General features: G+C 45.8%; 51 protein-coding genes (2 of these 51 only partly in view). 24 read left to right on the plus strand and 27 right to left on the minus strand.

Annotation, left to right across the window (positions count from 1 at the left end):
• A protein-coding gene (locus KOE27_RS21055; protein ID WP_215240760.1) for an alpha/beta hydrolase family protein crosses the window boundary here: on the plus strand, nucleotides 1-869 show its 3' portion. Its footprint begins 277 nt before the window's first position; only the last 869 of its 1,146 coding nucleotides appear in the window; its start codon lies off the left edge, out of view; it ends in the stop codon at nucleotides 867-869.
• Between the two features lie 89 nt (nucleotides 870-958).
• Nucleotides 959-3,106 carry an alpha-galactosidase gene (locus tag KOE27_RS21060; RefSeq protein ID WP_215240761.1) on the plus strand — a complete coding sequence of 716 codons (2,148 nt, stop codon included), beginning with the start codon at nucleotides 959-961 and terminating at the stop codon, nucleotides 3,104-3,106.
• Between the two features lie 26 nt (nucleotides 3,107-3,132).
• On the opposite strand, the gene KOE27_RS21065 is transcribed toward KOE27_RS21060, so the two are convergent.
• The 5 genes from KOE27_RS21065 to KOE27_RS21085 form a co-directional block, all read right to left on the minus strand.
• Nucleotides 3,133-5,076 carry an SGNH/GDSL hydrolase family protein gene (locus KOE27_RS21065; RefSeq protein ID WP_215240762.1) on the minus strand — a complete coding sequence of 648 codons (1,944 nt, stop codon included), beginning with the start codon at nucleotides 5,074-5,076 and terminating at the stop codon, nucleotides 3,133-3,135.
• Nucleotides 5,077-5,221: 145 nt separating this feature from the next.
• Nucleotides 5,222-6,100, minus strand: coding sequence for an NAD(P)-dependent oxidoreductase (locus KOE27_RS21070; RefSeq protein ID WP_215240763.1), 879 nt, complete (start codon nucleotides 6,098-6,100; stop codon nucleotides 5,222-5,224).
• Nucleotides 6,101-6,144: 44 nt separating this feature from the next.
• Nucleotides 6,145-7,758, minus strand: coding sequence for an acyl-CoA carboxylase subunit beta (locus KOE27_RS21075; protein WP_215240764.1), 1,614 nt, complete (start codon nucleotides 7,756-7,758; stop codon nucleotides 6,145-6,147).
• 121 nt (nucleotides 7,759-7,879) lie between these two features.
• Nucleotides 7,880-8,848: an MlaD family protein gene (locus tag KOE27_RS21080; protein ID WP_215240765.1), complete on the minus strand. Its 969-nt coding sequence runs from the start codon at nucleotides 8,846-8,848 to the stop codon at nucleotides 7,880-7,882.
• A 64-nt stretch (nucleotides 8,849-8,912) separates the two neighbouring features.
• The gene (locus KOE27_RS21085; RefSeq protein WP_215240766.1) at nucleotides 8,913-9,728 is read right to left on the minus strand and encodes an N-acetylmuramoyl-L-alanine amidase family protein; all 816 of its coding nucleotides are present in this window, start codon (nucleotides 9,726-9,728) and stop codon (nucleotides 8,913-8,915) included.
• A 74-nt stretch (nucleotides 9,729-9,802) separates the two neighbouring features.
• On the opposite strand from KOE27_RS21085, the gene KOE27_RS21090 reads away from it, so the two are divergent.
• Nucleotides 9,803-12,667: a putative LPS assembly protein LptD gene (locus KOE27_RS21090; protein WP_215240767.1), complete on the plus strand. Its 2,865-nt coding sequence runs from the start codon at nucleotides 9,803-9,805 to the stop codon at nucleotides 12,665-12,667.
• 50 nt (nucleotides 12,668-12,717) lie between these two features.
• Here KOE27_RS21090 and KOE27_RS21095 read toward each other — a convergent pair whose 3' ends face one another.
• The gene (locus KOE27_RS21095; RefSeq protein WP_215240768.1) at nucleotides 12,718-13,116 is read right to left on the minus strand and encodes a DUF1573 domain-containing protein; all 399 of its coding nucleotides are present in this window, start codon (nucleotides 13,114-13,116) and stop codon (nucleotides 12,718-12,720) included.
• A 208-nt stretch (nucleotides 13,117-13,324) separates the two neighbouring features.
• On the opposite strand from KOE27_RS21095, the gene KOE27_RS21100 reads away from it, so the two are divergent.
• From KOE27_RS21100 to KOE27_RS21115, 4 genes are read left to right on the plus strand one after another with little or no spacing between them, the layout of a single operon-like run.
• Nucleotides 13,325-15,733 carry a thiamine pyrophosphate-dependent enzyme gene (locus KOE27_RS21100; RefSeq protein WP_215240769.1) on the plus strand — a complete coding sequence of 803 codons (2,409 nt, stop codon included), beginning with the start codon at nucleotides 13,325-13,327 and terminating at the stop codon, nucleotides 15,731-15,733.
• Between the two features lie 59 nt (nucleotides 15,734-15,792).
• Nucleotides 15,793-16,395, plus strand: a complete 603-nt coding sequence (locus KOE27_RS21105; RefSeq protein ID WP_215240770.1) for a sugar transferase — start codon at nucleotides 15,793-15,795, stop codon at nucleotides 16,393-16,395.
• 39 nt (nucleotides 16,396-16,434) lie between these two features.
• Nucleotides 16,435-17,031, plus strand: a complete 597-nt coding sequence (locus KOE27_RS21110; RefSeq protein ID WP_215240771.1) for an acetyltransferase — start codon at nucleotides 16,435-16,437, stop codon at nucleotides 17,029-17,031.
• 17 nt (nucleotides 17,032-17,048) lie between these two features.
• Nucleotides 17,049-18,194 carry a DegT/DnrJ/EryC1/StrS family aminotransferase gene (locus KOE27_RS21115; protein ID WP_215240772.1) on the plus strand — a complete coding sequence of 382 codons (1,146 nt, stop codon included), beginning with the start codon at nucleotides 17,049-17,051 and terminating at the stop codon, nucleotides 18,192-18,194.
• Between the two features lie 61 nt (nucleotides 18,195-18,255).
• On the opposite strand, the gene KOE27_RS21120 is transcribed toward KOE27_RS21115, so the two are convergent.
• From KOE27_RS21120 to KOE27_RS21135, 4 genes are all read right to left on the minus strand, one after another.
• Nucleotides 18,256-19,110: an FKBP-type peptidyl-prolyl cis-trans isomerase gene (locus KOE27_RS21120; protein ID WP_215240773.1), complete on the minus strand. Its 855-nt coding sequence runs from the start codon at nucleotides 19,108-19,110 to the stop codon at nucleotides 18,256-18,258.
• An 84-nt stretch (nucleotides 19,111-19,194) separates the two neighbouring features.
• Nucleotides 19,195-19,851, minus strand: a complete 657-nt coding sequence (gene nth, locus KOE27_RS21125) for an endonuclease III (RefSeq protein WP_215240774.1) — start codon at nucleotides 19,849-19,851, stop codon at nucleotides 19,195-19,197.
• A gap of 133 nt (nucleotides 19,852-19,984) precedes the next feature.
• On the minus strand, nucleotides 19,985-20,230 hold the full coding sequence (locus KOE27_RS21130; RefSeq protein WP_215240775.1) for a hypothetical protein: 246 nt from the start codon (nucleotides 20,228-20,230) through the stop codon (nucleotides 19,985-19,987).
• Complete coding sequence (locus KOE27_RS21135) at nucleotides 20,205-20,804, minus strand: RNA polymerase sigma factor (protein WP_215240776.1); 600 nt, start codon at nucleotides 20,802-20,804, stop codon at nucleotides 20,205-20,207. Before KOE27_RS21135 ends, KOE27_RS21130 begins: the two co-directional genes overlap by 26 nt.
• Nucleotides 20,805-21,183: 379 nt before the next feature.
• On the opposite strand from KOE27_RS21135, the gene KOE27_RS21140 reads away from it, so the two are divergent.
• Nucleotides 21,184-21,879 (plus strand): YjjG family noncanonical pyrimidine nucleotidase, encoded by a 696-nt coding sequence (locus KOE27_RS21140; RefSeq protein ID WP_215240777.1) that lies wholly within the window; start codon nucleotides 21,184-21,186, stop codon nucleotides 21,877-21,879.
• A 7-nt stretch (nucleotides 21,880-21,886) separates the two neighbouring features.
• Here the strand turns inward: KOE27_RS21140 and KOE27_RS21145 are convergent, their stop codons facing one another.
• The 5 genes from KOE27_RS21145 to KOE27_RS21165 are packed head-to-tail and all read right to left on the minus strand — an operon-like array spanning nucleotide 21,887 to nucleotide 25,956.
• A complete protein-coding gene (locus tag KOE27_RS21145; protein WP_406566871.1) occupies nucleotides 21,887-22,717 on the minus strand; it encodes a phytanoyl-CoA dioxygenase family protein in 831 nt (276 codons plus the stop codon).
• A 48-nt stretch (nucleotides 22,718-22,765) separates the two neighbouring features.
• Nucleotides 22,766-23,662: a S1 family peptidase gene (locus tag KOE27_RS21150; RefSeq protein ID WP_215240779.1), complete on the minus strand. Its 897-nt coding sequence runs from the start codon at nucleotides 23,660-23,662 to the stop codon at nucleotides 22,766-22,768.
• A gap of 20 nt (nucleotides 23,663-23,682) precedes the next feature.
• Nucleotides 23,683-24,225 carry a DUF2911 domain-containing protein gene (locus KOE27_RS21155; protein WP_215240780.1) on the minus strand — a complete coding sequence of 181 codons (543 nt, stop codon included), beginning with the start codon at nucleotides 24,223-24,225 and terminating at the stop codon, nucleotides 23,683-23,685.
• A 7-nt stretch (nucleotides 24,226-24,232) separates the two neighbouring features.
• Nucleotides 24,233-24,934 (minus strand): type IX secretion system protein PorG, encoded by a 702-nt coding sequence (gene porG, locus KOE27_RS21160; protein ID WP_406566864.1) that lies wholly within the window; start codon nucleotides 24,932-24,934, stop codon nucleotides 24,233-24,235.
• A gap of 11 nt (nucleotides 24,935-24,945) precedes the next feature.
• Nucleotides 24,946-25,956, minus strand: coding sequence for a DUF6089 family protein (locus tag KOE27_RS21165; protein ID WP_229252865.1), 1,011 nt, complete (start codon nucleotides 25,954-25,956; stop codon nucleotides 24,946-24,948).
• 247 nt (nucleotides 25,957-26,203) lie between these two features.
• On the opposite strand from KOE27_RS21165, the gene KOE27_RS21170 reads away from it, so the two are divergent.
• The 3 genes from KOE27_RS21170 to KOE27_RS21180 all read left to right on the plus strand — a co-directional run bounded on the left by KOE27_RS21170 (nucleotide 26,204) and on the right by KOE27_RS21180 (nucleotide 28,620).
• A complete protein-coding gene (locus tag KOE27_RS21170) occupies nucleotides 26,204-26,830 on the plus strand; it encodes an ABC transporter ATP-binding protein (protein WP_215240782.1) in 627 nt (208 codons plus the stop codon).
• Nucleotides 26,831-26,864: 34 nt separating this feature from the next.
• Nucleotides 26,865-28,103, plus strand: coding sequence for an ABC transporter permease (locus tag KOE27_RS21175; RefSeq protein WP_215240783.1), 1,239 nt, complete (start codon nucleotides 26,865-26,867; stop codon nucleotides 28,101-28,103).
• 67 nt (nucleotides 28,104-28,170) lie between these two features.
• Complete coding sequence (locus KOE27_RS21180) at nucleotides 28,171-28,620, plus strand: YEATS domain-containing protein (protein ID WP_215240784.1); 450 nt, start codon at nucleotides 28,171-28,173, stop codon at nucleotides 28,618-28,620.
• Nucleotides 28,621-28,645: 25 nt separating this feature from the next.
• Here the strand turns inward: KOE27_RS21180 and KOE27_RS21185 are convergent, their stop codons facing one another.
• Complete coding sequence (locus KOE27_RS21185; RefSeq protein ID WP_215240785.1) at nucleotides 28,646-29,731, minus strand: complex I subunit 1/NuoH family protein; 1,086 nt, start codon at nucleotides 29,729-29,731, stop codon at nucleotides 28,646-28,648.
• A gap of 62 nt (nucleotides 29,732-29,793) precedes the next feature.
• Complete coding sequence (locus KOE27_RS21190) at nucleotides 29,794-30,804, minus strand: gliding motility protein GldB-related protein (RefSeq protein ID WP_215240786.1); 1,011 nt, start codon at nucleotides 30,802-30,804, stop codon at nucleotides 29,794-29,796.
• Between the two features lie 20 nt (nucleotides 30,805-30,824).
• Here KOE27_RS21190 and KOE27_RS21195 point away from each other — a divergent pair, with 20 nt between their 5' ends.
• Complete coding sequence (locus KOE27_RS21195) at nucleotides 30,825-31,691, plus strand: Rossmann-fold NAD(P)-binding domain-containing protein (protein WP_215240787.1); 867 nt, start codon at nucleotides 30,825-30,827, stop codon at nucleotides 31,689-31,691.
• Between the two features lie 50 nt (nucleotides 31,692-31,741).
• On the opposite strand, the gene KOE27_RS21200 is transcribed toward KOE27_RS21195, so the two are convergent.
• The 3 genes from KOE27_RS21200 to KOE27_RS21210 all read right to left on the minus strand — a co-directional run bounded on the left by KOE27_RS21200 (nucleotide 31,742) and on the right by KOE27_RS21210 (nucleotide 35,025).
• Entirely contained in the window at nucleotides 31,742-32,875 is a 1,134-nt protein-coding gene (locus tag KOE27_RS21200) for a TlpA disulfide reductase family protein (RefSeq protein ID WP_215240788.1), read from the minus strand.
• 36 nt (nucleotides 32,876-32,911) lie between these two features.
• Complete coding sequence (gene gatB, locus KOE27_RS21205; protein WP_215240789.1) at nucleotides 32,912-34,408, minus strand: Asp-tRNA(Asn)/Glu-tRNA(Gln) amidotransferase subunit GatB; 1,497 nt, start codon at nucleotides 34,406-34,408, stop codon at nucleotides 32,912-32,914.
• Nucleotides 34,409-34,494: 86 nt separating this feature from the next.
• Nucleotides 34,495-35,025, minus strand: coding sequence for a c-type cytochrome (locus tag KOE27_RS21210; protein ID WP_215240790.1), 531 nt, complete (start codon nucleotides 35,023-35,025; stop codon nucleotides 34,495-34,497).
• A 310-nt stretch (nucleotides 35,026-35,335) separates the two neighbouring features.
• Between KOE27_RS21210 and rpmG the strand changes: the two genes are divergently transcribed.
• The 5 genes from rpmG to KOE27_RS21235 all read left to right on the plus strand — a co-directional run bounded on the left by rpmG (nucleotide 35,336) and on the right by KOE27_RS21235 (nucleotide 38,869).
• Nucleotides 35,336-35,518 (plus strand): 50S ribosomal protein L33, encoded by a 183-nt coding sequence (gene rpmG, locus KOE27_RS21215; RefSeq protein ID WP_215240791.1) that lies wholly within the window; start codon nucleotides 35,336-35,338, stop codon nucleotides 35,516-35,518.
• 96 nt (nucleotides 35,519-35,614) lie between these two features.
• Nucleotides 35,615-35,767 carry a DUF4295 domain-containing protein gene (locus KOE27_RS21220; protein WP_138482365.1) on the plus strand — a complete coding sequence of 51 codons (153 nt, stop codon included), beginning with the start codon at nucleotides 35,615-35,617 and terminating at the stop codon, nucleotides 35,765-35,767.
• Nucleotides 35,768-35,932: 165 nt separating this feature from the next.
• Nucleotides 35,933-36,895 (plus strand): signal recognition particle-docking protein FtsY, encoded by a 963-nt coding sequence (gene ftsY, locus KOE27_RS21225; protein ID WP_215240792.1) that lies wholly within the window; start codon nucleotides 35,933-35,935, stop codon nucleotides 36,893-36,895.
• Nucleotides 36,896-37,026: 131 nt separating this feature from the next.
• Nucleotides 37,027-38,337, plus strand: coding sequence for a 30S ribosomal protein S12 methylthiotransferase RimO (rimO, locus tag KOE27_RS21230; protein ID WP_215240793.1), 1,311 nt, complete (start codon nucleotides 37,027-37,029; stop codon nucleotides 38,335-38,337).
• A 55-nt stretch (nucleotides 38,338-38,392) separates the two neighbouring features.
• Nucleotides 38,393-38,869 (plus strand): DUF4293 domain-containing protein, encoded by a 477-nt coding sequence (locus KOE27_RS21235; protein ID WP_215240794.1) that lies wholly within the window; start codon nucleotides 38,393-38,395, stop codon nucleotides 38,867-38,869.
• 73 nt (nucleotides 38,870-38,942) lie between these two features.
• On the opposite strand, the gene KOE27_RS21240 is transcribed toward KOE27_RS21235, so the two are convergent.
• Nucleotides 38,943-39,917: a KpsF/GutQ family sugar-phosphate isomerase gene (locus KOE27_RS21240; protein WP_215240795.1), complete on the minus strand. Its 975-nt coding sequence runs from the start codon at nucleotides 39,915-39,917 to the stop codon at nucleotides 38,943-38,945.
• A 93-nt stretch (nucleotides 39,918-40,010) separates the two neighbouring features.
• On the opposite strand from KOE27_RS21240, the gene recQ reads away from it, so the two are divergent.
• From recQ to KOE27_RS21260, 5 genes are all read left to right on the plus strand, one after another.
• Nucleotides 40,011-42,224 (plus strand): DNA helicase RecQ, encoded by a 2,214-nt coding sequence (gene recQ, locus KOE27_RS21245; protein ID WP_215240796.1) that lies wholly within the window; start codon nucleotides 40,011-40,013, stop codon nucleotides 42,222-42,224.
• Between the two features lie 58 nt (nucleotides 42,225-42,282).
• A complete protein-coding gene (purD, locus tag KOE27_RS21250; RefSeq protein ID WP_215240797.1) occupies nucleotides 42,283-43,572 on the plus strand; it encodes a phosphoribosylamine--glycine ligase in 1,290 nt (429 codons plus the stop codon).
• The gene (locus KOE27_RS29895) at nucleotides 43,569-43,694 is read left to right on the plus strand and encodes a hypothetical protein (RefSeq protein ID WP_255573879.1); all 126 of its coding nucleotides are present in this window, start codon (nucleotides 43,569-43,571) and stop codon (nucleotides 43,692-43,694) included. The genes purD and KOE27_RS29895 overlap by 4 nt, the downstream gene beginning before the upstream one ends.
• Nucleotides 43,691-44,788 (plus strand): PSP1 domain-containing protein, encoded by a 1,098-nt coding sequence (locus KOE27_RS21255; protein ID WP_229252866.1) that lies wholly within the window; start codon nucleotides 43,691-43,693, stop codon nucleotides 44,786-44,788. The genes KOE27_RS29895 and KOE27_RS21255 overlap by 4 nt, the downstream gene beginning before the upstream one ends.
• A gap of 185 nt (nucleotides 44,789-44,973) precedes the next feature.
• Entirely contained in the window at nucleotides 44,974-46,170 is a 1,197-nt protein-coding gene (locus KOE27_RS21260) for an anhydro-N-acetylmuramic acid kinase (protein ID WP_215240798.1), read from the plus strand.
• A gap of 24 nt (nucleotides 46,171-46,194) precedes the next feature.
• Here the strand turns inward: KOE27_RS21260 and KOE27_RS21265 are convergent, their stop codons facing one another.
• From KOE27_RS21265 to KOE27_RS21280, 4 genes are read right to left on the minus strand one after another with little or no spacing between them, the layout of a single operon-like run.
• Nucleotides 46,195-47,874 (minus strand): hypothetical protein, encoded by a 1,680-nt coding sequence (locus KOE27_RS21265; RefSeq protein ID WP_215240799.1) that lies wholly within the window; start codon nucleotides 47,872-47,874, stop codon nucleotides 46,195-46,197.
• 7 nt (nucleotides 47,875-47,881) lie between these two features.
• A complete protein-coding gene (locus KOE27_RS21270; protein WP_215240800.1) occupies nucleotides 47,882-50,530 on the minus strand; it encodes a VWD domain-containing protein in 2,649 nt (882 codons plus the stop codon).
• 19 nt (nucleotides 50,531-50,549) lie between these two features.
• Nucleotides 50,550-51,413 (minus strand): YfaP family protein, encoded by an 864-nt coding sequence (locus KOE27_RS21275; RefSeq protein ID WP_215240801.1) that lies wholly within the window; start codon nucleotides 51,411-51,413, stop codon nucleotides 50,550-50,552.
• A gap of 24 nt (nucleotides 51,414-51,437) precedes the next feature.
• Complete coding sequence (locus KOE27_RS21280) at nucleotides 51,438-52,778, minus strand: OmpA family protein (RefSeq protein WP_215240802.1); 1,341 nt, start codon at nucleotides 52,776-52,778, stop codon at nucleotides 51,438-51,440.
• A gap of 676 nt (nucleotides 52,779-53,454) precedes the next feature.
• Between KOE27_RS21280 and KOE27_RS21285 the strand changes: the two genes are divergently transcribed.
• Both KOE27_RS21285 and lhgO read left to right on the plus strand, forming a co-directional pair.
• The gene (locus tag KOE27_RS21285) at nucleotides 53,455-54,201 is read left to right on the plus strand and encodes a response regulator (protein WP_215240803.1); all 747 of its coding nucleotides are present in this window, start codon (nucleotides 53,455-53,457) and stop codon (nucleotides 54,199-54,201) included.
• Between the two features lie 88 nt (nucleotides 54,202-54,289).
• A complete protein-coding gene (gene lhgO, locus KOE27_RS21290; protein WP_215240804.1) occupies nucleotides 54,290-55,489 on the plus strand; it encodes an L-2-hydroxyglutarate oxidase in 1,200 nt (399 codons plus the stop codon).
• A 177-nt stretch (nucleotides 55,490-55,666) separates the two neighbouring features.
• Here lhgO and KOE27_RS21295 read toward each other — a convergent pair whose 3' ends face one another.
• Together KOE27_RS21295 and secDF are read right to left on the minus strand one after the other, a co-directional pair.
• Nucleotides 55,667-57,118, minus strand: a complete 1,452-nt coding sequence (locus KOE27_RS21295) for an amino acid permease (RefSeq protein ID WP_215240805.1) — start codon at nucleotides 57,116-57,118, stop codon at nucleotides 55,667-55,669.
• A gap of 124 nt (nucleotides 57,119-57,242) precedes the next feature.
• Nucleotides 57,243-57,671 carry the final stretch of a protein translocase subunit SecDF gene (gene secDF / locus KOE27_RS21300; protein WP_215240806.1) on the minus strand. 2,544 nt of this gene lie beyond the right edge of the window, so the window shows 429 of its 2,973 coding nt (coding positions 2,545-2,973); the start codon falls outside the window, past its right edge; its stop codon occupies nucleotides 57,243-57,245.

Genomic DNA, 57,671 nt, shown 5'->3' on the forward strand with positions numbered 1-57,671 from the left:
CCAGGGCCGAAAGGATATCGTCTGAAGATATTGGATTTGCCATACGGGAGAAATGGCGGATCTGGACTGAACCTACGGTCCCATTACCCTTTATTTTACTTCGTCCGAAAGGGCCGGAACGGCAGCGTGGACTTGTTATTGCACCACATGGGCATTCGAAAAATACGGAGATGTACGCCGGTATTTATTATAACGATCATGACAAGGAACACGCTGAAGCTGGGGAAAGAGATGTGGCCATACAGGCCGTGAAGGAAGGATATATCGCAATAGCACCTACTGCAAGGGGGTTCGGGGAGACCCGAACGGCAACAGACCTGAAAGCTGATGCCGACAGATCATGCAGAACCTTGCTCCTGCACAATATTCTGGTGGGTCGCACAGCGGTTGGCGATCGTGTATGGGATGTTTCGAAGATTATCGACTGGGCACTGGCGGAATTACACATTGATCCCAAAAAAATAGTTGTTACCGGAAATTCGGGCGGAGGCACCACTACCCTTTTCGCTGCGGCCTGTGACACACGTATTGCTGCGGGTATTCCAGCCTCCTACTTCAATACGTTTTCGGGCAGTATCGGTACATTCCGGCATTGTGAGTGCAACTACATTCCAGGTATTTTAAACCTGGGAGAAATGGGTGACATCGCAGGGCTAATTGCTCCCCGGCTTTTTTGTGCGATCAACGGAAAGCTCGATAAAAATTTCCCGATCATAGAAGCACGGAAGTCTTTTCAGCGTGCGAAGGATATCTATCAGGTGGCCGGAGCGCCCGGTAATTGTGAGTTCTATGAAGGTGCCGAAGGGCACAGGTATTACAAGGCCGGAGCCTGGCCCTTTTTAAACAGGCATTGGGGAGGAGCCTTTTGACCTGCCGGATGCAGTCTAAACCCTGACAAGTTGATTCATAATAACCAAACAATCAACACTTAATTTTAAACATTCCTTATTCGTTGAATATGCGCCGCTTCCCACTGTTTTTGATATTCATTGCCTGTATAAAAGGCCACCTGGTTTCCGGCCAGTCGGCAGGGAAGGAGACGCTGGATCTTACTCTTTTTAAGATTTCCTGGTCGTCGTCACACGTTGATTCCTGGCAGTATACGCTTGCGAACGGCGAACGGCTCCGGCTTCGTTTACCCGTTTTTGAAATAAATGGGAAGGAAACGCCCGTTATCCTGCAATACCTGCGAGCGGCTGGTGCCGTGCAAGCCTTACCCAACGGCGTGAAGGAATACCTTTATGAAGGGCCTTTTGAAGCGAATGCCGGTTTACGCTTTCAGATGAAAATCCGGGCAGCGGCGGACAATCCCATCGTCCGCTTCAGCTACTCGTTAAAAGCCGGAAACGCCATCTTATCCCAAAAAACAGGAAAGAATCAGCTCACCTATCTGTCTGCGTCTTTGCAGGATTTTTCAAAAGTGAAGGAAGTACGGCTTGCCGTTTTTAATGAAATGATCCATTCCTGTAACCTTTCGGAAGTACCGGTTACCAGGGCTGATTTTGAGAATGGCGGATCTGCTGCCGGGCCCGTTTTAGTTGCCGCCAACGGGAAATCATGCTTTTTACTGGCTTATGAACATGACTCCATGTATCCGAACCGGTTCCTGGAATACCGGTTTGGGGAAGACAGTACTGCCAGCCTTACGGCCGTCAAGGGTAACTATTATGAAGGACAACAGGCCGATGGTTATTCCACGATATGGCTGGAAGCTGGCGGAGTTGCTGGTGATGAAGAGAAGCTGGCTGCTGATTATCGTCGGTTCATGGCACAATACATTTCTCAAAATATGGAGAGCCGCAAACCCTACATTTATTACAATACCTGGGGGCGTCAGGAGAGGGACAAATGGGCGGGTGGCCAGTATCTTTCCAACATGAATCTGGAATACACGTTGAAGGAAATAGACCGCGCCAGCGACATGGGTATAGAGGTATATGTAATTGATGCAGGCTGGTTTGATAAGACAGGCGACTGGGGTATACATCCGAAGAATTTCCCAGATGGTTTTCGTCAGATCCGAAGAAAAGCAGAGGGTTATGGCATGAAGCTGGGTGTATGGATGGACCCGGAAAAAGCTGCTGTGTCAAGCCGGGCTTTGCAGCAAAACAAAAAGTACCTGAAGACCTCCAACGGCAAACACGGACAGCCTTCGCCCGTTTGGGAGACGGAAGAAAGCGTGGATATGTGCCCGGTGAGTCCCTACTGGGAATATTACGCGGCCGAATTGATCCGTCTCTATAAAGAAACGGGTATCCATTATTTTTATTTGGATGGAGTAGGCCAAACAGGCTGCGACGATCCCGGTCATTTCCACGGTACATCTTCCAATACACGGGAAGAGCGGCAGCAATCGTATGGTTTTCTGATACCGGTTTTTTTGGGTAAAATCATAGAGAAAGTAAGTGCTGCCTGTCCTGCAGTTATTTTCGATTTCGATGTTACCGAGGCCGGGAGGATTGGTGCCGGTTTGCAGTTTCTGGCCTCGGGACGCTACTTTATCCTGAACAATGGCCCCTATTACCATAATTTCGATCTTACCAAAAAGGGGAGCAGCCTTTTGCCCAACGGCAACCGGAATATCTTTGTGCAGCCGGGACCCGCCCGAACCTGGTTTATGCGTTCGGTACTGGACTATGACAAATGGATTCCTTCCAATTTGTTCCTGGCCAACTATCAGCCCGACGATCCCGGAAGTTCTCAGATCATTAACCTGGCTTCGCTGGTATTGGGGCAGAACTCGATTTGGGGAGATATCCTGAAAACATCTCCCGAAGGCGTAGGGCGATTTGCCAAAATACTGAGCAAATACAAAGAGGTCAGGGATGATATCGCGAAGGCAGATCCCGTACGGGTAGGAAGGCCTGGTGATACACCGGAGATTTACGAAAAAATAAACCCTTTAACCGGGAAAGGGGTGGTTGTTATTTTTGCCAATGCAAAAGGGCAGTTTTCCTACATTACCAGAGGTAAGGTAAACCACCATTCCTGGACCAATGAAGGCGCGACTGTCAAAAAAGGAGCAAACGGCCATGCCCAGATTGATGTTACGTTTGAAGAAGCATCTGCAAAGATTATATTCTTTGGGGTGAACAATGGCTCGTAAACATCAGATTTAGATGGTAGATGTCCTTATTCATTCACCAGGAAATGAACAATTCTGCAGGCGTTACCGGTACCTTTTTCATTTTTATCCTGTAAAATTTCGACATGTAAAATATGCTTGCCGGAAGAGAGTTCATCTGCCAGCATCAGATACCAGGGAAGATGTAACTGGGTGCTCCACCGGGTAAACAGATCCAGCGACTGCACTTTTTTCCCATCTATGGTATAGGCAATCTTTCCGGCGTCTGCCCCTGAAATGATTGCTATCCCAACGGCCCGGCCTTTAAATTCGAAGTCGAACGATGAACCCGGCGCTTCGCCTACCAGCATGGGTACTTCTACAAATCCAGCTCTGGTGGATGTTTTGTCCTTCGGTTTCCAGTTTGGATCTACGGCAAAACCTTTTAACTTTTTGGCTTCCGTAACAGGATGATACCGCGCCTTTTCATACGAAAATCTGTCAAGAGACGCAGGCAGCTTACCTGAGCCATTATCAGCAGGGGTACGTTTCAGCAATTCCTTGATGGTCTGAAAATAAACTTCCTGCCCATATGGAGAAGGATGTAGATCCTTAAAATCATATTTCCAGGAAAACTCTCCGGCCGCGATACGGTCATGCACTTCTTTGGCCAGATTGATATAGGAAGCACCATAATGTTTGGCAACCCTCTGATGAACAGACACTTCAACAGGTACCCTACCCGCATCATAATCTTCATTCTTGGCCGGTTCCGCAAATGCCATCAGTACCACATCCGCGTTTGGATTTTTGAAATGCATTTGCCTCAAAATTCCCTCCAGCGCTTTTACCTGCGCCTTTTCGCTAAACCCATTTCCCCTATCGTTCACGGCAGCTTCTACAAACAGCAGGTCAGGAGTGCCTTTTGCAAGTACATCCCTTTCAAATCTGAAAGCATGGGGTGTACTTCCAAGCGAAGGAATACCGGCTGCAATGAAGGTAAACTCAGTATCTGGAAATTTCTCCCGCAGGTATTGAGCGGTTTTGGTGCGCCATCCCGGATTGTAGGTAATTGATCCGCCCAGAAAAGCAACTGTTCCCTTACGTTCATTTTTAAATTTGGCAAAAGCGCGGGAAAGACCTGCGTTAACTTCGATATAAGGTGTACGATCTACCGGCCTAAGGACAGGGACACTATTGTGATAAATGAAATTGGCGAGTAAATCCGGCCTTTCAATCGGAAAATGATGGCCATCCAGCTTTTGTTCTCCGCGGGTCATGGGATAAACACTGGCCGGTCCGCCCAGTTTAGTATAGTTTTGGATGAGTATATCCGAATTTTCCGAAGGCGGAACAATTTTATCGTTCAACCCGATCACGTGCAGAATGGGTACTTTAAATGCTGCAAGTCCTTCCAGATCTTTCAGGGGGATATCTGTAAAATTACCGGCCTGCTCTTCGGTGAGTTTATACTGGCTGAGCCATGACGCCCAGTCCTTTTCAGACCCAGGCCCTTTGCCTTTTCCTCCTGGCCAGCTGCGGGGATCGCATACGGGCGCTTCCGCATAAATACAGCTTATCTTATCTGGATTTCGTTTGGCCCAGTTATATACATATAATCCGCCGCGGCTCACGCCCTCAAGCGCCACTTTGGGAGCAAACTGTTTTTGCTTTACCAGGAAGTCGTAAAAGTTATCCCAAACCTGCATAGCTTCGGGATTCCCGAACATATCATTGGTGTTGACATATACCACATGAAACCCGCGTGACAGCAGTATACTGTCCATTTCGGTATGCCAGCCTGGAAAATGGGCACGCCATACCCATGGATTACCCGGCACAGGACTTTTTGGTTTTACATACCAGGCTTCCCGGTTTTCAAATTTGAAGGATACCTTTTCAAAGCCTTTCCAGTTTGATGAAACAGTTGCCGGAACACTTCCGGACTGAGCAAAAACGGACAAGTAACCTATCAACTGGATGTAAATTGCAAGCGCTGTTATCTTTTTCATATCTCGGAAAAGCACAGCAAATGCCATTTTTACCGCTTGAAAAGGCGGTTTATTAACAGTAAGCGGGGCACTGTCCGATCATGTACTTTATTTTCCAAATAAAACTCGGGGAAACCGGAAAAATGGTTTCCCTCTCACACCGCACTTACATCCCTGCGTCATCCGAAGCCCCCAGGGCAAGGGCTCCCCAGTCCAGGTTATCTCTCCCCTTTGCCAGTGCCGATATAAAACGGTTCCTGACCAGGTCAGCTATGGGCATCGGAACATTTACTTTTGTGGCGGTCTGTAAAGTAAGATTAACGTCTTTCAGCCCTAATGGCAGTCTAAATGCTACCGGTTCATAGGCATGATTGGCAACGATTCTTCCGTAATTCTGAAAAATAGGGGCTGCAAAAAGTGTCTGGGTCAGCATCTCATAAATCTGCTGCCTGCCTATCCCACTCTTTTCAGCAACGGTAAATGCTTCAGCCATCATTTCAATGCTGGCACCAATCATAAAATTACCCAGCAGTTTCACCACATTAGCAGCTCCCGGGTCTTCCCCGAAATCATAAATACCCTTCACGAAATTTTGTAAAACGGGTTTCACTGCTTCCCTGGCCTTCGCATCCCCAGAAATACATATATTTCCTACCTTGGCCACCACAGCCTCGGGCCGTGCAAAAATAGGGGCTGCAACATAAGACGACCCCGCGGCAGTATGTAATCCTGCCAATTTCCGAGATGTATCGGGGGAGATGGTGCTCATGGAAATATGAATTCCGCTACCCAGTTTTTCAAGAAACCCGGCCGAAACAACTTCCTCCAGCGCAGCATCGTCTGCCAGTACCGATATTACCAAGGCACCCGGAGTAATTGCATCTACCAGGTTTTCTGTTTGTTTAGCACCAAGGTCTACCAAAGGTTTTGCTCTGGATGCTGTCCTGTTCCAGACTGTCAGGTGATAACCTGCTTGTAACAAATTTTCTGCTATGGGTGTCCCCAGGTTTCCCAAACCAAGAAATGCTATCTGTTTTAAATCCATTTGTACGCAATTTTCAACGTTGACTTTATACTCAGTAATGATATCTATACCTGAATGACCCCGACATTGAAGGGTTTTTCAACCGGTGCCTGGTTTGCTGCTTCAATACCGGCTGAAATAATCCGCCGCGTATCTGTAGGATCAATGATCCCGTCAACCCAAAGACGTGCCGCTGCATAGTAAGGGGAGAGTTCCTGATTATACTTGGCACTGATATCTTCCAGAATCTGTTTTTCAGTTTCGGCAGTAATCATTTCCCCTTTTGCCTTTAAGGCCGCCGTCTGTATCTGCAAGAGCGTTTTAGCCGCACTGGCGCCGCTCATCACAGCCATTTGTGCCGTTGGCCAGGCAAATATCAGCCTGGGATCATAGGCCTTTCCGCACATGGCATAATTCCCCGCTCCATAGGAATTCCCAACGATGAAAGTAAATTTGGGCACTACGGAATTGGCTACGGCGCTCACCATCTTGGCTCCATCTTTGATAATCCCACCTTGTTCTGCCCTGCTGCCTACCATAAAACCCGTAACATCCTGAAAGAACACCAGCGGTATCTTCTTCTGGTTACAATTCATGATAAATCTGGCCGCTTTGTCAGAGGATTCCCCATATATTACCCCGCCCATTTGCATTTCCCCCTTGCCCGACTTCACCATTGTCCGCTGATTTGCCACAATTCCTACTGCCCAGCCATCCACCCTGGCATAAGCACAAATAATTGTTTTCCCGTAGTCAGGTTTATATTCGTCCAGCTCCGAGGCATCGGTAATGCATTCCAGAATCGGACGCATGTCATACGGCTTCAATCGGTCAACGGGTAAAATATCATATATTTCCTCAGGCAAACGGGCCGGAGTTACCGCGATGGTCCGGTTAAATCCTGCACTGGCCGGCTGGCCAATTTTGTCAATATACCGTTTGATCGCGTCCAGACAGCTTTTGTCGTCCGGGAATTTATTATCCGTCACACCCGAGATTTCGCAATGCATCGTCGCTCCGCCCAGTGTTTCAGAATCGATATCTTCTCCAATGGATGATTTGACGAGATAAGGTCCGGCCAGATAAACCGACCCGGTTCCTTCAACGATAAAGGCTTCATCGGACATGACCGGCAAATATGCTCCACCTGCCACGCAGCTTCCCATAATGGCCGATATCTGAACGATACCCATAGATGACATACGTGCATTATTTCTGAATATCCGTCCGAAATGCTCTTTATCCGCAAACACTTCGGCCTGCATCGGAAGATATACGCCGGCACTATCCACCAGATAAATCACAGGGAGCCGGTTTTCCATTGCAATTTCCTGAGCGCGCAGGTTCTTCTTTGCGGCAAGCGGAAACCATGCGCCCGCTTTCACAGTCGCATCGTTGGCCACAATAACGCATTGTCTCCCCGCTACATAACCTACCACTACAACCACACCTGCCGACGGACAACCACCTTCTTCCTCATACATATGATCCGCGGCAAAAGCTCCTATTTCCAGAAACCAGGAACCGTCATCCACGAGATAATCTATCCTTTCTCTGGCAGTAAGCTTACCTTTTTGGTGTTGTGTCTGTATTTTTTTTGTACCACCGCCCATTTTCACTTCATCATACTTCCGGTGAAGGGTTTCTAACAACTGGGATATCGTTTGTTGATGTGCCATAATTCCCTGGTGATAATTAATACAGAAATGTATAAAAAGCTTAGTCAAATAAAAAACGAAGGCCACCTACTGATGCAAGCGACCTTCGTTTTTTAGCGGCGGGAAATTCGGAACATCACGGCTATTTTATGACCGTAGCAGTGTCCAGCGGTGATTCCTTCGGGCCTTTATCCTTCTTGCCAAACACCGAAACATGCACGTATCTTTTAGGTTCTTCCCGGAAATTGGTCAGCAGTTTATTCAGGCTGACCATTGTTTTATTGAGGTTATTGTATAGTGTTTCATCCTTCACAAGTTTCCCGGCGGTACCGTTCCCGGCCTCCACACTGGCCAGTATCTGCCGTAGCTCTGCAATGGTTTTGTTTGCGCCCTGAATGGTCTCCCCCAGTCGCAACGCGTTGAGAGAATCAGCCAGGGTACTTGTTTTGGAAAGCAGCGGTTTTAACTCCTTTTCTGTCTCGACCAGCGAAGTGGTAAGTTTGTTAAGATTGCTGGTCATGGCCAGCAGGTTTTTCCGGTTCTCACCCAGCAGGCCCTGTAAGCTGTTTCCCGTCTGATCGTAGTTTTGCAGGACCTGGTTCAGTATTTTACCTGTTTCCGCAAAACCCATGACCACAATGTTCAGGTTACGGATCAGGGAGTCGGCATGGGTAACAACGGGTAACGCTTTTTCCTGCAGGAGCGCTGAAATTCCCGCTTCCTTACTTCCCGCCAGCGTGTCTTCTTCGTTCAGGATATTTGGAAGTGTACCCATCGACAAGCGAATCACCTTACCTCCCAGCAGGCCTCCGTCTGCGAGCAGCGCAGTTGAGCCACCCGGTAAGCGAATGCCTTTCTGAATATCCAGGGATACCAGCAGATGGTTTTTCCGATTTTGCAAAAGCTTTATTTCCTGTACCCTCCCTACATTCAAACCATTGAGCAGCACGGGGTTAGAGGCCGTCAACCCATCTATATTGTCATATATGACATAGTAACGGTGTGTTCTTGAAAAGAGATCTGATCCTTTAAGCAGATGAAACCCGAAATACAACATCACGATCGCGAACATTGCCATTATTCCGACCTTCGTTTCTTTTGATATTTTCATGGACTATACGATCGAAAGCCAGCGAGGCTTTCGCAGTGTTTTTTAATATTAAACCGGATAAGAACTACCTGTCCATATCTTTTTTGTAAGACTTAAATGCCTGTAAAATCGACTCGGCCACTTCTGCCTGCCCTTCTTCCGAACTTAAATACTCTTCTTCCTCAGGAGAAGATAAAAATCCTGTTTCAATTAATACGCTTGGCATGGCTGCCCGCCACAGTACCAGAAACCCTGCCTGTTTTACCCCTCTGCTCTCCCTGTCGGATACCGACTGAAACTTTTTTTCCACCAGATCGGCAAACCGAAGACTGCTTGAAATAAAAGCGCTCTGATAATTTGCCAGCATAATATGTGCAAGCGGCGAGTTAGGGTCAAAGCCCTTATATTTCTGCTTGTAATTGGTTTCCTGCAAAATTACAGAGTTTTCCCTTTTTGCAACTTCCAGATTACCTTCCGTTTTATGTAAACCCATCACGAAGGTTTCCGTTCCCTTTACACTATGCGAACGGGGCGTAGCATTACAATGTATTGAAATGAAAAGGTCAGCCTGATTCCGGTTTGCAAATGCGGAGCGTTCGCCAAGCTCTATAAAAACATCCGTAGAGCGCGTGTAGAGCACTTTTACCTCTGGCATTTCCTCTTTAATCCGACGGCCGAGTTCCAGAGCCACACTTAAAGCTACGTCTTTTTCTTTGGTGGTCCTACCCCTGGTACCCGGATCTTTCCCTCCGTGCCCTGCGTCAAGGACAACGGTATTCACTGTAGAAAGGGGTTTAATTTTATTTACCGGTCTTACCTCCGTAGTAGGATCATGAAAAGCAAAGGCCAGGGTAACTAACAGGAAACTTGCTGCAATGATGGTTTTAAGAACTTTTAACATTATTTTTCAGTTACGGCGGTACTCGTTCAAGCTTTCTCTGCTATTTTTGAGATTCTATTGCAAAAATACGCTATTTGTTAGAACTGAAAAGAAAGGCGATTATTATATCGCTCATATTGGTGTCGTTTCTTTTATTCGGCACGATGGCTTGTGTTAAACAACGTCCCACACGAAAAAGCGTCAGCCTCCCCACTGCAGGAAGCAAAGACCTTGTATCGAAAACGGTGGACAGTACTGCTATATCCAAAACCCTGCCGGATACCGCAGGTACTAAACGCCCGGCTGCCGTCCCAGACAGTGTCTCCGTTAACGGTAAGATGGTTGCCGTTACCGACAGCGCTGCACGCGATACGCTTTCCAGCCCGGATGACCTCCAGTTTGTAGTCAAATATACTGCCAGAGACTCCACCATTATGGAAACCCTGGCGAAAGAAGTTCACATGTATGGCGATGCCGAGGTAACCTACGGAACCATTAATCTGAAAGCCGACTACATCCGTCTTAACTGGATCACCAACGAAGTCTACGCAAGGGGTACTTATGACTCCACCGCCAAAAAGATGGTAGGGGAGCCTATTTTTCAGGATGGGGGTACCACTTATAATACCAAGGAGATCCGGTATAATTTTGAGTCTAAAAAGGCGATTATCAAAGGGATTATCACCCAGGAGGGCGATGGAAATATCCGGGGCAACAAGGTAAAAAAGGATACGGAAGGGAATTTCTATATCCAGAAAGCAATGTATACGACCTGTAATCTCACGCATCCTCACTTTTATATTAATGCTCCGAAAATCAAACTGGTTCATCAGAAACAGGTCATATCCGGTCCCTTCAATCTGGTGATCAGTGATGTCCCCTTGCCTATTGCGCTTCCTTTCGGGTTTTTTCCATTTCCTAAGAAGAAAGAAATCGGTACGTCGGGAATCATTTTTCCAACTTATGGAGAAGAACCTAATGGGCGGGGTTTTTATCTGAGAAATGGAGGATACTATTTCGCGATCAGCGAATATATTAACGCACAGGTAACCGGGCAGATCTACTCAACCGGCAGCTGGGGTCTGGGCGTAGCTTCCACCTATATATCAAGATACCGATATAATGGCAGTTTATCCCTCAACTTTAACCGAAACCGTTCCAGCGACGAAATCGACCAGCTTATCAAAAAAGGGATCACCAACGATTTCAGCATCCAATGGTCCCACACACCCAAGCCTCGCGGCAATTCTACGTTTTCGGCCAATGTTAACGTGAGCAGCAATAGTTACAATCAGTTTCAGGAATTTGATACACAAAAATACATTTCCAATGTGGCAAGCTCATCGGTGCAGTACAACCGCACCATGGGACAATACCTGCGAGGAGCGGCCAGCTTACGCGTTAACCAAAACTTTGGTCAAATAAGCGCCGAAACAGGAAGGAGGGAAAATGGGAAAACCAACATCAGTTCGGACTTCAGCTTCGGGGTGAATCAGATCGCCCCGTTTGCGCTCAATAACCCGAGAGGCCGCTGGTACGAAAGTTTCCGGATGGGATTGGATTTCAGCGGAAATTATACATTGACCAATGTGCTCTCCACCATTGACACCAGCTATACGAGCCTGGGCTTCAGGCTTACCAACACGATTGATACCGCACGGATCGGCAAACAGGAAATACTGCCCTTTAACACCGGAAGTCTTCCGGATATGCTAAAGGACGCACAGTTCACAGGCCGATACAGTTTACCAATATCTTTGCCTAACTTCAAGATTTTAAGATTTCTGAATTTTACGCCAAGCATGTCTCTGAACGGCGAAGTTTTTACGAAACAGTACCGATATTCCGTTGCAGGCCAGGGTCTTATCAAGATGGATACGCTTCAGAAAGCAGGTACGCAGTATTCTTACAATTTTGGTGCGGGGCTCAATACACGTTTTTACGGAACCTTCTTTGTCAGAGGAAAAAGGCTTGAGGCGATCAGACACACGGTGATTCCTTCTATGTCATTTACCTACACGCCCGACTTCACCGGTGACGCATTCGGGTTTTACCAACGCCTTCAGATTACCGATGACGAAGGTACTGTGAAGGAACTTGCGCTGTCAAAATTTCGCGGAATCGGCAGCGGTGTCAGTAATGGAAAAGCTTCAAGCGTGGTATCTTTCAGTCTGAACAACTCGTTTGAAATGAAACTAAAATCCAAAAGCGATACAGCCTCTACACAGTTTGAGAAAATATCACTGCTGGACAATTTCAGCTTAGGAGGTAACTACAACCTGCTTGCAGACTCCCTCAATCTGTCCAATATCACGGTCAATGCCAATGCAAGAATCGGCAAAAACCTGAACCTCAACTTCAATATGAATCTGGACCCGTATACTTACGTTCCGGATAAATCATCGACGGCTGGCAGAAAGATCAACAAATATGCCATCACCCAGGGACAGGGATTGGCAAGCCTGCAGAACCTGGGTTTCACATTAGGTACCAATTTTTCTCCTAAGAAAACGGATAGCAAAAATAAGCCTGCAACAGGGGCCAATAGTACGGCTACACCCGAACAACGAGAATTTGTGGAACAGCATCCGGAGTTATACGTAGATTTTACCATCCCCTGGAATGTATCGCTGAACTACAACTTCAACCTGTCCAAACCGGGGCTTTCTAAAACAACGATCATACAGGCGGTGAATGTGACCGGGGATTTGAGCCTTACCAAAAACTTCAAGATCACAGCCAGTACCGGTTTTGACTTCTCAGCCTTTCAGCCTACCATCACACAGCTATCGCTCATGCGTGACTTGCACTGCTGGGATATGAGCCTGAGCTGGACGCCGTTTGCCGGCAGCAGGACGCGTGTCAGCAATTACAGCTTCACGCTTAAGGTGAAGTCCAGTATCCTGCAAGACCTGAAAGTTTCACGGCGACGTTCATTCTACGACCAATCCGCATACTAAAAAAGGCCGACCATGGGGCCAGCCTCTCAATTTTTTTCTAAAACCTCTTCTTATTTCGAAGAAGGTTTGGCAGCTTGTTTCGGAACAACCTCGCCATTCAGGTAAAGGGTAATAGAGCCTCCTTCGGTATTGCTGAAAACGGTAACGGGCTTATTGAAAGGACCTGCAGCGGCAGCATTAAAAGTTGCTTTTACGGTTCCGGTTTTGCCGGGAGCTACGGGTTCCTTGGACCATACAGGAGTAGTACACCCACAGGAAACGGTTACGTTAGAGATAACCACGGGGTCAGTACCGGTATTGGTGAAAACAAATTCATTCGTTACAGGAGTGCCTTGTGGTACTTTACCAAACTTGTGTGATTCCTCTTTAAACTTCAGAACACCTTTTTGCGCGAAACTCACGGTGGACAGGCCAACCAGCAAAACCAACGCTGAAAAAAATAATTTCATGATTGCTGTATTACATTTAGTGGTGGAAAATGATTTCGAAAAACAAGATTAACGTATAAAAATTAAAATTAATAAACATTAACCAATATTAACAAAGGATTTAAACTTCGCTCAATAATTGTTATGAATATTATTTTCCTGCATAATTTTGGCACGCATTACAAAAAAATGTAATTTAACTACGGATTCATGCCCGTATATTTTGCTTATGCTTCTAAATGATAGTTTGACCGGTACCAGTGTATTAAATCAAGAGGATATTATCAACGACTACCGTCTGGCATGTGAAAGCCGACAGGTGAGTTTACTGGGAAGGAAAGATACAATGGGAGGCCGGTCCAAATTCGGCATTTTCGGAGATGGCAAGGAACTGGCCCAGCTGGCCATGGCGCATGTATTTCGTCCGGGAGATTTTCGTTCCGGATACTATCGTGACCAGACCATCGAAGCTGCACTGGGGAATCTTACCTGGCAGCAGCTTTTTGCACAGATGTATGCCCATGCAGATATTGAACACGAGCCTAGCACCGGTGGCAGGTCTATGAACGGCCATTTCTCTACAAGGTGGATAGACGAAAACGGCAAATGGCTGGATCAGACAAAACTTTACAATTCGGTTTGTGATATATCCTCTACTGCCGGGCAAATGCCCCGTGCTGTTGGCCTGGCTTATGCTTCCAAACTTTATAAAACCAACCAGGATATTCAGTACCTGACTACCTTTTCCCGTCAGGGAAATGAAATTATTTTTGCCACCATCGGGGATGCCTCAACTTCGCAGGGGATGTTTTTTGAAGCGATGAATGCCGCAGGGGTTTTACAGATTCCTTTGCTGACTTCCGTATGGGACGATGGTTACGGAATTTCGGTACCCGTTGAATACCAGACTACCAAGGGAAGCATTTCCAAAGCGCTTGCCGGGCTGCAGAGAAATCAAGACGGGCCTGGCCTGGAAATCATGACCGTGAATGGCTGGGACTACCCCGCACTCATCGAGACCTACCAAAAAGCAGCCGACCTTTGCCGCAGAAAGCATATCCCGGTTTTGGTGCATGTTACCGAGCTTACCCAGCCTCAGGGGCATTCCACTTCGGGATCTCATGAAAGGTATAAGTCAAAATCAAGGCTTCAGTGGGAACAGGATCATGATTGCAATGCTCGGTTTCGTAAATGGATACTGGAAAACGGGTTTTCAACAGGTGATGAGCTCGAAAAAATTGAGGCAGAAGCAAGGGAAACCGCGTATCAGCAGCGTAACCTCGCATGGCAGGCCTACCGGAAAGACCTGGATAAGGAATACATCGAAACAATACAGCTTCTGCAGGATTTCATGCGTGAAAGCCGGTTTTCTTCTGAAATCAGCAACATTATACTAGAGCTTTCAAAAACATATCTTCCTGTCAGAAGGGATATCACAGGGAGTATCAGAAAAGTGCTCAGAATAACCAGAAATGAAATTCACCCCGTTAGAGATAAACTGAGCGACTTGCTGAAGACCTTCTTTAAAGATAATACTGAGCGGTTCAGTACCCATTTGTATAGCGAATTTGACGACTCTCCCTTAAACGTCCCCCCTGTTTTCCCTGTATTTTCTGAGGATAGCCCTACGGTGGACGGAAGGGAAATTATCCGGTCATTTTTCAATGAATTATTTGAAAAGGATCCCCGCGTTGTTGCCCTTGGTGAGGATGTTGGCAGCATAGGAGATGTGAACCAGGGAATGGCCGGCTTACAGGAGAAATTCGGGGAACTCAGAATTACTGACACCGGTATCCGTGAAACCACCATCATTGGCCAGGGAATAGGGATGGCCATGCGCGGATTGAGGCCCATTGTTGAAATACAATATTTTGATTATATCTATTACGCCCTTTCCATACTCACGGACGACCTGGCCACGCTCAGATACCGAACCGCAGGCGGCCAAAAAGCTCCTCTGATCGTCAGGACTAGAGGGCACCGTCTGGAAGGAATATGGCACTCGGGCTCTCCTATGGGGACGATACTGGGAAGCCTCCGGGGTATGCATGTGATCGTACCCCGGAACTTTACCCAAGCCGCCGGATTTTACAATACACTTCTGCGTGGTGACGACCCCGCTCTTGTGGTGGAACCATTGAACTCCTACCGCCAAAAAGAAGTCCTTCCTGATAATATTGGAGAGATATGCCTCCCCTTGGGTGTGCCGGAAATACTCAAAGAAGGAGAGGATATCACCATCGTTACCTATGGATCCATGTGCAGAATTGTTAGTGAAGCGGCTTCTCAGTTAAGTCTGATGGGTATTGAGGCAGAAGTGATTGATGTACAAACCCTGCTGCCATTTGACATCCACTCGTCCATTCTGACATCTGTTAAAAAGACCAGCCGTATTATTTTTGCAGACGAAGATCTGCCTGGCAGCGCCTCCGGTTATATGATGCAGCAGGTTTTGGAAAAACAAAATGCTTACCGCTGGCTGGACTCCCCTCCGGTTACCATTTCGGCCAAAGCGCACAGGCCTCCCTACGGATCCGACGGCGATTATTTCTCCAAACCCAATGTCGATGACATCATTGAAAAGGTTTACCAGATCATCTCCGAAACTGATCCATCCCGTTTTCCTGCGCTTTATTGATACCCTAAAATCCATCATTAAGATACCCACAGCTCAATTAAACAATACCCTTTGGTCGCATGTACAGAAGATTTGGAAAAAGATTGATTGATATTATGATCGCGGTTACGGTCCTGGTATTACTTCTCCCATTCCTCACCATTATTACTATTCTTTTATCGATTTCAAATAACGGCAAGCCCTTTTTCGTCCAGCTAAGGCCGGGAGCAGGAGAGAAACTATTCACGCTGGTAAAATTCAAAACCATGAACGACCAGAGCGATGCTTCCGGCAACCTTTTACCAGACCATGAAAGAGTTACCCGCTTAGGGCATTTTATAAGAAAAACTTCCATTGATGAACTACCCCAGTTATGGAATGTGATCTGTGGCCAAATGAGCCTGATCGGCCCGAGGCCTCTTCTGCCTGAATACCTGCCGCTTTACAATACGCGGCAGAGGCTAAGACATTCCGTACGGCCTGGCATCACCGGCTTGGCGCAAATCAATGGGCGAAACTCCATTTCATGGGCAGAAAAATTTGAACTGGATGTCTGGTATGTTGAAAATCTCTCATTAACACTGGACCTAAAAATCGCTTTCCTCACCATTTTTAAAGTTATTCGCCGGGATGATGTAAATTCGTCAGAATTGGTAACTATGGAAAAATTTACCGGATCCTGAGATTTCTTCTCCTGACTATACCCATTTCGGTACCCCTATATGATCCTTTACGGTGCAAGCGGCCACGCCAAAGTAATCATCAGTTGTCTGCAGGCAGGCGGACTGAGCGTTACAGCTGTTTTTGATGATGATCTTTCCAAAACAGAGATTTCCGGGATAAAAGTGATTGGCCCGTACCAATCTAGGGCACATGCCTCAGAGCCTCTCATTATTGCGATCGGAGACAATCAGATCCGGCGCAGGATTGCAGCAGGCATAACGCATACCTTTGGAATTGCAGTACACCCTTCTGCTCTTGTTGACAAAACTGTCATCATTGGCGAAGGTACGGTTATCATGCACCGGGCTGTTGTGCAGGCTGATACCTCATTGGGGAAACATGTAATCATTAATACCACAGCGTCCATTGACCACGACTGCCGGATAGGCGATTTCGTTCACATAGCACCCGGAGTGGTGTTGTGCGGAAACGTACAAGTAGGTGAAAATACCCTGATTGGCGTAGGCAGCGCGGTAGTACCCAACATAACGATCGGAAAAAACTGCCTGCTCACTGCAGGATGTGTGGTGACACAAAATGTCCCGGACGGATCAGTGGTCCGGGGTAATCCAGCAAGAATTGTCAGCAACCTTTAATAGTCCTTACAGATACCTTGAGCGCACAATCCAATACCTCCCGCATATGGCTGTCGTCTCCCCACCTGAGCGGCCGGGAGATCAGATACGTCCAAGAAGCTTTTGAAACCAACTGGATAGCTCCACTGGGACCGAATGTGGACAATTTTGAAAAAGAGCTTGGAGAATATATAGGAAGCCCGCATGTGGCCGCGTTATCATCCGGTACTGCCGCCTTGCACCTTGCACTGATCTTGTCGGGGGTCAAAACAGGAGACATTGTACTCTGCCAGAGTTTCACATTTTCGGCGAGTGCCAATCCGATTGTTTACCAGGGTGCTATACCCGTATTCATTGATTCTGAACCGGATACCTGGAATATCTGTCCGCAGGCGCTGGAAGAGGCAATCGTTCATTTTTTAAAAAGGAGACAAAAACCTAAAGCAGTCATACTGGTTCATTTGTACGGAATGCCTGCACAGCTCGATGAGGTACTGGCTCTGTGCGCCACCCATGATATCCCGGTTATCGAAGACGCCGCCGAAGCGCTGGGGTCAGCATATAAAGCAAAGCGCGTTGGAGTTTTCGGGAAATTCGGCATACTGTCTTTCAATGGGAACAAAATCATCACCACTTCCGGGGGCGGTGCTTTACTTTCAGCTGATGAAAAGGCTATATCCCAATCCCGGTTTCTGGCTACACAAGCCCGCGACAATGCGCCGCATTACGAACATACCCAGATTGGCTATAATTATCGCATGAGCAATGTTTGCGCCGGCATTGGCCGCGGCCAGCTGGAAGTAATTGCGGAACGGGTACATCAACGCAGGAAAAATTTCGATTTTTACAAAAACCATCTGGCCGCCCTGCCGGGTATCAGATTTCAAAACGAACCCGAAGGTTTTTTCTCCAACCGATGGCTCACAGCACTAACCGTTGACCCCGTACTTTCGGGAGGAGTAACCAGAGAAAACATCAGGCTGAAATTACTCGAAGAAAATATAGAATCCCGTCCCCTCTGGAAACCTATGCATCTGCAGCCAGTTTTTGAAGGAGCGCCTTATTTTGGGGGAAAGGTGTCCGAAAAGCTTTTTGAAACCGGTTTATGCTTACCCTCCGGGTCAAATTTAAGCGAAACAGACATGGAACGGGTGGTACTAAGTATTAAAAAATGTTTTGATTAAAAAAGAAAGCCTCCCGCCCGTATGACTGGCAGGAGGCTTGGATTATTTTACCCGGGGTATTTTATAAAATCTCAATTTCAAACTGCAGGGGAGTGTAAGGCATAATTGGGCCTTTTCCTGTAGCTCCATAACCCAAAGAAGAAGGGAAAACAATAATAGCCTTTCCTTTAGCTGGTAATTTCTGAATGGCCAGATCAAATCCTTTTGCCCACTGCCCCGTATTGGTTGTTACCGTCGGAGTATCTTCATCAAATTTTGTCCCGTCCAAAAAGCGACCTACGTATTTCACTCTTACAGATTTCCCAGAGCCAATCGGCGGACCGGTGGTAGTATCCGTACGGATGATGAACAGATTTTCAGGCGTACGTTCCGTTACCACAAACTTTTTCTCCAGGATATATTCATCAATCTGCTGAAGTTCAGTCCTGGTTTTTATCAGCTCCATTTCGAGGCGGATGGGAGAATAAGCAGGGACATTGGTGCGTGCCTCTGCTCCATAGGCCAGATAATACGGCAAAAGAAATGTGGTTTTCTCCCCGGTTCTCATCAGAAACGGACTCCGCTCAATGCCACCTAACAATACAAACCCGCCAACCGAGAAAGAAATGGGCTTGTCGTCCACTGCTGATATAACTTTTGTTCCATTGGACAGCAAATAGCCAGAGATTTTGACCGTTGCGGCATCCCCAACCTTAGGTTTTTCCCCGGTAGGATTCGGCTTCCGGGTAATGTAGTACAAACCCGTGGTATCCTTGATAACCCTGCTGCCAAGGCTATCTGCTTTTAAATAACTTTCAATAGCCATCTCATTTTCCCTGATCATCTCCTCATCCCGATTATTGTCCGATTTAAGGCAGCCTGACAAACTCACAACCATTGTCGCCGAGAGACACAATAATAAATAGATACGATTCATTTCTTTTGTTTTTTCTTTAAATTAATGGGTAGTTCTACACCTATTGATCCAGACACGGCATGAGGTGAAAAGGTTGTAAATTGGTCAGAAAACTGTGGTCTTTTGCAGCTTTTCATAGTACTGGCATATCGGGGTAAGCTTGCAGATTTTACATTGTGGACTACGTGCCAGACACACATATCTTCCATGCAGGATCAGCCAGTGGTGCGCCTTAGGAACCAGTTCAGTGGGAATATGTTTCATTAATTCCTTTTCCACGGCAAGTGGTGTGGTGGCCGTTTTAGGAACCAGTCCAAGCCTGTGCGATACCCTGAAGACATGTGTATCTACCGCCATCGCAGGCTGATTAAAAACTACCGACGCTATTACATTCGCCGTTTTCCGGCCTACTCCGGGTAGCTTCTGAAGCTCGTCAATGGATGCCGGAATCTCCGAACCAAACTGCTCCACCAGCATTCTGCCCAAGCCCGCCAGATGTTTACTCTTGTTATTTGGATAGGAGATGGACCTTATATAGGTAAAAATTTCTTCTGCATTGGATAATGCCAGCGATTGCGCGTCAGGAAACCGTTCAAAAAGGGCGGGTGTTACCATATTGACCCGTTTATCGGTACATTGCGCTGAGAGAACCACTGCAACCAGCAACTGAAACGGATCTTTATAATGCAACTCCGTCTCCGGTTCGGGGAAATTGGAAGTGAAATAATCTAAAAACCTTCTGAATCTTTCTTTTTTTAACATAATCTAACCCATGAAGACCTGTCTGCACGGTATGATGCTCATAATGAGGTGGTGAACTTGTCGTTTTGTAAGGATATTAAAAAAATTACCAGCTATTGATAACAGCTGGTAATTTTTTTAGTCCTTCCCGATGCTAATACGAAAGCGCGGGCATTTCAGTTGAAAACTGTTGTGAATAACTGAGAATTCCTGCAATGGTATTGTCAGACGGAACTCTGACAATTTTGTTCATCTGGCTTTTTATTTCCAGAGAATCAAGATAGAAATTCATTAAATCATCGTCGAGTGCTAATGCTTCAACAATCAGTTCATTTTCATTTTCTGTTGTCTCGGCATATAAATACCTTACAACGTCATCGTAAGTAAAAGTTTTTGTCATATTGCGGGGCTCGTTGGTTAAATTGCTTACGCAGGTTAATTAACGCGTAACGCATTCTTCCCAATGCCGTATTGATACTCACACCCGTGGCATCCGCAATTTCCTGAAAACTCATGTCCTCGTAGTGGCGCATGATCAGAACCTGCTTTTGCACATCGGGAAGCCTCTGGATCATCTCCCTCAGCTGCTCATGTGTCTCTTGACGAATCTGAACTGATTCAACGGAATCCTCCGAAAAATCCAGTGTATTAAATACACTGCTTCCATCTTCGAACACTACATTGGGGTAGCGTTTATCACGTCTGAAATAATCAATGGCGAGGTTGTGTGCAATCCGTATGATCCAGGGTAAAAATTTACCTTCATCATTATATCTACCCGACTTTATCGTGTCAACTGCTTTAATAAATGTATCCTGCAATAAATCTTCGGCTACATATTGATCCTTAACAATCAGATAAATCGTGGTGTATATTCTTGACTTGTGGCGCTGAACTAACTTTTCAAAAGCCTTTTCATTACCGCGGATATACAATGTTACCAACTCACTGTCGCTAACCAGGACTTTCTCCATTTTACTATTCGATTTAGTTAACGTAGAGCGGTGTATCTATATTGTTTTCTCCTTTCTTGTTTGCGTTAAAAAATGAAGTGATCTTCGCGAAATGTAATTATACGAATCAAAGAAATAGATTTGGAAAATCATTTGCAAATGTTTGCATTGCTTTTTTTTGTAAAGAATCAATCATTAACAGATGTTAACAACATACTGTACCTGCCCGACATCACAAAACATTCAATGGATTTCTATCTCTATCAATGTAAATAATTGAACGAATTAAATAATATACGAAATAATAACGCGCTTCAGATTTATCTTCACCAGTCTCTGCCCGATTGTTACTTCTGGTATATATTTTTACAAGGATACGCATTTTTGAACTATTACCAGAATGAACTACAAGCATATTTTTTTTGACCTGGACCATACGCTCTGGGACTTCGAGCGGAATTCCTCCGAATCTCTGGACGAAATTTTCACCAATTGGTCACTTCATCAGCATGGAATTACCTCGGCGCAACATTTTATACAGTGTTTTCTGAGGATCAATACCTCATTATGGGATGCCTTTGACCGGGGAACCCTGCACCATGCCTATATACGTGAGAACCGCTTCCGGCTAGTGTTTGAAGAACTCGGGGTACCTTGCCATGATGAGCATCTGGCGATCGGAGCGTACTACCTGCAAAGCCTTCCTACCAAGAAAAACTTACTGGAGGGGGCCATGGAAATACTGAACCATCTTACCTTCCTGGGATATGAACTGCACATCATCACCAACGGATTTGATGAAATTCAGGCCCAAAAAATAGCCAGTGCAGGAATCAGTCATTTTTTTCGGAATGTGGTCACCTTTGAAACTGCAAAAGCCAAAAAACCGGATCCGCGTATTTTTCAGTATGCCCTGAAAATTACCCAGGCGGCAGTATCCGAGTGTATGATGGTGGGTGACAATTGGATCGCTGACATCATGGGTGCCAAAAAGGTAGGGATGGACACCGTATACCTCAACCCTGCCGGATTAAAGTTCGACGACGCTCCCACCTATGATATCAGGCACTTAAACGAACTCCGGGAAATCTTGTGAAATGCGTTTAGTGGTGATAACTATACAAAACAGGGTTTAATTCACTATCAGGTGATGTACCTACCTCCTTGGAAGCAAGCCAGGCTTCCCAGTCGGCCTGCTGATAGGAATTTTTGGGTTGGGTTACCACCTGGTCTGCATCCATGTAGATCATGGTCATGACTTTTCTGGCGCTACCAGAAGTATTGGGACCTGCCCTATGAAATAACCAGCCTGTATGAAAGCTTACCTCTCCCAGGTCAAACGGTTCTTCGTTGATATGGAACTGCCCCAGTTGCTGCGCCATGATTGCTTCACTTTCGTCGCTGATCTCCAGGTCCCGCCCTATTTCAACTTCATGACTTTTTTCTGCAAAGGCAAGCGGCCCCATTTCCATGGAGGTCTTTTGAAGCGGTATCCAGACGGTAACTGTTTTGGGAGAAGATAGCGGCCAATAAAACTGATCAGCATGCCACGGGGTAATCCCGCCGGAGGATTCCTTGTACAGGGCCTGGTCATGATATAACCTGACTGTTTTCACCTGGAGCAGGTCTGCTGCTATTTTTGCAAGCCTTGCCGAGAACACAAAAGCCTTCGCTTCTTCATCTTCCCGCCAAAGGTTCATAACCTGCAAAAACGCCTTTTCGTATGTAGTACGATCAGCCATGGGCTTATCCAGCTTATTCAATTTAAAAACCAGATCTGTAATGATATCGCCATAGTGCTGCAAAATTTCGGCACTCAGGACATTTTTCAGTTTCACATAACCATGTTCCGTAAAAAACGAAACAGCCTCTTCAGGTAGTGTAAAAGGTGCGGCTAATTCCTTTTCAAATAAAGCGGATCTCTTGGTTTCCATCATGCGCTCAGCGGATATTTTCTAAATAAAGCATACGAATTTCAAAACCTACCCGATTGAATCCGCTTCATAAAATTTCACTCTCTTCTCCCGTAAAAATTGCTTGATTAATTCCACATGCACACATTGCCCAACATTCAAAAACGGATAATTTGACACCCGTTTGCGCTGTCCATCCGTAATTACCTCCCGGTTCACCTGGTCAAAACCCAGGTGAAGGTGACGGGTGGCACTCTGCATGCCGTAAATCACACCGTTTTTATCAAAAAGAGGCCCTCCGCTTTGCCCTCTCAGGCCCGGGGTACTCATTTCAATACCAACAATTTCATTGGCTTCGCCGATATGCCTGGTTACGATACCATCAATGGGAAAAACAGGAGTGTTAATCCTGCCTTCCTTATTCCATTCAATGTCGTTACGGCTTTTATTGTAGTGATAGTTGGTAAATTCCGGAAACGGGTACCCCAGGCGGCATAAATACTTGCCCGGCTTCACGGTTCTGGAATCCCTGAGGAAAGTGGCAAATCCTTTATACTGAACGGAATCAAAATCGCGAAACTGGATGATGGCCAGATCCTGCGTCGGATGCAGATGAACGGAAAGACCTTTATGCCCGGAAACACAATTTATAAAATTAAAAATGATCCGGATGACGCTATCGGGGCCGATCTTAAATTTTGTCTCTAGCAATTGCCTTTGATAAGCAAGACCGGGGTCCTTGTCAAATCTTCTTAGTTCCGCCTGAAATTTAAGATAATTTTCGTAAATAGAATTGGCATAAAGTATTTGTCTGGCCACATGCCCGCAGGTGATGGCAAAACCGTCCTCATTTACAAAAAATAAAGTTGCAGTACCCGGCACAATATCACTACCGGTGTAATAACGCAGGAGAAAATGTATGGGGCGGGTAAACTGGTCTACCTTTTCGATCGCTTCAACAAACATAAAAAAGAAGATATTTATGCTTACCGTACACGAATCGGAATAATGGCTTCGGTCTGATCCCAGCTTAATATCATATCCGCACCGTCCTGCTTTTCTTCAAAATAAATATCAAAAAGCTCCTGAACCACCGGCCGTATCCTGATAGGGATTTCACTTTTGAGAATATCCTTCCCGTCGTTATATTCCGTGCCCCATTGGCCGGTTTCTGAATTGAGGATCACTTCCCAGCTGCCCTGCCCGGGGATAGTCCACAAGGAATAGGTACCTGCCGCAACCGGTTTCCCCGCAAAAAGTACTCCCTGCCCAATTTCTATTACAGTGGCTTCATTGGCGCCAGTCCGCCAGACTTTGCCGTAGGGTACCAGGGCCTTGTCCTGCTCTCTTCCAAAAATGAACCGACCCTTTTTCCCTGGCCTGCTGAAAGTTGCTTTCACATCCAGTTGGCTACTTTTAAATTCTGCCTGGGACTCTGGGCTGAATGATTTGGTAAATTTCCTGTACCCAAAAAAAGTTATTGCACAAACGACACAAACGGAAAGAATGATAAGGAGAGTTTTATTCATATACGTACTAAGGGCAGACAATCCTATAAAAGGTGTAAGTTACTGATAAACGCAGGTAATAATATTTATCTTTCAAAGACGGATTCCCCTGCTGTATTTTATCCACAGAGGCAGGATCTCCTCCCAAATTATCAAGATAATCTGTAAAAGTCTTCCGTGTACCGTATTCCAGGCCAACAGCCCAGGGCCTTCTGATCTGATACTTTACACCTACACCGTAAGGTAATACAAGCGTATTGGTGCGGTACCCCCCCGAATTTACATTGGGACTAAACTTCGCAAGACCCATGCCACCGAAGACATACGGAGTCCAGTTCACTGCAAACCTCCTTTCCTTGTAATCGAGAAAATTGTATTCAGCGGCAACACTTCCCTCAAAGACTGAAGTACGGAAACTCTGATCCCGCAATACCTGTTGCGGGTCTTTGCTTTCACTGTCTTTTGCACCGATCAATCCGCCCGCCACTTCGGCCCTTAAAGTCAACGCGCTATTCAGATTATACCGAAAAAAGACGCTACCAGCCGGTTTCAGGAATCTGAACCGGAATGAAGGGGAAATATCTCCGTTATAATTGAAGCCGCCCAAACCCACGCCTAATTCAACTTTTTGAGCTGACACTGTTTGCGAGAGCAAAACAAACAACAAAATCCAGGCAGCCAGACTACCTTTCCGGGATTCTGGAAATCCTGTTTTTAAGGCCTTTTCCAATAGTAATATAATTATTTCAGTGGCGGACATTTGATCTGCGTAGGAAGAATATAATGCAGGTGTATCATCCCGATCATATAGGTATCCCTCAGTGTGGGGCTGTTACCTCTTTGTGTTCCGGGTGCACCATAGCCCACTGCAGGCAAAACTGACACCGGATCTTCAGTAGTAATATTATAATTAGCCTGTACAAAACGGGTCAATCCGGGAATACGATCTTTACCCTTACGCGTTGAAACCAAATCAGTGGTCCGGTTTGATACCGCCAGTGCCGTAGGATCATCCGCAAAAAGAGAAGGATCAGCATAGTTCCCGGCAACATCATCCAGATAATCCGTGAAAGTGTACCGAAAACCCAGTTCGGCAGAAATATCGAACCGGGAATTGATTTTGTATCGAAGTCCTATACCAAAAGGAATAGCAAACTGTACAAGTGAATAAGGTTTTGCATATCCTTCATTGCCCTGGCCTTCGGTATGAAGCGGTTGTAACCTGACCCAATCCCCCCCCAGAGAATCCAGTGCCTTGGGGTTGTGCGCCGTGAGCGCAACCCCTGCAAACAGATAGGCTCCGATTTGTGCCCTGCGATCATAACTCCTGTTATCCGGTATCAGCTTAAATATTCCCTGTACCGAAAACTCTTTGAGGTCGTTCCGAAAGTGTAAATTTCTGGCAAACAGAATGTTTGTTTCATACTTGGGCGAGTCATTCATTGTAAAATCATCGCCTGCTATTCGGGCATAAGTAAAAGTTGCCCGGGCTGCCAGCCGCGGGGTAAAGTGGCGTGTATAATTGCCTCCGATACTCCACCTCATCATCTTAAAGGTAGAGGCCAGCGGACGGCTGTAAGAAGCCATATCTCCGTAATAGTTGGCAGTCCCCAGTCCGAACCCGACAGTCGAGTAAGGAATAAAAATACTTTTGTATTGCGCGTGTGCATTTCCTCCAACAGCAATGAAGCCGAATACGAACAGCCATACGAGCTTCCCATCAACCTTCTTGTTATTTAAATTTCGGAACATTTTATAGTCGATTTTTTGCAAAAATAAAACAGTTGTTGGTTTTCTTTTCATTACATCATCTTTTCAACGCTTTTCTGATTAATTTATTTGTACCAACCATTTATTTTAGACTTACGGCAGCACTGAAGAACGGCCAGGAGGTTATCAAACTATTAATTTATCCCCGCCAGGTAACTATTAGCCTGCCTTTGGGGCCTCAAAACCATCAAACTTCATTATCATTGTAAATAAGTTAATTTTCCTCACAATGATCATCAGCAGAGATCTTCATTTTTCTTACACACCACAAAAGCAGTTCAGTTTCCCGGACATTGTTTGCCAGGACAACGAAACGCTCCTCATCCTGGGTCAATCCGGAAAAGGGAAAACGACCTTGCTTCATTTACTGGCGTTGTTACTGAAACCAGATCGGGGAGAGATACACATCGACGGGCAGAACCTGAATCATTTGTCGCCGGCACAAATTCTTAACATAAGGGCCCTGAAAGTGGGCATCATTTACCAAAAGGCTCATTTTGTTAGTTCTCTGTCTGTGCTCGATAATCTGATACTGGCCAATTATCTGTCCAATCAAAAACAGGATAAGGATAAAGCGGCATATCTGGCAGAACAACTGGGGTTTGCGGGTCATTTGTCAAAAAAAACTTCGCAGCTCAGCCAAGGAGAGCAACAGCGGGTCAGTATTGCAAGAGCGCTTATGAATAATCCGAAAGTTATTCTGGCAGACGAACCCACTTCCAACCTGGACGATGTCAACTGCCACAAAGTAATTGGCTTATTAAAGCAGCAGTCGGCCTCCATTGGCGCCAGTCTGTTGGTAGTGACCCATGACCAGCGACTGAAAGACGAATTCCCCAATCAGATCTTTTTATAATTTTTTCAGAACTGATTCATTGAAAGTTATTAAAATGAATATACTCAAAATCAGCATTTCCAATCTCCGCGAAAAAAAGCTCAACAGCTTTTTGAGTACGATGCTCCTGACACTGGGAATTGGGATGATTTCACTGCTTTTATTGCTGGACAAACAGCTGGACGAACAGTTTAAAAGGAATATCAAAGGTATCGATATGGTGGTCGGGGCAAAGGGAAGCCCCCTGCAACTGATACTGTGCAGCATATATCAGATAGACTCCCCTACAGGTAATATTCCGCTGGAAGAAGTATCACGTTTGAAAATGAACCCGTTCGTCAAATCCGTAATACCTTTGTCCATGGGAGACAACTACCAGAGCTTCCGGATTGTAGGTACCACTCCTCAGTACATTCAGCATTTTGGTGCCAAGCTTGCAGTAGGAAAACTATTTACCACTTCCATGGAAGCAGCCATTGGCAGTAAAGTGGCCAGCACCACCGGACTCAAAGTGGGGGACACATTTTCAAGTTCACACGGCCTGGATGCAGAGGGCGACTCACACGGAGATAATCAATACCGAATAACCGGAATTTTTGAAGCAAACGGCTCGGTGATTGATCAGCTCATTGTGACGAGCCTGGAAAGTGTCTGGGCTATTCATGATCATGGCGGCCAGGTGAATATGTCTTTGGGCGCAGAAGATTCGGACCATGAGCACCCGGAAGCCGAACTGCACTCTGAAGCAAAAAAAGAGGTAACCAGCGCCTTAATACAGTTCCGTAATCCTATGGGACTAATTGCTTTGCCACGCCAGATCAATCAGAATACCTCCATGCAGGCCGCCTTACCCAGTATTGAGATCAACCGGCTGTTCTCCCTGCTCGGTGTGGGTATCGAAACATTACGGGCACTGGCACTTGTCATTATCAGCATTGCGGGAATTAGTGTTTTCATATCTCTCTATAATTCTTTGAAGGAAAGAAAATATGAAATGGCCCTGATGTTATCTATGGGTGCCACCAGAACAAGGCTTTTTCTGATGCTCCTGATGGAAGGGATTGTTCTTTCCTTATTGGGCTATCTAGCTGGTGTAGTAATGAGCCGGTTTGGTCTCTGGCTGTTTGCAAAGGCAGCCGAACAGGACTTTCATTATTCGCTCAACCAGTTTAAGCTGTTGCCCGAAGAACTATACCTGCTGGCAGCAGCGTTATTTGTTGGGTTGATAGCCGCCATCCTGCCTTCCCTGGGGATCTATCGTCTTAATATCTCCAGAACACTGGCCGAGGAATGATATTCTTTTTAAATTTGTTTGATTTCCTGAGTACCGAAAAGATATAAAAACAAAAAAGTCTGGCCCAATGAAAGTGCTTCGTATCTCCTTGATTCTCTTCTGTGTAACATCTCTGTTTGCTTTTACACCCACCGGCAATCCTGTAAAACTTACCTGGGAAACCCTTCGGGATGTAACATTTAAGAAAAAATGGTATGCCGAAGAATCCATCTACATGCTTCATCCCACCTTCGGAGCGAGCGTCCAGAAACTTAAAAATCAACCTGTTAGTATCACAGGATACGTTTTACCGGTTGATCTGGATGCCAATCTTTACGTTTTGTCTGCTTTTCCTTTCAGCGCATGTTTCTTTTGCGGGGGCGCTGGGCCAGAAACGGTTATGACATTAAATTTCAAGAAAAAGGCCCGTAAATTTAAGACAGACGAGCGCCTGACCTTCACGGGTACTTTACAGCTTAATGCTGATGATATCTATAAGATGAATTACATTCTTGAAAACGCGGAGATAGCGGAATAAATCCGCCACATTTTCCTGATGGACGTTAGACGCCCAGTAACTTCCAAACTCCGGAGATGAAGAACAGGACCAGCCCGACAGGCGTAAGTACTTTCCAGCCCAGGTACATGAGCTGATCCACCCGGAGGCGCGGCAAGGTCCAGCGTGCCCACATTTGAACCAACACGCCTATCATAGCCTTGCCAAGAAGCCAGAAGGCTCCAGAAATATATCCGAACCAGGTTCCAGGCTGCCCGCTCGTCCAGTCGGCAAGTTTAACGGGGCCTATGTTGGGAAAAGGGGTATTCCAGCTACCCAGAAAAAGAATGGCTCCTAAAAGAGAAACCAGCAACATCATACCGTATTCTGAAAGCATAAATAATGCCCATCGCATACCAGAATATTCGGTGTGAAAACCAGCCACAAGTTCCGATTCTCCTTCTGGCAAGTCAAAAGGAGCCCGGTTGCATTCCGCCAGAGAGGCTATAAAGTACACGATGTAAGCCAGCAATAAAAAGGGGTTCCTGATGATATTCCAGGACAAAAACCCTCCCACCTGGCTAATATCTATTCCCCATTGCCGGATACCCAAAAGGTAAACTGTGTCCGCACTGTAAATCCCCTGCTGAAAACTAATGACCTGCAAATCAAGCGTCTGTGATAACATCACCACACAGAGAATGGACAAACCCAAAGGTATTTCGTAGCTGATGATCTGAGAAACGGCACGCATTGCACCGTACAGTGCATATTTATTGTTTGATCCCCAGCCCGCCATCAGCAGGCCCATTACATCTACCGATACAATCGTGAGCAGAAAAAACACCCCCACTGCTGCCCCCGAGCCTGCCAGATCAGGAGCAAGCGGCACCACCGCAAAACCTGCGAATACTGAAATAAATATGATTACGGGAGCGGCCAGAAAAAGCCATCTGTCCGATGCCTTTGGAACAATATCTTCCTTTTGAAGCAACTTAAGAAGATCGGCAAAGAGCTGAAGAAGACCCCACTTTCCCACTTCCATAGGCCCAAGCCGGTCCTGTATAAAAGCTGACACTTTGCGTTCGAGATATACACCCACTACAACGAAGCCCGGTACTGCAAGAAGAAAAATAATAAGCGTGAAAGGCATCAATTCAAGACCATTATGCGACTCTCAATCCGAGATTCTTTGTACAAAAGTACTTAAAAAACTTACTCGTCTTCGTCCTTTTCACCTTTATATCCCGATTCCTGAAACAAATATCCGGCATTATCAATGTTCATAAGTTCGGGTAGGGATAGCTCCGGATGCTCCGTTGCAAACTTATTGACAATGCGCCAGCCAAGCCAGCGGCCTATGCCACCCGGTACTTCATTTCCTATTTCCACTGTAAAAGGCCTTTCTCCGATATACTTCTGCTTTTTCAGATCATTTTTTTCGTACAAAAGCTTGTTGGTAATAAAATAAGCCCAAATATCCTTCTGGCTGTTATAAGTCCTCTGGAGATTTTCTTCCGAGTATCCCAGCACCAGGCTATCCGGGCATTCTGGAAGTACCTGTTTTACAAACTCGAAACTCTTGCCATACCCTATCATATCCGCCAGCAGGGTGTGGTCGGCAGGGTTAAGTTTGTTATATTTTCCCGACATATAAAATAGGATTGCCGGTACTATAGATTCCTTCTGGTACCTTCTTAGCTGATAGTCAAATACATTGGGACGAAAGCGGGCGGCGGCTCCTCCAAAATAATCAAGCCCGATCACAATGAGCGAATCTGTGATGTAGAGATCGTTTCCGGTAAATCCCGTCATGATAAATTTTATTTTTGGTGATCGGAACGAGGGGTAATTTTCCCGAATCCGTTCAAAAGCCGCGGCAAGAGGATCCAGGATGACGGTCTTCTTATCTCCTATGATTGAATCCACCTCGCTTTTAAAGGATCTGAAATCCTTATTACCCAGTACTTCAAAGAGGTGAGCAGCGAGCTGAGTACTATCTCCCTGAAAATCGGTGAAATATCCAGCCCGGAGATAGGAATGGTTATCAAGAAAATTTTCGACATCTTTGACAGACCCAGCTCTGAACAGTTCTTCATCCAGGTTGTCAGCAGATAGCGCTACTTTTGTGGCAGAAAAGTCTGCCTGGCCCTTTTGACTGTCGCCACATGACAATAGAATGCCGGCAACACCCATCCAAAACAAATATTTAATTTTATCGAACATCAGGGGAAAATCAGTTTAATATGCCCAACGAAGTACCAAAAATAGAAAAAAAAAGAGTTAGCATACTGGGATGCGGCTGGCTTGGATTCCCATTAGCCCAACGATTAAGTGAAAGTCCTATTGCATTTTCCGTTCAGGGAAGCACCACCACCCCAGCTAAAATTGAACAGTTACGCGCAATCGGCGTGGGGGGATTTCTGTTAACCCTGCATCCGGAAATAGATGGAGACTCGGAACAAATTCGCCAGTTTTTTGAAACAGATATGCTGGTCATTTCAATTCCGCCACGTTTAAGTAAAAGTGAAGCCGGAAATTATGCTCAGCAGATCCGCTCCGTTGCGGAACAGATCAAAGCCTCGCCGGTCCGGGAGGTCATTTTTATCAGCTCAACAGGAGTATACCCGGACCTGAACAGGATAGTGACCGAAGATGATGTGAAACTACCGGAGGAATCCGCATCTCCCGAAATGGTTTCAGCTGAGAATATCATACAAACATTACGTCCGCAACGAACGGTTTCCATAGTACGGCTCAGTGGCCTATTGGGTTACAACCGCATCCCGGGGAAATATGTACAGGGCCAGAAAGACATGACCACCGGCTCAATTCCGGTAAATTATATTCACCGGGACGATGCTGCGGGAGTAATCCTTGAAATGATCAAAACGGGGATTCACAACGAAACTTTCAACATTGTGGCTCCCATACATACCAGCAGAAGACAGGTTTATGAAAAGTCCTGCGAACAATTCGGCTGGGAGTTGCCGACCTTTAAAACGATCGACCCCGGACCGGATTTTAAGATTATTTCAGGAGAAAAATTCAGCCGGTTTTACCGTTACAATTTAAAGTACCCCGACCCTCTGGATTTTTTCTATGCGTTATAAACAAAAACACCGGAGGGTCTGCTCCGGTGTTTTTGTTTATATATTCCAATTTACTGCGCCCCCAGCAGCTCTGTCAGTTTGGCTTCCAATGCCGGGCCCCGTAAATTTTTTGCAATGATTTTCCCCTCTTTGTCCAAAAGAAAAGTAGCCGGGATAGCCTTTACCCCATAAGTTTGCGCTACAGCAGAATTCCAGAACCGAAGGTCCGAACCATGGAGCCAGGTAAGCCCATCCTTTTTGATAGCGTTCTTCCAGGCAGTGGCTTCCTTATCCAGCGAAACTCCGTAAATCGAAAACCCTTTATCTTTAAATTTGCCATACATTCTCACCACATTCGGGTTTTCCTGTCTGCATGGGCCGCACCAGGAAGCCCAAAAGTCAATTAGAACATATTGGCCCTTCAGCGACGACAGGGCAATCGGTTTGCCTTCCGGGTCATTCAGGGTAAAATCCGGTGCTTGTTCCCCCACAGCCAATCCGGCTATTCTCTTGATCTGCCCTATAAACCCTTTTGCAATGGTGGGCGTAGGTTCAACTTTTTCAAAATCACCGGCCAGTTTCTTTAAAATACCGAGGTCGGTATCCGGGCTAAGAAAATTATTGGCCGCAAAAAGAGCAACCAGCGAAGTTCCCATTTCTGGGATCAATTGCCTTATCCTGGCGAGCCTGGCTTCATTTACCTGTGCATAGGCTGCCTGAATCTCCTGTATTTTTTTGGTATCCTTCTTTTCATTTGCCTTCTCATACTCAGCATTCCATGCGGTAACCTTTGCTGAAAATTCCTGCATCAGGTCATCTATCTTAGCATAGTACTCCATGTTTCGGGAGCCGGTCACACTGGGTTTAGGCTGATTACCTACCGCAACCTGAAAATCCTCTCCTCCCTCAACCAACAGCACAACACGCTGGCGGTCAGCTATATTTATGGTATAAAAGCTACCGCGGTCCTTTTCTTTTGCTTTAATAGTGAAAGTACCATCCGATGCCAAAACCGTCGAATCCACTTTAAAAGAGCCCCCCGTTGCCGCCGATTGTGCCAGCACGACTTTTTCTCCTTTCACTCCCCCCGCAACCTTACCTCTGACGGTGAATTCCTTGGGCACCAGTGACTCCTGAGACCGGGCCGCAAAACTCAACAACCCTAAAAAAAGAACAGAAAATATTTTTTGTGCTACTGCTTTCATGTTGTTTGAGATTAACCTGCCTTTAAGGCTATATTTTTACTGAAGCTTCTGGGCTAATAACTGGTTCACAAGTTTAGGATCCGCAGTTCCGTTTGATCTTTTCATAACCTCTCCTACAAACAACCCCATCAATCCTTTCTTGCCTTTCCGGTATGCTGCAACTTTATCCGGCATAAATCCGATTACCTCATCTACCAACGTTTCCAGCTCATTCGTATTGCTGTTCTGTATCCAGTTATTTGAAATAGCTATTTCCCTGGGTGAACTTCCCGCTTCGGTGAGCATAACCGGGAATATTTTTTGTACCGCCGTGGAATGGCTCACAACATCCGACTCACTGAGCTCTATTAATTCCGCGAGCCGGGACGCTGTAATCGGGAACTTGGTGATATCTCCTTCATTTTCATTCAGGAAAGACTTAACAGGCCCCATTAACCAGTTGGAAATGGCTTTGTAAGAAGTTGATTTGGCACAAACTTCTTCAAAGTACTGAGCCATCTCCCGGGTATCGGTGAGCACGGCGGCGTCATAAGCAGGAATACCATAATGCGTCACAAATTTCTCACGAAGTTCATGCGGAAGCGCCGGCATACCAGCCTTGATCTCTGCCAACCAGGCGTCGGATATCACCACAGGACTTAAATCAGGATCCGGGAAATAACGGTAGTCGTTCATGGTTTCTTTTACCCGCATACCATATGTCTCGCCCGATTCAACATCAAACATCCGCGTTTCCTGATAAATCGGCTCCCCGTTTTCCAATAAAGATATTTGCCTCCTGGTTTCAAAATGAATGGCTTTCATCATGTTCCGGATGGAATTCATGTTTTTCACTTCCACTTTAGTACCCAGTTTTTCCGCTCCTTTCTTTCTGACCGACACGTTGACGTCGGCCCTCAGCGAACCTTCCTCCATGTTCCCGTCGCTGATGCCCAGATACCGCACCAGCCGCCTGATTTCCGTTACAAACGCCCCTGTTTCGTCAGCCGAACGTAAATCGGGTTCCGAAACCATTTCTATCAGCGGGGTACCTGCACGGTTATAATCCAGGAGTGTTTCGGTGTCACTGCCGTCATGTACGGATTTGCCCGCATCTTCTTCCAGGTGAATATGATGAAAACGGATACGTCTGTCGGCCAGCACTCCGTCCGCACCTTTGGCCGAAATATCAATACCTCCGTCCACACAAATGGGAAACTTATCCTGCGAAATCTGATATCCCTTCGGGAGATCCGGATAAAAATAATTCTTACGGTCAAAGGTAGTACGGCGGGTAATGGAACAGCCACAGGCCAATCCCATTTTAACCGCATATTCAACCGCCTTTTTATTTACCCTGGGCAGGGTACCCGGTAAAGCCAGCGTAAGCGGACCAATATTGGTATTAGGCTCGGTGCCAAATAAATTCCGGTCTCTGGCAAACAGTTTGGATTCAGTCTGCAGCTGGCAATGTACTTCCAGCCCGATTACAGCTTCATACCGGTCCAGAAAAACGTCGGTTATATCAGCAGGGGTAAGAGCGTTTTCAGTCATATTCTACACAAATTCAATTGCAAAGATACAAATACGGGTCGTCCATGATATGGACGACCCGTATTTTATATTGAGTCAGTATGTTTTTACAACGTATTGATCCAGTTTGCGATAATAATTATATCCGCTTTAGGAACGTGCGCCAAAGGAGCCATTGGCGGATACCCAGGCCAGTGCTCGGGTTTCGGACTGTGTACCAGCTCTACGATCATATCGGGCGTATACTTTCTCTTGGCTACTTCCGAATATGCCGGGCCAATCAACTTTTCATACGGCTGGTGGCAGGCAAAACAGGCATACTTATTAAGTAATGCTGATACCTCGGCGGGTACTGCCTTTTTTGCAGGTTTGGCCTCTGCAGGAGCTTCCGGTGTCTTTTGGGTGCTGTCAGCAGCGGGTGTTTCCTTGGTTACGGCTGGTGCCGGCGCTGCTGCTTCGGTAGCAGCCGCTTCCTTTTTGTAATTCTGAATATCTGCCAGAGCGGTTTCTTCACGCACTTTGCTTCCAGAACCATAATAGGTATCATACTTGTCACGATCCTCTTTTGAGGAGCAACCCATCCAGACTGAGGCTACCAGGGCGATAATAGCCAAAGAGGTACTTTTGTTAAGAGTCATTTTGAATAAAAATTTTAAGAAATTTCCGCCAGATTATCCTATATACTGATAAATCACCACACGAAGAAAGCAAGTTTGTTCTAGATTTCCTTACAATCACAAAAATATGATTGGCGCCGAAAATCCAGCAAACATATACAATTAATTGAATATGAGTAGCTTAAATATAAAAAACAGTGTTTTATCTCACTTATAAATAATCCGGCAGAGGTTTTTTTGTAAATATATATTTTAAAAATAATTTTCATAATTTGCTAATAATCCGAAAGTTATTACCTTTGCAGTCCTATTTGTAAAACGATGTAAAGCAATGGCTAAGAAAGGTAATAGAGTTCAGGTAATTTTGGAATGCACCGAGCAAAAAGAATCAGGAGTTCCTGGGATGTCCCGTTATGTAACAACAAAGAATCGTAAGAATACTCCGGCTCGTATGGAATTGAAAAAATTCAATTCATTCCTGAGAAGGTATACCATCCATAAAGAGATTAAATAGTACGTTAAAATGTTAACCGTTATACACTGGTAACGGTAGTGAACATGGAAATGTAACGGATAACTAATTAACTTATAACACTAAAAATATACAGACATGGCAAAGAAAGTTGTTGCTACCCTGAAAAAAGAAGGCGGTAAATCATTTGCCAAAGTGATTAAAGCCGTAAAATCTCCAAAAACAGGAGCTTATACCTTCAAAGAAGAAATCGTACCGCTTGATGGCGTACAAGGAGCTTTGAAAAACTAAGGATATAGCCGCCTTATGTTTTAAAGTTTTTACTTTGAATAAATTAAAGTCCCTTTTGGGACTTTTTTTGTTTTATTTTTGAATTGCAATGCGGCTGATCCGGCCACCGGACATCCCTCTGCAGACAGACACCAGACGTTACGGCTTTACCCCATACACTTGATTATGAGCTTATTCGGTTTTTTTTCCAAAGAGAAAAAGGAGACTTTAGATAAAGGATTAGAAAAAACAAAGGACAGTTTTTTTGGCAAACTTTCCAGGGCCATCGTGGGCAAAACCACTATTGATGAAGACGTACTGGATGAACTGGAAGATATTCTGGTAAGTTCCGACGTGGGTGTTGAAACCACCCTGAAGGTCATCAAACGTATTGAAGAAAGGGCGGCAAGGGATAAATATGCCAGCACTGCCGAGCTGGATATCATGCTGAGAGAAGAAATTGCGGCCCTGCTGACCGAAAACAAATCGGTTGACATTACTGATAGTTTTGAGACGGAGCACTTACCCAAGCCCTACGTGATTATGGTTGTGGGCGTAAATGGTGTGGGTAAAACCACCACCATCGGAAAGCTGGCTCACCAGTTCCAGCAGCGCGGGCACAAGGTTGTCCTGGGTGCGGCAGACACCTTCCGGGCGGCGGCGGTGGAGCAGCTTAAGCTTTGGGGGAAACGTGTGGATGTACCGGTTATCGACCACGGAATGAATACCGATCCTTCCGCGGTGGCCTACGATGCCCTCAAGAAAGGGACTGAAATTGGCGCGGATGTCATCATCATTGATACGGCCGGACGGCTGCACACCAAGGTAAACCTGATGAACGAGCTGTCCAAAATTAAACGGGTGATGCAAAAAATTATTCCTTCGGCACCACACGAAGTTCTGCTGGTTTTGGATGGAAGTACCGGCCAAAACGCCGTGATCCAGGCACGGGAATTCACCAAGGTTACTGAAATAACAGCCCTCGCCATTACCAAACTGGACGGAACCGCCAAAGGCGGCGTAGTGATAGGAATATCCGATGAATTCAAAATCCCGGTAAAATACATCGGCGTAGGTGAAAAAATGGATGATCTCCAGGTTTTTGATCGCTCGGAATTTGTTGACTCACTGTTTAAGAAAATTGGCTGATTTTCCCAGAACTTTGCACCCCATTTTGCTATCTCACTATCAGTAACTTGTCCCGTTATATCGGTAGAAATTTTATCCAAACAAAAAATGAAGGCTACAGGCTTAGCAGTTTTTGCCAATAGCTAATAATCATGAAAACCAAAGGAATAGTAAAGAATAAGGTCAATATAGTAACGCTGGGTTGTTCTAAAAACCTGGTAGATTCGGAAGTGCTCTACACCCAGCTGCAAGGCAATGGATTCAATGTCGCACACGAGTCAAAAAAAGATGATTCACAAATTGTTGTCATCAACACCTGCGGGTTTATTGATAATGCGAAGGAAGAATCCATAAACACCATACTGCGTTATGCCGATGCCAAAGCAGCAGGGATGGTGGATAAGGTGTATGTAACAGGCTGCCTGTCGCACCGCTACAAGGATGAGCTTTCCGTTGAAATTCCTACTGTTGACGCCTGGTTTGGCACCAATGAGCTGCCGCGTTTGCTCAAAACTCTGAAGGCCGATTACAAACATGAGCTCGTGGGCGAGCGTCTGCTCACAACACCTTCTCATTACGCCTATCTCAAAATTGCCGAAGGCTGTGATCGTCCATGCAGTTTTTGTGCCATTCCGATCATGCGCGGCGGGCATGTCTCCCGTTCTATCGAAGAGCTGGTCAAAGAAGCGAAATCCCTTGCCAGACGAGGTACAAAAGAGCTGATACTGATTGCCCAGGACCTTACCTACTATGGGCTGGATATTTACAAAAAAAGAAACCTTTCGGATCTGCTTGCCCAGCTTTCGGACGTGGAAGGTATCGAATGGATACGCCTGCAGTATGCCTATCCTGCAGGTTTTCCGATGGACATCCTGGATGTCATGAACGAACGAAGTAATATCTGTAAATACCTGGATATGCCCTTGCAAACGGGTTCTACGGAAATCCTGAAGGCCATGCGCCGCGGGATCACCCGCGAAAAAACCGAGGCCCTCATTACAGACATCCGTGAAAAAGTCCCCGGCATTACCCTGCGTACCACACTCATTGTAGGACATCCCGGAGAAACGGAGCAACTCTTTGATGAAACCTATGAATTTGTAGAAAAGATGCGTTTTGACCGTTTGGGAGCATTTCAATATTCTCATGAAGACAATACCCATTCTTACACCATGCCCGACGACATTCCGGCTGAGGTCAAGCAGGAGCGGGCAGATACCATCATGGAATTGCAGCAGGGAATATCTTATGAACTGAATCAGCAAAAAATAGGAAACACCTACAAGGTACTATTCGACCGGAAGGAAGGTGGGCATTTTATCGGACGTACCGAATTTGACTCCCCCGAAGTGGATAACGAAGTTTTAATACCTGCCAGCCAATATGTCCGTCTGGGTGATTTTGCAAATGTAAAAATCACCTCTGCTGAAGAATTTGATTTATACGGAGAACTGGCGGGTTAGAGAATCAGACATTATATTTGTATATTTTTAATATTTATTTTCCGTAATAGCACGTATGTTACAACGAGTTCAAACCGTATTCCTGGCGATTGTGATGATAGGTATGGGTGTATTCCTTTCTTTTCCGGTATGGCATAAAACAGCAGCCACGGGTGAGCAGAAGGTGGACCTTACAGCCCTGAAACTGACGCACCAGATAAACGCAGTACAGTCCGAAGTGCAGCCTACTTATTATCTCATGATTGTGGCAATAATAGTGGCCGGAGTGGCTGCTTATACCATTTTTCAATTCAAAAACAGGATGCTGCAATCTGCTTTATGTGCCGTAAATTCCATCCTGATGACGGTGATTATTGGGCTGGTCATTTACTTCACCTATTACAAGGCTGCGAAATTTTTTGAGCCAGGAGCCCCCGGAAACTATGATACAGGATTTTACGGATTGGTGGCCTCCATGCTTGCCAACGTTTTTGCCAACCGTTTTATCAGAAAGGACGAAAAAACCGTTCAGCAGTCAAGCCGTCTCCGATAAGTTATTGTGACGATACAAAAGACATGGAGAACCTGACTTTCAGATTCTCCATGTCTTTTTGGTATCAATCATCTCATACCAGCCCTTCACGGAGCAGGTCATGCAGGTGTACAAAGCCCTTCACCTCACCTTCCTCAACTACAATAACCTGGGTGATACTGCGCGACTGCATCAGCTGGAGCGCGTTGACAGCATACTCGTCAGGATGAACAGACACCGGCCTGGGCGTCATGATATCAGATGCTTTAAGCCGGAACAGATCCTCCACCCGGTGCTGTTTAAGCATACGTCTCAAATCACCGTCGGTGATGATTCCCGCCATTTTCCCTTCTGCATTGATGACGGCAGTAGCTCCAAGCCTTTTTGAACTAATTTCCATGATCACCTCCTGAAGGCTGGCCGAGTCATGAATCAGGGGCACGGCATTTCCCGGATAGATATCGCAGATTTTGAGATATAACCGCTTTCCAAGCGAACCGCCAGGATGAAATTTAGCAAAATCATCGTGCGTAAAACCCCGGGTTTCAAGCAAGCAGATCGCCAGAGCATCCCCCAGCGCCATGGTAACGGTAGTACTGGTGGTAGGTGCAAGATTCAGCGGATCGGCCTCGGTGGGCGCATAGGCATGTAAAATGTGGTGGGAATTGAGCGCCAGATAAGAATCCCTGTTGCTTACCATGGCTATCATGATTACTCCGGTACGCTTCAGCAGCGGTACCAGAACCTTTATTTCCGGTGTATCACCACTTTTGGAAATAACAATCACCACATCGTTCTCCTGGATCATGCCCAAATCCCCGTGTATCGCGTCGGCGGCATGCATGAATAAGGCCGGCGTACCGGTAGAATTAAGTGTTGCTACGATTTTCTGCCCCACGATCGCGCTTTTGCCAATTCCCGATATCACCACCCTGCCCCCTGAATGAAGAATGGCATAAACACATTTTTCAAATTGTTCATCAATATGTCCCGCAAGATTTTGTACCGCCAGGGCTTCCTGCTGCAGCACTTCTTTTGCTATTGACTGAATATTTTTTATTAATTTCAAATTTGAATTACAGTTTTAGACAGATCCGATTATAATTATTAATTTCAAAGACAAAGATAGAGAACTTTGGGAGAACCCTTTTGTTGACAAAGTATGGTAAAGAAGGTTGAAAAAGTCGTTTTAGATACGTTAAAAGAAAGGCTTAAAGAGATATTTGGTTACAGCCAGTTCCGGGGAGATCAGGAGGTTATTATTCAGAATATCCTCCTCGGAAAGAATACGTTTGTTATCATGCCTACCGGCGCAGGAAAATCATTGTGTTACCAGCTGCCAGCGCTTGTAAGTGATGGTATGACCATCGTGATATCTCCGCTGATTGCTTTGATGAAAAATCAGGTAGACCAGCTGACTGCATTTGGAATCAATGCCCAATTCTTGAATTCAACCCTTACCAAAGCAGAAATGACCAGGGTAAAAACCGACGCACTCGACGGTAGCCTGAAACTGCTTTATATAGCACCCGAATCCCTTACAAAGGAAGATAACCTGGATTTCCTGAAAAAAGTCAAAATCTCCTTTGTTGCCATAGACGAAGCCCACTGTATCTCCGAATGGGGGCACGACTTCCGCCCCGAATACCGCCGCATCTATGGAATAATCGAGAATATCGGCCAGCTTCCGATTATTGCACTTACGGCAACCGCTACGCCTAAGGTACAGCAGGATATCCGCAAAAACCTGCAGATGGAGGAGGCCGAGACTTTTAAATCGTCCTTTAACCGTAAAAACCTTTATTACGAGATCAGGCCTAAGAAAGATGTAAAAAAACAACTGATCAAGTATGTCAGGAATAACAAGGGCAAGTCGGGGATCATTTACTGCCTGAGCCGGAAAACGGTTGAAGAAGTTGCCGAGCTGCTGACCGTTAACGACGTAAAGGCGCTCCCCTACCACGCCGGGCTTGACAGCAACACCAGGATGGCTAACCAGGATGCGTTCCTGAACGAGGAATGTGATGTGATTGTCGCGACGATCGCTTTTGGAATGGGGATTGATAAGCCCGACGTACGGTTTGTTATTCATTATGACGTCCCCAAATCGCTGGAGGGATATTACCAGGAAACCGGGCGCGCCGGGCGCGACGGCCTGGAAGGCAACTGTCTGATGTTCTACAGCTATGAGGATATCACCAAACTTGAAAAGTTCAACAAAGACAAAACCGTAACCGAACGTGATAATGCCAGGCATCTGCTCAACGAGATGGTGGCCTATTCAACTCTGGGAGTTTGCAGGCGCCGCCAGCTTTTAAGTTATTTCGGCGAATACATGGATAAAGATTGTGGCTTCTGCGACAACTGTCTTAAACCAACCGAAAAAAACAAAGTACAGGATGACGTAATTCTGGTGCTCAGGGCCGTGCAGCTTACGGAGCAGCGTTTTGACGGCGAGCACATTGCAGACCTTCTGACAGCCACTGAAAACCAGTATGTTAAAAGTTACGAGCATGATCAGCTCGACGTTTACGGTAAAGGCCTGGAACTGAACGAATCCCGCGATTACTGGATATCAACCATTCGCCAGCTGGTGATATTCAACTACCTCGAAAAAGATATCGAGAACTATGGTATACTTAAAATCGGAGAAAAAGGCACCAACTACCTCAACGACCCATACCCGGTAACGCTTCATAAGGACCATAACTTTGAAGAAGAGGAAGTGAAGCCGGAAGATGACGACAAAGATGCCGCAGCCGGTGGAGGAAGTGCACATGCTTACGACGAAGCATTGCTTGGAATGCTGAAGGCTCTCCGGAAAAAAGTGGCCAAAGAAAAAAACCTGCCTCCCTATGTAATCTTCCAGGATCCGTCCATGGAGGAAATGGCGACTACCTACCCTACCACGCAGCAGGAAATGGCCCAGATCAACGGCGTGGGTATGGGCAAGGTCCAGAAGTTCGGGCGGCAGTTTATTGACCTGATCACGCGGTACGTGGAAGAGAACGACATCGAAACAGCCAAGGATGTTGTTATTAAGTCGACGGTAAATAAGTCGAAAATCAAAATTTATATCATTCAGCAGGTCGACCGTAAGATAAGCCTGGATGAAATTGCGGAAGTAAAAGATCTTGCCCTTGCCGACGTCATCGAAGAAGTTGAACATATTTGTTATTCAGGCACCAAGCTTAACCTGGATTACTATATCAATCAGGTGATCGATAAGGAACGCCAGCAGGATATCTATGATTATTTTATGACCGCCGAAACAGACAATATTGCAGCAGCCTTGACAGAATTTGCCTCCGAAGAAGTGAGTGAAGAAGAGCTGAGACTGATGCGTATCAAATTTTTGTCTGAGTTAGCAAATTAATTTTTCCTGAACCAAAATCCGTAATAGACACCCTTTTGGTGAAATTGTAAAACAAGTTATGAATATACTAATATTGGGTTCGGGAGGAAGAGAGCATGCTTTTGCCTGGAAAATTGCTCAAAGCCCCCTTTGCGATAATTTATATGTTGCTCCCGGAAATGCCGGGACGGCTTCCGTTGCAACCAATTTACCCGTCTCCTATAATGATTTTAAAGCCATTGGTGAAGAAGTAGTCGCCAGGAATATCGAACTGGTAATCGTTGGGCCGGAAGAGCCGCTGGTGAATGGAATTGTAGATTATTTTGAGACAGAGCCTTCCCTGAAAAAAGTAAAAATTATTGGCCCGAATAAAACCGGCGCACAACTGGAGGGCAGCAAAGATTTTTCCAAGCAGTTCATGCATAAATATGGCATTCCTACCTCAACCTCACAGAGCTTCACCGCCGAAACCCTTGAAACGGGAGTTGAATACCTGGAGCGCCATTCTCTGCCCATCGTACTAAAGGCCGATGGCCTGGCAGCCGGGAAAGGGGTAATCATTGCGGAGAAATACGATGAGGCCGAAAAAGCTTTCAGGGAGATGCTCGTGGATGGAAAGTTTGGGGAGGCTGGCAACAAAGTAGTTGTGGAACAGTTTTTGAGAGGCATTGAACTTTCCGTTTTTGTATTAACCGATGGCGAAAACTATAAAATCCTTCCCGAAGCAAAAGACTACAAAAGGATAGGAGAAAATGATACAGGACTTAATACGGGCGGTATGGGTGCTGTTTCACCGGTCGCATTTGCGGATGCCAATTTTCTGAGAAAAGTAGAAGAAAGGGTGGTAAAACCGACACTTGCCGGATTAAAGAGTGAAGGCATCCGTTATGTGGGTTTCATCTTCATAGGGTTGATGAACGTTAAAGGAGATCCCTATGTCATTGAATATAATGTAAGAATGGGTGACCCGGAAACGGAAGTAGTATTGCCCAGGATACAATCTGATTTTGCGATGCTTATGGCGGCTACCGCTAAAGGCACGTTACATGACTTTGAAATGAATATATCGCCTCAGGTAGCTGTTACCACGGTTCTGGTTTCGGGCGGTTATCCGGGTGACTACGAAAAAGGAAAGGTAATTACCGGAAGTGAAAAAGTAGAAGATGTGTATTTATACCACGCAGGTACTACTTTTAATGGAAATACCGAAGTCGTTACCAATGGAGGACGTGTAATGGCCCTCACCGGCGTTGCCAATTCTCTTGAAAATGCTGTCCATAAATCTCAGCGTGCTGCGCAGGTAGTACAATATGAAGGGAAATATTTCCGGCACGACATCGGTATGGATTTAATTCGTTATAACGCTTGATGAAGACGACTAAGATATGGGATGTGGATCATGTTCATCCGGCGGCTGTGGCACCAGTGGAACGGCCGTTTCAGGATGTGGAAGCAATGGAACCTGCGGAACAGGTGGATGCAATAAAATGAACGTCTTCGACTGGCTAAGCCACATGGATGTGCCTTCCAGCCAGCGTTTTGATGTTGTAGAAGTTAAATTTAAAGGAGGAAGAAAAGAGTATTTCAGGAATATAAATCAGCTGGAATTTTATACCGGCGACTGCGTAGTCTGCGAAATGGCCTCTGGTCAGCATATTGGTACCGTTTCCCTGCAGGGAGAATTGGTGCGGCTTCAGATGAAACGAAAAAATGTGGTCATCAATGACGACCTGCATGTGATCTACCGCGTTGCCAATGAAAAAGACCTTGATAAACATACCCAGGCAATGGCCAGGGAAATGCCCACGCTTTACCGCACCAGGGAAATTATCCGGGAATTAAAGCTGAATATGAAGTTGTCCGATGTTGAATTTCAGTCGGATAATACCAAAACTACTTTTTACTATTCATCCGAAGAACGCGTTGATTTCCGGGAACTGATCAAATTACTGGCTTCCGAATTTAAAGTGCGTATTGAAATGAGGCAGATCAGCCTCAGACAGGAAGCCAGCAGGCTCGGCGGGCTCGGCTCTTGCGGAAGAGAACTGTGCTGCTCTACCTGGCTGACGGACTTCAAGAATATTTCAACTTCGGCAGCCCGCTACCAGAACCTTTCGCTGAATCCTGCTAAACTTTCGGGCCAGTGCGGGAGGCTTAAATGCTGCCTCAATTACGAGCTGGAGACCTACATTGACGCGCTGAAAGATATACCGGCAGTGGATGCCCCGCTTAAAACCAAAAAGGGCATTGCTACCCTACAGAAAACGGATATCTTTAAGAAAATCATGTGGTTTGGCTTTGACAAGGAAACCAACTGGTATCCCGTGGCGATTGAAAAAGTACTTGAAATTATTGAGCTCAATAAAAAAGATATTATACCGGAATCGCTGGAAATTCTTACTCCCGAACCTGACAAAAGTTTGGACAAAGGACCTCAGAAACTGAATAGTGATCTTGAAAACCTTGACCGTAAGTACAGCGAGGAACAGAAAAAGAAGAAAAAGAAGAAAAACAGGACTGGGAAAAATAAGAACGGAAACAAACCCCAGGCGGCAGCACCGACAACACAACAAAGCAAAATCTGAACAGACGGCTCACAAAAAATTCATGTGGGCCGTTTCTGTTATGCACCTTCTAAAAATAGAACACAGGTACACAAAACAACTTGCCTTGCTCTTGCGACCATACGTTTCCATGATGATTCATACAAAACGCGATCAGGCTCTGAATTGAAATTGTAACCCAGGCACCCATTACTTAACCATTCCGCATGAAACTGCATATCGATAACCTGCATACCATAGCCCACAAGGACTCCAGAAACATCATAGGGCTCATGTCAGGTACCTCCTTGGACGGACTGGACGTGGCGTTTTGCAAAATAAAAGGAAATGGTACGGAAACCTTATTGAAGGTAGAACAATTCATTACAGTACCTTATGATGAAGCATTTAAGGAAAAAGTGAGGAAAATATTTGCCAAAAGAGAAATTGACTTTCAGGACCTTTGCCTGCTCAATCCCTATATAGGGACAGAACATGGGAAAATGATCCTGCAGTGCCTGCAAAACTGGCAAATAGAACCCGAAACCGTTGATCTGATCGCAAGCCATGGGCAAACGGTTTTTCACGCACCAAAAAAACAGCACCGACTGGCAGAATTCCCCAATGGCACCCTCCAGATCGGAGATGGGGATCATATTGCTGTTACAACCGGTATCACAACGGTAAGTGACTTCAGGCAAAAACACGTAGCGGCAGGGGGCGAGGGGGCTCCACTGGCGGTTTACGGCGACTACTATCTGTTTTCAAAAAAAGGGGAGAATCGGATTCTCCTCAATATGGGAGGAATCGCCAATTTCACTGTACTCCCCGGAAACATGGATCCCGAGCTGATTTTCACGACAGATACAGGCCCTGGTAATACCTTGATTGATGCTTACATGCGTCGCTTTTTCAGGAAACCTTATGACGAAAACGGAGAGGCTGCTGCCAAAGGAACCGTTAACGGGATACTGCTGGATAGCCTTAAGAAGATACCCTTTTTTGACGCACCATTCCCTAAAACCACCGGCCCCGAAGTTTTCAATTTCGATTATGTGGAGAATGCCATTCAGAAATCAAAGCTTACTTCACTTTCGCGGAATGATATTATCGCAACTTTGACCCAGCTCAGTGCAGATACCATTGTAACTTCCATCCAGAAAATAATCGACTCCTCGGATCAGTATACCGTTTACGCCAGCGGCGGAGGCGCTCATAACCCGGTACTGATGGCAGCCATACAAAACCAGCTTCAGCATTGTTCTGTAAAACAACTGGAAGTGCTGGGAGTATCTGGCGATGCAAAGGAAGCCGTTTTATTTGCGGTACTGGCCAATGAAACAGTTGCCGGCGCACACATGTCTTTCGGCTCACGGGAAGGCGTACCGGGGATCACCATGGGGAAAATTTCTTTCCCCGGCTGATCGCCCCCTTCCTTCACGGCAGTACTATTTTTTACAGTCGCTTACAATTTTTTTCAGGGTATCTGCAATCTGCCGCCCTGAAACGATATTTTCACATTCAATTTTTACCATGTTGACGTAATCCGAAGGTGTGTCTCCCTTGAAAGATTTGATCGTCTTTTCCTTATTACGGGTTGAGATATTTACAAATACACTGCTTCCTGCTATTACCATCTCAACCGAAGATGCGTCCATTTCCGTTAAGCTCAGTTCATACCTCAGTGGCCCAGCATTTTTTCCGTCCGTGATGGTCCGTTTAAAAACGAGCTGGCACTTTCCCGCTTTTTCCAATACCTGTGCACCCGCTTTCACGACAATACGGGAGTTGGTCAGCCGCTCATTGATGAACTGGGTTTCCATACCTGGTTTGGGGGACACAGGTTTAACAGACGCCCGGCAGTCGGTTATCACCCTTTTCACAATTTCGGGCAAGTAACGAATACTCTCAATATCGTCCGAAATGATATCAAATGAGGAAGTGTAACTTTGCTTTTCGCCATTCTTCCAGACCTCGATAAATTTTTGCTTGTCTCTGGTTTCAACACTCATTTCGAAGACTTTACCTGACACCTTAATTTTCGGTGACGACTCGTTGATATCTCCCCAGGCAAACCGGTATTCGCTTACTTTCCCGTTTTCATTTACAGACAGTATGGCCTGGCACTCCGCAACAATAGACTGACCGATTTCCGGTGTATTTTTAACGGCCGTTTTAATCTTTTTCAACCCGTCGGCCAGGGAGGAATACACCGGTTTCAATTCATCACTTACCGGGCCTGCCAGCGGCAGAAGTTTTTGCAGTATCAGCTTTCCTTCCCGCGCTCTTTCCACATCATCAAAATAAAAACGAACTGATTTTTCATTGCTCTGGACTTTGCCGTTCTTCACGTATTTAATGTAACCCTGTTTCGAGCGCGTAGCAAGTTCCAGGTATATCCATTTACCGGAAACGCCCATTTCAACATTACGCTCGTCCATATCTGCCAGGTTGAAATCAAAAATCTCTTCTTCCACCTTACCCTTGTCACCCGGCTGCAGAATCAGTTTCACTCTCAGATTTTTAAAGCCTTCGGCATAAGTAATACCCTGCTTGTAACTTTCCCCCGCTGCATTCAGGCTTATTACATTGGCCTTGAGCCAGTCTGTCAGAAAACTGTACTTACTCACAATTTTCAGTTTGCTCTCCATTGCCTTCTGCGCCAGCGGAACTGATTTCTGCAGGGCTGCGGTCAGCGCCTTCGCATTGTCTATCTGGTCAGCATATAATGTTATCTCGCTCACGTACTTCACCTGCTGCTCTCCTTCCTTTTCTTTGATGAACCCGTGTCCCTTGATGGCTTTCATCTTTACGAGCATCTCATCCTTTTTAGCCTCATATTTGATAGAAGCGGGATCAATGTCGGCCAGATTAAATTCGTAAAGCCGGGTAACGGTTTGTCCCTTTTTATCTGTTCCGGTTATTTCGTAAAATACCTGGTAAGGACGTAATCCATTGGCGCGTAACGATTGTTTCCATTCATTACCCGAAGTTTTTACTGTTTTTAACTGGGCCGAAACTTCTTTCAGCGTGCTAAGTAAATCGCTCTGTGCCCGGACAAGGGAGTGTGACAAAATGGTTACCAGCGTCCATAAAAAAGCAGCCCGAAAAAATTTAATACTATTCATCAACATATTACATCAAAGATTTCATTGTCCAACTGTGCACCAGTACATTCTCACCATATAAGCTCGGAAAAAGCATATTCCTGAAATATTGATTCTGGGTAAAATTTCCGGAAGCAGCCGGTGCCGAAGCTCCGTCCAAATATATTTTATAATTTCCACTAAAACCATTACCAGCACTGCTCCTGCTCACCACCACACGCAAACGGTGCCGTTGCCCGTCAAAAACATTCGCAATCATACTGCCGTTGTTGGTAACCTGTCCGCTGGCAACGGCAACACGTGTAGATGTTTTTTTCTGGGCGTTGCTGTCAAACGCTCCTGAAAGTAAGGTGGAATATACCGAAGGACTCGATGACGAGGCTGTCTCAATTCCACAGACCCCCAGTGAGTTGTCATTCGAGGTGGCCACTACCTTGGTGGCCGTAAATGTCATTTCGGTTTCAAACCCTTTGGAAAAATCCAGTTTGTCTTTCCAGTATATGGCTGGCAAAGCGCAGGACCCGGAACAGTTAAGGTCATTGAACCTCACCCCTTCCCCGCTCATTGTAGCTTCATAAAGTCCCACATCGTTACGGAAGTTGTTGAAATTCCCAATCGAAAAATTACGTAAAGCACCATTGTTCTCACTTACTTCGGCTCGTTGGGCATAGGAATTGTCGCCGGTAAGCGCAACATCCGTGATACAGTTCTGCAGCGTGACCGGGTCCGTCACTCCTTGCTGCGCACAAATATTGCGTGCCGCCGCCTCCTGTGCCGAGGTAAGATTAACCTGTGTTCTTGGAAAATTACGATCGGTATAGGATTCTGTACTTTTCCCTGAATCGTAAATGAACAGCGACTCGGCCTGCTTGATGCGCCAGCTATCGGCGAAGACAGGATATAACGACTGATAGTTGTTCGCAACCGCCTGCCCCGTGCTGGTCACAAGGTCATTGGCGGCATTCCCGTCATAGTTTCCTATTATTCCTTTCACCTTACTTTTTCTGTTGATATTCAGGGTGATATAGTAGTCCAGATCCTGTGCAAACAACCGTACCTCCACCTGGTCGCCGTTGGCGTTACGGATGTAGAGCTGCGATCCATCCTTACGGATGGACCCGCCGTTGCTCAGTGCGTAATTTTCAAAATCAAAAGAAATGGCCTGCTTATTCACAGTGATACGGTTGGGCGGATACACGCAGACAACGTCGTTACCGGTATTCACGGCAACACCCGTATTAAAGGATACCTGGCCAGAGTTATTTTTGGATGCCACTTCCTGCTGCCGTGCCTGCACTTCAAACTTATCCGTTGTGGATTTCAGGGCCACAAACTCGCCCACCGCCATAAAGCTATACCGCGCCCGATCCAGCGTAGTGATGTGAGGGTCGCCGGTACTGATGGAAGTTGGGACAGGCTCAGTGTTGTCGGGGACGGGGTCAGGTTCATCACCACATAACTCCGATAATAAAGCCCATGGATCAGATTTAGCTTTCCAGTCATAGGAAATGGTCGGTGTGGCCTCTATCAGATCCAGTAATTTCACATCTACAAAGGCTTTTAATTCTACCCCAAAATAATATATAACATTTAAACCCTTTTGTAAGGTACTGCATGCACCTTCGAACCCTCCAAAAAATTTCATCCCAACTCCAACAGAAAAGCCATATTCCTTTACTTCACAATCTACATCAAAGAACTGGTAAAAATAATCCTCCATTTTCCCTTCGATTGAGGCTTCGACCTTGCCCTTAATTTCAAGACTAACCGGAGCTGGATCCGGTTGGGGGTTCTCTTCATTAATGTCCTGCCAGCATGAAGGTCCACCACATTTATTCCACTCTTTGCCCGTGGCTGAAGAATGATTAAGAGAAAAAATATTTCCTTCTACCTTGGCACTGCCGTCAAACTCCATTCCTGCATCCAACCTCACAACAGGTGTAATCATCACTGGTATACCAAAGACCAGAAAGACCTTTGTATTTAATTCCTTACATAACAAATTTTTCTCAAATTTGGCTTTTGCACTTCCTTTCAGAGAAGCAGATGCATTAAATTTTTTATCAATAGTATGTTTGACCTTGAATTTTTTCCAGTTGGAATCTTCAATAAAAATTTCAATTAAACCCTTGCCCTGGTATTCACCTGATACCGCAATTTTTCCTTCAACCGTTCCAGACGTAACTCCTCCTGCACCAGTAGTTGTAAGACTGAGTGGAAATTCTGCTGACAACGACTCCGTACCAAAAGTAAATTCGAACGTTTTGTGGATCCTTTTGAATATTTTATTCAGCGGAGCGAATTTATACTCCATCCTTATATTACCTGCAACATCTATAATCCTGGTAATTTCCGCAGCAAAACCTCTTGGTGCCTTTTCTGAAATATATCCTAAAAGAATATCTCCTGTCCTGAGTGATGACATCTGAGCAGTGACTGAAATGTGTCCGTTTCCTACTTGTGGATCGCTTTTAAACAACAAGTACGACGGTGTTAATTCAAGTAACTGGTTATTTTGATTGCTGTCCAGCACGTATACATTTTCATGTATGTCAACAATATTATCTCCGCCAGCCTGCTCGGCTGGTACTTCAACAATCCTTTTACAGGCCGTTGGCCAGAACACGGTTGCCGCAAAAACCACCAGCGAAAGCGATATCCTTAAATATTTTTTCATGACCCTGAAACGCGCTATTTTAGAAACTGTACTGATCTCCGCGTTTTCTGATCGTCACCACGTCCTTCTGGTCGTCCTCACGTTCCAGTATCCCGTTGTAACTCCTGGATCCCGAGGCAGTATTAATCGTTATGAAATAGCGCGTCCGGGGTGTACCTCCATAGTAATGCACAAATACCTTGTATTCACCGTCCGGCGCATTTTCCCAAAAAATGTTTTCAGGACCGTAACCATCCGTGTCGTCCCTGTCCAGCTGCCCGCCGGTGACATTGGAGCGCTTATCTCCAAAATAAATTTCTTCACCGCCAGGCTCAATCACGTGAAGATCTATGTCGGTATTGTCGGTATCCCAAGCCAGATTAACCTGCAACGAACCGGTACCAAGCTTTTGAATATCCACGCATTGTGTAACAGGAGTACTCACCCGGTTCAGGTCGTCATAGACCCACACATTCACACAGAACCTTCCGCTCAGGGATGCCGCCGGAATACCGATCGGCAAAGTAAACTGGCCCGGATTGTTTGGGTCTGGCTGCACAACAAAATAGGAATCCGATCCCTCTACCTGCACATAAAAGCCTTCAACCGTACTGCCCGAAGGAATATTAAAACCAAACGGAATAGCAACTGTACTACCATTGCTCGAAATGATTACGGTATTCGCCCCGGCGGTGATGCTGGGCCGAGTGCCCGTCTGGTTTGATGCAGGCGGTGCCCCCACGATACGCACCGTTCCATCTGGCAAAATGATGTACCGGCTGAAAGAATTGGGATCGGAAGGATCCACCACAATAGGATCAACTTCGATTTCTGTAGTTCGGGTGCAGCTCCCCATCAGGAGGAAAAAAACCGAAACGATAAGGATGTAATATGATCGGAACATTTTATTTCTTGGGTTTGAGTCCTTTTACTTAATTTCTTTTGATTTAAATCCGATCCCGATGCGTAATCCTGCGAAGTGCAGCGGATCGGTTATCTCACTAAAATCCTTATTGAGTATATAGTGATACTGCGCGGCCACGTCCAGGAAAACCGGGCCGAAATATTTCTCAAAACCTATGGCCGCACCCACCGCCGGAATAAATCCTTTGGTCGTGATCGTCTGCAGGCCATTGGGGTGCAACTCCGAAGTTTTCGTGGTACGTTTGGTTAGCTGCCCTCCTCCGAATGGGTTGAAATAAATATTCCGGATAGGATAGAGTTTCAACCCAACCTGAAGGGGAATCCGGGTTACTTTGTCTTCCGCAGTAAACTGTAGTATTTTTTCCGGCACCATGCTCACATATTTTCTTTCCACCTGCCATTGTGAAAATCCTGTCTGGAAAGTCACGCCTACCTTGCTGGTTAAAAAGTAACTCAGTTGAATTCCTCCGCCAAAACCCTGCAGCATTCCAATACCCGTGTTGAGGTCCGACCAGTTTTTAGAAAGACTTTCAATCACATACAGTCCTTCTCCATAAACGGTTACTCCAAAAGCCTTTCTGGGCTTAGGCGCCGAAGGTGTGAAAGATAAATTTTGATCTCCTGTTGGATCATCGAATTTTTGCTTTATCTCTTCCCTTACAATGGGCTGGAATACCACACTGGTACCATCAGCAAACCTGATCTGCGAAACCTCTGTCGTTTTTACTTCCAGCAGGGGCGAGGACTCATTGAGTTTGTAGAGAATCTTTTTGTTGGCATCATCTCTGTATATGAACAGGACCTCCTCCTTTTGTCCGTTCATGAAAAGAATTTCATTTTTCTGCGTCTGGTCAAGCCCGACAAATTCCATTTCCACACGTCTGTTCTGGCTTTTTCCAAACTCCGTTTTGTTGGTGGCCACCGGTCTCAGGGAGCCATAGCCCTGAAAACTCACCCGGCTGGCTCTGATACGACCGATTGTCACCAAATAATCTCTTACCGATTTAGCCCGGTTTAAAGATAATTTCCTGTTGGCTTCGGCATTTCCGACATTATCCGTATGCCCCGTTATTTCAAAAACGATAGAGGGCAACTGATTCAAAACGGAAGCAATCGTATCCAGATATACCTTACTGACCGGCTTGATCGCCGCCGAATTGGTCTCAAAATTGATGTTCTTCATCTTGATCCTGACACCGGCCATGGATGGTTTTTTACGGAGTGAGTCCAGAATTGTCTCCAGCAGGCCTTGCTGTGGTGCCGCTGTGGAGGTCCTCAATTTCTGCCCAGCTACTGAACCTGAGAGGATGCAGAGAAAAAAAAGAAATACATAAACTTTTTTCATAACCTATTAATTTTTGATAATGCCTGTTTTATAAATATGAAGGATGATTTTCCCATGGTGCTGCCAGTATGCTGTTCACTTCAGAAAACGACTTCTTTAAAGCAATCCACCGTTTTTCTCCGTTTCAGATAAGCACACCTCCCTTCTTCCCCTATTAATAGCTGGAAGGAGCTGCAGGTAACCGCACTTTAAAGAAATTATTTACACCTTTTCGGAGAATCTGAAACCAATGGCAGCTCAACAGACTCATTTACAATTATTTGATTTACCTTATTAAATGAAGCAGATAGTGGTTTCGAAGGAATTGCCGGAGCAATGGCGGAGGCAGTTTTCATACGTAGGCCGATAGCAGGTTATTAGAATTACGAATTTGTAACCAGAACCCGTCTGATTCAACCTACATCTCACGAACCAAGCATTTTACCTCATGAAAGGAATAATTTTTCCAATGAAACAGTCCTTGCCGTACTTCATGACCACTTCCAGGATTTGAGACAAGCAGGCTCAATCAAACCCGCGGGTGGCTTTTGCACACTTCTCCAAAAAAGAGCAGCACAGAACGAAGTTTAGGGTGAGACCTTTGGCCAGCCAATGGTATACAGTATGGGATTATTTCCCGTGGTGGTGAATTGATACCAACACCCGGGAGGCAATACCACGCATTTAACCAACGGTTATGGACCCGCTGAAAATATTAATTGTAGAGGACGATTTACAAACTGCCCATGAAATACAAGCCTGCGCAGAGGAAGCAGGACACCAGGTAACAGGTATAGCAAGAGACGCAAAAGGTGCCATGAAACTGGTAAAGAACGATCCGCCTGATATTGCAGTAATTGACATCAAACTAGGTAAACTTCCGGAAGCTGGTATTGCTATTGCCCAGGAAATCCTGTCGCAGCACTGGATACCTTTTATTTATCTTTCCTCTTACTCCGACCCGGCTACGGTCGAAAAAGCCCGAAAAACGTTTCCCTCTGCTTATTTACTGAAACCCTTCCGGCCGCAGGAACTGCTCATCCAAATCAGCGTGGCCCATACTAATTTTTTCAACCAGAGCAGAAACATCAATCATCAGACTATGAACCAGAATAACTTTTATCTTCCGTTTGATAACGGACATGAACAGATTACCACAAGGGATATTCTCTATCTGGAGGCAAAAGGCGCGTGCGTGAATGTGTATCTGATGAACCGCATAGGTCCCAAAATGATCGGTATGACACTCGGAAATCTGTCGCAATATTTTACAACACCTAATTTTTTCCGCCTTTCCCGTTCGTTGTTCATCAATATGGATCACCGCAAGCGCATTGAACGAACCCATATCTATCTGGGTGATGAAAAAGTTGTTGTAGTAGAGATTTCGGAAGCTAACCGAAAGGAGCTTTTAAAAAAACTTAAAGTAGTGCGCACCAAATAATTGCTGACAGCAACAATATCCTTACTGAGAATTACCATTTATTCAGGATCAAGCCGTTTCTTTGCACAGGAAAAGATCAGTAAAAAACATGTACGATATTGTTGTTATCGGTGGCGGGATTGTCGGTCTTGCCACAGCCCTGCGTTTAAAGGAACAGAAACCCTCGCTGAAACTGCTACTACTTGAGAAAGAAAACGGTGTGGCCCGGCATCAGACAGGCCACAATAGCGGGGTAATTCATTCGGGACTGTACTATAAACCGGGAAGCCTGAAAGCCACCAACTGTATCCGCGGTTATCAGATGCTGATCGACTTCTGCAACCGTGAAGGCGTTCCCTATGACCTGTGCGGGAAAGTGGTGGTGGCCACCAGCGAGGAGCAGAGGCCCTTACTGCGAAATCTGTACGAAAGAGGAATGCAGAATGGGCTGGTAAATAACCGGATGATATCCCAAGCCGAAATAAAGGAAATCGAACCCCATGTGAACGGTCTGGAAGGTATATGGGTACCTTATACCGGAATTATTGACTACACGGCCGTTTCTGAAAAATATGCCGACTGTCTTCGTAAACTGGAGGGGGAAATCCGTTTCGGGCAAAAAGTGACGGATATCAAAAACCGCAATACGCACTCAGAAGTAGTTACCGCAAACGGTAGCGTATTTGAAACCAGGCTGGTTGTGAATTGCGCCGGCCTTTATTCCGATAAAATTGCCCAGCTTACACAGGCTGAAAACATAAAAGTACAGATCATTCCTTTCCGGGGCGAATACTACAAAATACGCCCCGAGAAACATCACCTCGTCAGAAACCTGATATACCCCGTTCCAGACCCCAATTTCCCCTTCCTGGGCGTCCATTTCACAAGGATGATAGAAGGAGGCGTAGAAGCCGGACCCAACGCTGTATTTGCCTTCAAACGTGAAGGTTACAAAAAAACGGATATTAATTTTCCGGAACTGCTGGAAGCGTTGGCCTGGCCTGGTTTCAGAAAAGTAGCCGCCAAATACTGGCGCACCGGTATGGGTGAATATTATCGGTCATTTTCGAAAGCAGCATTTACAAAAGCATTACAGGAACTGATACCGGAAATTGAAAGTACTGACCTTATTCCGGGTGGAGCAGGCGTGCGGGCACAGGCCTGCGACTATGACGGCGGCCTGCTGGATGATTTTTCGATCATTGAAAACAAAGGAGCTATCAATGTATGTAATGCTCCCTCTCCGGCGGCAACGTCATCGTTGTCCATTGGACAAACTGTTTCCGAAAGAGTGCTGGCGAGGATCTGAGTTTCAGGCGCTCTGTGAGCAATACCTGCACAGCCATTCGTAATATCACTTACATCGGATGTAATTGGTCACCTGCCTTTCAAAACCCTATACATTAACAAGATTTTTGAAACAAAATAAAAGTGTCCTCCCAAGCCAGGAAGGACACTTTTATTTTGCTCGGGAAGATGCTATAAATTATTCGTGCCCGATTTTACTGTGTTTTTTACCATAGGTAAAATAAACAGCCAACCCAATCGCCAGCCATATTCCAAGACGGTACCAGCTTTCAACCGGCAGGGAATACATCAGATATACACACACTACGATACCCATGATCGGTACAAAAGGGACCAGGGGCGTACGGAACGAACGGTGAAGCTCAGGGCGCTTAACACGTAACATCCATACACCTACACACACCAGACAGAACGCAAATAGGGTACCGATACTCACCATATGCCCAAGGTCGCTCACCGGAACAAGGCCAGAGAATAAACTCACAAAAAGCATAAAGAAAATATTGGTTTTGTAAGGTGTGCTGAACTTAGGATGAACCTGGCTAAAGAATTTGGGAAGCAGGCCGTCCTTACTCATGGAATAAAACACCCGGCTTTGTCCCAGTAACATGACCAACATCACCGAAGTGTAACCCGCCAGAATGGCGATAATGAGCGCTGTCTGAAGGCCGTCATAACCCGTTTTGGCAAAAGCCGTAGCAGCGGGCTTGGCATCATTGGCAAATTCAGTATACTTTACAAGACCTGTCATGACGTGGGCAAAGAGCACATACAAAATCGTACAAACGATCAAAGATCCCAGGATACCGATAGGCATGCCCTTTTGCGGATTCTTGGCCTCCTGTGCAGCAGTTGACACCGCATCAAAACCGATGAAGGCAAAGAAAACAACTGCGGCTCCTGTAGCAATACCACTCCAGCCAAAGTTTTCATACTTACCCGTATTTTCAGGAATGTAGGGCACAAAGTTTTCAGGATTAATGTGGCTCCATCCCAGGGATATAAAGATGAGTACGACAGCTACTTTAATGACCACCAGAAAGTTGTTCAGAAAAGCTGAGCCCTGCGTTCCTCTCATCAAAAGCAACGACAACAGACATACGACCAGAATCGCAGGCAGGTTTACAATACCGTTATCGATGATCGTACCATCGCTCAGTTTTACTACTTCAAAGGGCGAACAAACCAGCTGGGCCGGAAGGTGAATACCAAATTTGCTCAGAAACTCAAGGAGATACCTGGACCAGCTCACCGACACCGTTGCTGCACCCAGCGCATATTCAAGCACCAGATCCCAGCCGATGATCCAGGCTACAAATTCTCCCATAGTCGCATAGGAGTAAGTGTAAGCACTACCGGCAATAGGTATCATAGATGCAAACTCTGCATAACACAACCCTGCAAAACCACAACCCACAGCAGCAAGAATAAAAGAAATGGTAACCGCTGGCCCCGAGTGTTCAGCGGCTGCAATACCTGTTAACGAAAAAAGACCCGCGCCGATAATTGCCCCGATTCCCAACGCAACCAGGCTAGCGGAACTTAAAGAACGTTTCAACTGATTTCCTTCGCCTGAGGATTCCAGCAACAATTTTTCAATTGGCTTCTTTATCCAAAGTTGATTTGCCATAGAGAGTTATTTATTATAGAGATGATTCCATTATTTCATAAAACTAAAATAAAATTCGCTAACAAAGCATTCTGGTAGAATAAAAAAGGGAAAGCCTGGTAAGCTTTCCCTTTTTTATTTCTTTCTATGCCTTCATTTTCTTTCCAGCCGTTTCCGTCACCGCAGGAGCCGCTGCCATTTTCTTGTTATCACGCTGCAGAAGGTCTACCACGATTGGCGCAGCAACAAAAAGCGAAGAATAGGTACCTACGATTACACCCAGCAACATACAGAATGTAAATCCACGGATCACTTCCCCGCCAAACACGATCAGTACCAAAAGTACCAGAATCACCGAGATACCTGTTACGGCCGTACGGCTCAGGGTACTGTTCAATGCGTTGTTGATGACGGTTGGCAGGCTTTCGTTTTTCGCTTTGTCCTGGCTCAGGTAATCCCTGATCCGGTCATAAATCACCACCGTATCATTCATGGAATAACCGATCATCGTCAGGATTGCTCCGATAAAAGCCTGGTCAATATCCAGTGAGAAAGGCAGGATACCGTTGAACAG

Origin of the sequence: Dyadobacter sp. CECT 9275 (assembly GCF_907164905.1) — a bacterium.
GTDB lineage: Bacteria > Bacteroidota > Bacteroidia > Cytophagales > Spirosomataceae > Dyadobacter > Dyadobacter helix.

What these genes read in the sequence shown, in the direction of transcription:
- KOE27_RS21060 (WP_215240761.1), top strand. Translation starts at nt 959, where the DNA reads ATGCGCCGCTTCCCACTGTTTTTGATATTCATTGCCTGTATAAAAGGC.
- KOE27_RS21065 (WP_215240762.1), bottom strand. Translation starts at nt 5,076, where the DNA reads ATGAAAAAGATAACAGCGCTTGCAATTTACATCCAGTTGATAGGTTAC.
- KOE27_RS21070 (WP_215240763.1), bottom strand. Translation starts at nt 6,100, where the DNA reads ATGGATTTAAAACAGATAGCATTTCTTGGTTTGGGAAACCTGGGGACA.
- KOE27_RS21075 (WP_215240764.1), bottom strand. Translation starts at nt 7,758, where the DNA reads ATGGCACATCAACAAACGATATCCCAGTTGTTAGAAACCCTTCACCGG.
- KOE27_RS21080 (WP_215240765.1), bottom strand. Translation starts at nt 8,848, where the DNA reads ATGAAAATATCAAAAGAAACGAAGGTCGGAATAATGGCAATGTTCGCG.
- KOE27_RS21085 (WP_215240766.1), bottom strand. Translation starts at nt 9,728, where the DNA reads ATGTTAAAAGTTCTTAAAACCATCATTGCAGCAAGTTTCCTGTTAGTT.
- KOE27_RS21095 (WP_215240768.1), bottom strand. Translation starts at nt 13,116, where the DNA reads ATGAAATTATTTTTTTCAGCGTTGGTTTTGCTGGTTGGCCTGTCCACC.
- KOE27_RS21100 (WP_215240769.1), top strand. Translation starts at nt 13,325, where the DNA reads ATGCTTCTAAATGATAGTTTGACCGGTACCAGTGTATTAAATCAAGAG.
- KOE27_RS21105 (WP_215240770.1), top strand. Translation starts at nt 15,793, where the DNA reads ATGTACAGAAGATTTGGAAAAAGATTGATTGATATTATGATCGCGGTT.
- KOE27_RS21110 (WP_215240771.1), top strand. Translation starts at nt 16,435, where the DNA reads ATGATCCTTTACGGTGCAAGCGGCCACGCCAAAGTAATCATCAGTTGT.
- KOE27_RS21120 (WP_215240773.1), bottom strand. Translation starts at nt 19,110, where the DNA reads ATGAATCGTATCTATTTATTATTGTGTCTCTCGGCGACAATGGTTGTG.
- nth (WP_215240774.1), bottom strand. Translation starts at nt 19,851, where the DNA reads ATGTTAAAAAAAGAAAGATTCAGAAGGTTTTTAGATTATTTCACTTCC.
- KOE27_RS21130 (WP_215240775.1), bottom strand. Translation starts at nt 20,230, where the DNA reads ATGACAAAAACTTTTACTTACGATGACGTTGTAAGGTATTTATATGCC.
- KOE27_RS21135 (WP_215240776.1), bottom strand. Translation starts at nt 20,804, where the DNA reads ATGGAGAAAGTCCTGGTTAGCGACAGTGAGTTGGTAACATTGTATATC.
- KOE27_RS21140 (WP_215240777.1), top strand. Translation starts at nt 21,184, where the DNA reads ATGAACTACAAGCATATTTTTTTTGACCTGGACCATACGCTCTGGGAC.
- KOE27_RS21145 (WP_406566871.1), bottom strand. Translation starts at nt 22,717, where the DNA reads ATGGAAACCAAGAGATCCGCTTTATTTGAAAAGGAATTAGCCGCACCT.
- KOE27_RS21150 (WP_215240779.1), bottom strand. Translation starts at nt 23,662, where the DNA reads ATGTTTGTTGAAGCGATCGAAAAGGTAGACCAGTTTACCCGCCCCATA.
- KOE27_RS21155 (WP_215240780.1), bottom strand. Translation starts at nt 24,225, where the DNA reads ATGAATAAAACTCTCCTTATCATTCTTTCCGTTTGTGTCGTTTGTGCA.
- KOE27_RS21165 (WP_229252865.1), bottom strand. Translation starts at nt 25,956, where the DNA reads ATGTTCCGAAATTTAAATAACAAGAAGGTTGATGGGAAGCTCGTATGG.
- KOE27_RS21170 (WP_215240782.1), top strand. Translation starts at nt 26,204, where the DNA reads ATGATCATCAGCAGAGATCTTCATTTTTCTTACACACCACAAAAGCAG.
- KOE27_RS21175 (WP_215240783.1), top strand. Translation starts at nt 26,865, where the DNA reads ATGAATATACTCAAAATCAGCATTTCCAATCTCCGCGAAAAAAAGCTC.
- KOE27_RS21180 (WP_215240784.1), top strand. Translation starts at nt 28,171, where the DNA reads ATGAAAGTGCTTCGTATCTCCTTGATTCTCTTCTGTGTAACATCTCTG.
- KOE27_RS21185 (WP_215240785.1), bottom strand. Translation starts at nt 29,731, where the DNA reads ATGCCTTTCACGCTTATTATTTTTCTTCTTGCAGTACCGGGCTTCGTT.
- KOE27_RS21190 (WP_215240786.1), bottom strand. Translation starts at nt 30,804, where the DNA reads ATGTTCGATAAAATTAAATATTTGTTTTGGATGGGTGTTGCCGGCATT.
- KOE27_RS21195 (WP_215240787.1), top strand. Translation starts at nt 30,825, where the DNA reads ATGCCCAACGAAGTACCAAAAATAGAAAAAAAAAGAGTTAGCATACTG.
- KOE27_RS21200 (WP_215240788.1), bottom strand. Translation starts at nt 32,875, where the DNA reads ATGAAAGCAGTAGCACAAAAAATATTTTCTGTTCTTTTTTTAGGGTTG.
- gatB (WP_215240789.1), bottom strand. Translation starts at nt 34,408, where the DNA reads ATGACTGAAAACGCTCTTACCCCTGCTGATATAACCGACGTTTTTCTG.
- KOE27_RS21210 (WP_215240790.1), bottom strand. Translation starts at nt 35,025, where the DNA reads ATGACTCTTAACAAAAGTACCTCTTTGGCTATTATCGCCCTGGTAGCC.
- rpmG (WP_215240791.1), top strand. Translation starts at nt 35,336, where the DNA reads ATGGCTAAGAAAGGTAATAGAGTTCAGGTAATTTTGGAATGCACCGAG.
- KOE27_RS21220 (WP_138482365.1), top strand. Translation starts at nt 35,615, where the DNA reads ATGGCAAAGAAAGTTGTTGCTACCCTGAAAAAAGAAGGCGGTAAATCA.
- ftsY (WP_215240792.1), top strand. Translation starts at nt 35,933, where the DNA reads ATGAGCTTATTCGGTTTTTTTTCCAAAGAGAAAAAGGAGACTTTAGAT.
- rimO (WP_215240793.1), top strand. Translation starts at nt 37,027, where the DNA reads ATGAAAACCAAAGGAATAGTAAAGAATAAGGTCAATATAGTAACGCTG.
- KOE27_RS21235 (WP_215240794.1), top strand. Translation starts at nt 38,393, where the DNA reads ATGTTACAACGAGTTCAAACCGTATTCCTGGCGATTGTGATGATAGGT.
- recQ (WP_215240796.1), top strand. Translation starts at nt 40,011, where the DNA reads ATGGTAAAGAAGGTTGAAAAAGTCGTTTTAGATACGTTAAAAGAAAGG.
- purD (WP_215240797.1), top strand. Translation starts at nt 42,283, where the DNA reads ATGAATATACTAATATTGGGTTCGGGAGGAAGAGAGCATGCTTTTGCC.
- KOE27_RS21255 (WP_229252866.1), top strand. Translation starts at nt 43,691, where the DNA reads ATGAACGTCTTCGACTGGCTAAGCCACATGGATGTGCCTTCCAGCCAG.
- KOE27_RS21260 (WP_215240798.1), top strand. Translation starts at nt 44,974, where the DNA reads ATGAAACTGCATATCGATAACCTGCATACCATAGCCCACAAGGACTCC.
- KOE27_RS21265 (WP_215240799.1), bottom strand. Translation starts at nt 47,874, where the DNA reads ATGAATAGTATTAAATTTTTTCGGGCTGCTTTTTTATGGACGCTGGTA.
- KOE27_RS21270 (WP_215240800.1), bottom strand. Translation starts at nt 50,530, where the DNA reads ATGAAAAAATATTTAAGGATATCGCTTTCGCTGGTGGTTTTTGCGGCA.
- KOE27_RS21275 (WP_215240801.1), bottom strand. Translation starts at nt 51,413, where the DNA reads ATGTTCCGATCATATTACATCCTTATCGTTTCGGTTTTTTTCCTCCTG.
- KOE27_RS21280 (WP_215240802.1), bottom strand. Translation starts at nt 52,778, where the DNA reads ATGAAAAAAGTTTATGTATTTCTTTTTTTTCTCTGCATCCTCTCAGGT.
- KOE27_RS21285 (WP_215240803.1), top strand. Translation starts at nt 53,455, where the DNA reads ATGGACCCGCTGAAAATATTAATTGTAGAGGACGATTTACAAACTGCC.
- lhgO (WP_215240804.1), top strand. Translation starts at nt 54,290, where the DNA reads ATGTACGATATTGTTGTTATCGGTGGCGGGATTGTCGGTCTTGCCACA.
- KOE27_RS21295 (WP_215240805.1), bottom strand. Translation starts at nt 57,118, where the DNA reads ATGGCAAATCAACTTTGGATAAAGAAGCCAATTGAAAAATTGTTGCTG.